The 56,330-nt window shown below is 69.6% G+C and carries 52 protein-coding genes and 1 tRNA gene (2 of these 53 cut by a window edge); 42 read left to right on the forward strand and 11 right to left on the reverse strand.

Features of this window, described 5'->3' with window-relative positions:
• From ACT53R_RS16135 to ACT53R_RS16155, 5 genes are all read left to right on the forward strand, one after another.
• A protein-coding gene (locus tag ACT53R_RS16135; protein WP_476172931.1) for a ribonucleoside-diphosphate reductase subunit alpha crosses the window boundary here: on the forward strand, window positions 1–1,728 show its 3' portion. It extends 723 nt beyond the left edge of the window; only the last 1,728 of its 2,451 coding nucleotides appear in the window; the start codon falls outside the window, past its left edge; its stop codon occupies window positions 1,726–1,728.
• A 161-nt stretch (window positions 1,729–1,889) separates the two neighbouring features.
• Window positions 1,890–2,900, forward strand: coding sequence for a ribonucleotide-diphosphate reductase subunit beta (locus tag ACT53R_RS16140; protein WP_476172932.1), 1,011 nt, complete (start codon window positions 1,890–1,892; stop codon window positions 2,898–2,900).
• A 325-nt stretch (window positions 2,901–3,225) separates the two neighbouring features.
• Window positions 3,226–3,642, forward strand: coding sequence for an endonuclease domain-containing protein (locus tag ACT53R_RS16145; protein WP_476172933.1), 417 nt, complete (start codon window positions 3,226–3,228; stop codon window positions 3,640–3,642).
• Window positions 3,639–5,291: an NAD+ synthase gene (locus ACT53R_RS16150; RefSeq protein WP_476172934.1), complete on the forward strand. Its 1,653-nt coding sequence runs from the start codon at window positions 3,639–3,641 to the stop codon at window positions 5,289–5,291. Before ACT53R_RS16145 ends, ACT53R_RS16150 begins: the two co-directional genes overlap by 4 nt.
• A gap of 45 nt (window positions 5,292–5,336) precedes the next feature.
• Window positions 5,337–5,798: a hypothetical protein gene (locus ACT53R_RS16155; protein WP_476172935.1), complete on the forward strand. Its 462-nt coding sequence runs from the start codon at window positions 5,337–5,339 to the stop codon at window positions 5,796–5,798.
• 82 nt (window positions 5,799–5,880) lie between these two features.
• Here ACT53R_RS16155 and ACT53R_RS16160 read toward each other — a convergent pair whose 3' ends face one another.
• A complete protein-coding gene (locus tag ACT53R_RS16160; protein ID WP_476172936.1) occupies window positions 5,881–6,765 on the reverse strand; it encodes an outer membrane protein assembly factor BamD in 885 nt (294 codons plus the stop codon).
• Between the two features lie 98 nt (window positions 6,766–6,863).
• Between ACT53R_RS16160 and rluD the strand changes: the two genes are divergently transcribed.
• From rluD to clpB, 5 genes are all read left to right on the forward strand, one after another.
• Window positions 6,864–7,853: a 23S rRNA pseudouridine(1911/1915/1917) synthase RluD gene (gene rluD / locus ACT53R_RS16165; RefSeq protein ID WP_476172937.1), complete on the forward strand. Its 990-nt coding sequence runs from the start codon at window positions 6,864–6,866 to the stop codon at window positions 7,851–7,853.
• Window positions 7,850–8,710, forward strand: coding sequence for a peptidoglycan editing factor PgeF (gene pgeF / locus ACT53R_RS16170; RefSeq protein ID WP_476172938.1), 861 nt, complete (start codon window positions 7,850–7,852; stop codon window positions 8,708–8,710). Before rluD ends, pgeF begins: the two co-directional genes overlap by 4 nt.
• Window positions 8,707–9,255, forward strand: a complete 549-nt coding sequence (locus ACT53R_RS16175; RefSeq protein ID WP_476172939.1) for a DUF4166 domain-containing protein — start codon at window positions 8,707–8,709, stop codon at window positions 9,253–9,255. The genes pgeF and ACT53R_RS16175 overlap by 4 nt, the downstream gene beginning before the upstream one ends.
• On the forward strand, window positions 9,252–9,704 hold the full coding sequence (locus ACT53R_RS16180; protein WP_476172940.1) for a thiol-disulfide oxidoreductase DCC family protein: 453 nt from the start codon (window positions 9,252–9,254) through the stop codon (window positions 9,702–9,704). Before ACT53R_RS16175 ends, ACT53R_RS16180 begins: the two co-directional genes overlap by 4 nt.
• A 103-nt stretch (window positions 9,705–9,807) precedes the next feature.
• Entirely contained in the window at window positions 9,808–12,393 is a 2,586-nt protein-coding gene (clpB, locus tag ACT53R_RS16185) for an ATP-dependent chaperone ClpB (protein ID WP_476172941.1), read from the forward strand.
• 13 nt (window positions 12,394–12,406) lie between these two features.
• Here the strand turns inward: clpB and ACT53R_RS16190 are convergent, their stop codons facing one another.
• Window positions 12,407–13,072 carry a YceH family protein gene (locus ACT53R_RS16190; RefSeq protein ID WP_476172942.1) on the reverse strand — a complete coding sequence of 222 codons (666 nt, stop codon included), beginning with the start codon at window positions 13,070–13,072 and terminating at the stop codon, window positions 12,407–12,409.
• A gap of 145 nt (window positions 13,073–13,217) precedes the next feature.
• Between ACT53R_RS16190 and ACT53R_RS16195 the strand changes: the two genes are divergently transcribed.
• The gene (locus tag ACT53R_RS16195) at window positions 13,218–13,661 is read left to right on the forward strand and encodes a hypothetical protein (protein WP_476172943.1); all 444 of its coding nucleotides are present in this window, start codon (window positions 13,218–13,220) and stop codon (window positions 13,659–13,661) included.
• A gap of 78 nt (window positions 13,662–13,739) precedes the next feature.
• Here ACT53R_RS16195 and ACT53R_RS16200 read toward each other — a convergent pair whose 3' ends face one another.
• A complete protein-coding gene (locus ACT53R_RS16200) occupies window positions 13,740–15,386 on the reverse strand; it encodes a cation:proton antiporter domain-containing protein (protein WP_476172944.1) in 1,647 nt (548 codons plus the stop codon).
• Between the two features lie 269 nt (window positions 15,387–15,655).
• Here ACT53R_RS16200 and ACT53R_RS16205 point away from each other — a divergent pair, with 269 nt between their 5' ends.
• Both ACT53R_RS16205 and ACT53R_RS16210 read left to right on the forward strand, forming a co-directional pair.
• Complete coding sequence (locus ACT53R_RS16205; RefSeq protein WP_476172945.1) at window positions 15,656–16,588, forward strand: esterase/lipase family protein; 933 nt, start codon at window positions 15,656–15,658, stop codon at window positions 16,586–16,588.
• Window positions 16,585–17,598: a lipase secretion chaperone gene (locus ACT53R_RS16210; RefSeq protein WP_476172946.1), complete on the forward strand. Its 1,014-nt coding sequence runs from the start codon at window positions 16,585–16,587 to the stop codon at window positions 17,596–17,598. The genes ACT53R_RS16205 and ACT53R_RS16210 overlap by 4 nt, the downstream gene beginning before the upstream one ends.
• Before the next feature lie 106 nt (window positions 17,599–17,704).
• Here ACT53R_RS16210 and ACT53R_RS16215 read toward each other — a convergent pair whose 3' ends face one another.
• Complete coding sequence (locus tag ACT53R_RS16215) at window positions 17,705–20,140, reverse strand: TonB-dependent receptor plug domain-containing protein (protein WP_476172947.1); 2,436 nt, start codon at window positions 20,138–20,140, stop codon at window positions 17,705–17,707.
• A 180-nt stretch (window positions 20,141–20,320) separates the two neighbouring features.
• Here ACT53R_RS16215 and ACT53R_RS16220 point away from each other — a divergent pair, with 180 nt between their 5' ends.
• Window positions 20,321–22,336: an ABC-F family ATP-binding cassette domain-containing protein gene (locus ACT53R_RS16220; RefSeq protein WP_476172948.1), complete on the forward strand. Its 2,016-nt coding sequence runs from the start codon at window positions 20,321–20,323 to the stop codon at window positions 22,334–22,336.
• Between the two features lie 19 nt (window positions 22,337–22,355).
• Here ACT53R_RS16220 and ACT53R_RS16225 read toward each other — a convergent pair whose 3' ends face one another.
• A complete protein-coding gene (locus ACT53R_RS16225) occupies window positions 22,356–22,898 on the reverse strand; it encodes a hemerythrin domain-containing protein (RefSeq protein ID WP_476172949.1) in 543 nt (180 codons plus the stop codon).
• A 553-nt stretch (window positions 22,899–23,451) separates the two neighbouring features.
• Window positions 23,452–25,770 (reverse strand): glycogen debranching protein, encoded by a 2,319-nt coding sequence (locus ACT53R_RS16230; RefSeq protein ID WP_476172950.1) that lies wholly within the window; start codon window positions 25,768–25,770, stop codon window positions 23,452–23,454.
• 238 nt (window positions 25,771–26,008) lie between these two features.
• On the opposite strand from ACT53R_RS16230, the gene ACT53R_RS16235 reads away from it, so the two are divergent.
• Window positions 26,009–26,317, forward strand: coding sequence for an FmdB family zinc ribbon protein (locus ACT53R_RS16235; RefSeq protein WP_476172951.1), 309 nt, complete (start codon window positions 26,009–26,011; stop codon window positions 26,315–26,317).
• Between the two features lie 71 nt (window positions 26,318–26,388).
• Here the strand turns inward: ACT53R_RS16235 and ACT53R_RS16240 are convergent, their stop codons facing one another.
• Window positions 26,389–27,054: a DUF3011 domain-containing protein gene (locus tag ACT53R_RS16240; protein ID WP_476172952.1), complete on the reverse strand. Its 666-nt coding sequence runs from the start codon at window positions 27,052–27,054 to the stop codon at window positions 26,389–26,391.
• A 43-nt stretch (window positions 27,055–27,097) separates the two neighbouring features.
• Window positions 27,098–28,264: a DUF3011 domain-containing protein gene (locus tag ACT53R_RS16245; RefSeq protein WP_476172953.1), complete on the reverse strand. Its 1,167-nt coding sequence runs from the start codon at window positions 28,262–28,264 to the stop codon at window positions 27,098–27,100.
• A 133-nt stretch (window positions 28,265–28,397) separates the two neighbouring features.
• Here ACT53R_RS16245 and aspS point away from each other — a divergent pair, with 133 nt between their 5' ends.
• From aspS to ACT53R_RS16345, 20 genes are all read left to right on the forward strand, one after another.
• A complete protein-coding gene (gene aspS / locus ACT53R_RS16250) occupies window positions 28,398–30,161 on the forward strand; it encodes an aspartate--tRNA ligase (protein WP_476172954.1) in 1,764 nt (587 codons plus the stop codon).
• Between the two features lie 127 nt (window positions 30,162–30,288).
• Window positions 30,289–30,804 (forward strand): N-acetyltransferase family protein, encoded by a 516-nt coding sequence (locus ACT53R_RS16255; protein ID WP_476172955.1) that lies wholly within the window; start codon window positions 30,289–30,291, stop codon window positions 30,802–30,804.
• Window positions 30,801–31,394, forward strand: a complete 594-nt coding sequence (locus tag ACT53R_RS16260) for an SGNH/GDSL hydrolase family protein (RefSeq protein ID WP_476172956.1) — start codon at window positions 30,801–30,803, stop codon at window positions 31,392–31,394. Before ACT53R_RS16255 ends, ACT53R_RS16260 begins: the two co-directional genes overlap by 4 nt.
• 99 nt (window positions 31,395–31,493) lie before the next feature.
• On the forward strand, window positions 31,494–32,147 hold the full coding sequence (locus ACT53R_RS16265) for an esterase/lipase family protein (RefSeq protein ID WP_476172957.1): 654 nt from the start codon (window positions 31,494–31,496) through the stop codon (window positions 32,145–32,147).
• Between the two features lie 75 nt (window positions 32,148–32,222).
• Window positions 32,223–32,954 carry a YebC/PmpR family DNA-binding transcriptional regulator gene (locus tag ACT53R_RS16270; RefSeq protein WP_476172958.1) on the forward strand — a complete coding sequence of 244 codons (732 nt, stop codon included), beginning with the start codon at window positions 32,223–32,225 and terminating at the stop codon, window positions 32,952–32,954.
• Between the two features lie 25 nt (window positions 32,955–32,979).
• On the forward strand, window positions 32,980–33,525 hold the full coding sequence (gene ruvC / locus ACT53R_RS16275; protein ID WP_476172959.1) for a crossover junction endodeoxyribonuclease RuvC: 546 nt from the start codon (window positions 32,980–32,982) through the stop codon (window positions 33,523–33,525).
• Between the two features lie 61 nt (window positions 33,526–33,586).
• Window positions 33,587–34,174: an LURP-one-related family protein gene (locus ACT53R_RS16280; RefSeq protein WP_476172960.1), complete on the forward strand. Its 588-nt coding sequence runs from the start codon at window positions 33,587–33,589 to the stop codon at window positions 34,172–34,174.
• Between the two features lie 28 nt (window positions 34,175–34,202).
• Window positions 34,203–34,790: a Holliday junction branch migration protein RuvA gene (gene ruvA / locus ACT53R_RS16285; protein WP_476172961.1), complete on the forward strand. Its 588-nt coding sequence runs from the start codon at window positions 34,203–34,205 to the stop codon at window positions 34,788–34,790.
• Window positions 34,791–34,827: 37 nt separating this feature from the next.
• Window positions 34,828–36,753, forward strand: coding sequence for a potassium transporter Kup (locus ACT53R_RS16290; protein WP_476172962.1), 1,926 nt, complete (start codon window positions 34,828–34,830; stop codon window positions 36,751–36,753).
• A gap of 88 nt (window positions 36,754–36,841) precedes the next feature.
• Window positions 36,842–37,882 carry a Holliday junction branch migration DNA helicase RuvB gene (ruvB, locus tag ACT53R_RS16295; RefSeq protein WP_476172963.1) on the forward strand — a complete coding sequence of 347 codons (1,041 nt, stop codon included), beginning with the start codon at window positions 36,842–36,844 and terminating at the stop codon, window positions 37,880–37,882.
• A 7-nt stretch (window positions 37,883–37,889) separates the two neighbouring features.
• The gene (ybgC, locus tag ACT53R_RS16300) at window positions 37,890–38,372 is read left to right on the forward strand and encodes a tol-pal system-associated acyl-CoA thioesterase (RefSeq protein ID WP_476172964.1); all 483 of its coding nucleotides are present in this window, start codon (window positions 37,890–37,892) and stop codon (window positions 38,370–38,372) included.
• 5 nt (window positions 38,373–38,377) lie between these two features.
• Window positions 38,378–39,157, forward strand: coding sequence for a protein TolQ (gene tolQ, locus ACT53R_RS16305; RefSeq protein WP_476172994.1), 780 nt, complete (start codon window positions 38,378–38,380; stop codon window positions 39,155–39,157).
• A 65-nt stretch (window positions 39,158–39,222) separates the two neighbouring features.
• Complete coding sequence (locus ACT53R_RS16310; RefSeq protein ID WP_476172965.1) at window positions 39,223–39,660, forward strand: ExbD/TolR family protein; 438 nt, start codon at window positions 39,223–39,225, stop codon at window positions 39,658–39,660.
• Between the two features lie 47 nt (window positions 39,661–39,707).
• Window positions 39,708–40,634: a TonB C-terminal domain-containing protein gene (locus ACT53R_RS16315; RefSeq protein WP_476172966.1), complete on the forward strand. Its 927-nt coding sequence runs from the start codon at window positions 39,708–39,710 to the stop codon at window positions 40,632–40,634.
• A gap of 148 nt (window positions 40,635–40,782) precedes the next feature.
• Window positions 40,783–42,117, forward strand: a complete 1,335-nt coding sequence (tolB, locus tag ACT53R_RS16320) for a Tol-Pal system beta propeller repeat protein TolB (protein ID WP_476172967.1) — start codon at window positions 40,783–40,785, stop codon at window positions 42,115–42,117.
• A 69-nt stretch (window positions 42,118–42,186) separates the two neighbouring features.
• Window positions 42,187–42,735 carry a peptidoglycan-associated lipoprotein Pal gene (pal, locus tag ACT53R_RS16325; protein WP_476172968.1) on the forward strand — a complete coding sequence of 183 codons (549 nt, stop codon included), beginning with the start codon at window positions 42,187–42,189 and terminating at the stop codon, window positions 42,733–42,735.
• Between the two features lie 170 nt (window positions 42,736–42,905).
• Complete coding sequence (gene ybgF / locus ACT53R_RS16330) at window positions 42,906–43,676, forward strand: tol-pal system protein YbgF (RefSeq protein ID WP_476172995.1); 771 nt, start codon at window positions 42,906–42,908, stop codon at window positions 43,674–43,676.
• A 35-nt stretch (window positions 43,677–43,711) separates the two neighbouring features.
• Window positions 43,712–44,392 carry a 7-carboxy-7-deazaguanine synthase QueE gene (gene queE / locus ACT53R_RS16335; RefSeq protein WP_476172969.1) on the forward strand — a complete coding sequence of 227 codons (681 nt, stop codon included), beginning with the start codon at window positions 43,712–43,714 and terminating at the stop codon, window positions 44,390–44,392.
• 13 nt (window positions 44,393–44,405) lie between these two features.
• Window positions 44,406–45,092, forward strand: a complete 687-nt coding sequence (queC, locus tag ACT53R_RS16340) for a 7-cyano-7-deazaguanine synthase QueC (RefSeq protein ID WP_476172970.1) — start codon at window positions 44,406–44,408, stop codon at window positions 45,090–45,092.
• A gap of 69 nt (window positions 45,093–45,161) precedes the next feature.
• A tRNA-Lys gene (locus tag ACT53R_RS16345) sits at window positions 45,162–45,237 on the forward strand.
• A 284-nt stretch (window positions 45,238–45,521) separates the two neighbouring features.
• Here ACT53R_RS16345 and ACT53R_RS16350 read toward each other — a convergent pair.
• Window positions 45,522–46,745: a lipase family protein gene (locus tag ACT53R_RS16350; protein WP_476172971.1), complete on the reverse strand. Its 1,224-nt coding sequence runs from the start codon at window positions 46,743–46,745 to the stop codon at window positions 45,522–45,524.
• Window positions 46,746–47,140: 395 nt separating this feature from the next.
• Here ACT53R_RS16350 and ACT53R_RS16355 point away from each other — a divergent pair, with 395 nt between their 5' ends.
• Entirely contained in the window at window positions 47,141–47,818 is a 678-nt protein-coding gene (locus ACT53R_RS16355; RefSeq protein ID WP_476172972.1) for a TetR/AcrR family transcriptional regulator, read from the forward strand.
• Window positions 47,819–47,914: 96 nt separating this feature from the next.
• On the opposite strand, the gene ACT53R_RS16360 is transcribed toward ACT53R_RS16355, so the two are convergent.
• Window positions 47,915–49,084, reverse strand: a complete 1,170-nt coding sequence (locus ACT53R_RS16360; protein ID WP_476172996.1) for a PQQ-dependent sugar dehydrogenase — start codon at window positions 49,082–49,084, stop codon at window positions 47,915–47,917.
• A gap of 303 nt (window positions 49,085–49,387) precedes the next feature.
• Here ACT53R_RS16360 and ACT53R_RS16365 point away from each other — a divergent pair, with 303 nt between their 5' ends.
• From ACT53R_RS16365 to ccmI, 5 genes are all read left to right on the forward strand, one after another.
• On the forward strand, window positions 49,388–50,050 hold the full coding sequence (locus tag ACT53R_RS16365) for a tellurite resistance TerB family protein (RefSeq protein ID WP_476172973.1): 663 nt from the start codon (window positions 49,388–49,390) through the stop codon (window positions 50,048–50,050).
• A gap of 353 nt (window positions 50,051–50,403) precedes the next feature.
• Window positions 50,404–52,407, forward strand: coding sequence for a heme lyase CcmF/NrfE family subunit (locus ACT53R_RS16370; protein WP_476172974.1), 2,004 nt, complete (start codon window positions 50,404–50,406; stop codon window positions 52,405–52,407).
• Window positions 52,404–52,952 carry a DsbE family thiol:disulfide interchange protein gene (locus ACT53R_RS16375; protein ID WP_476172975.1) on the forward strand — a complete coding sequence of 183 codons (549 nt, stop codon included), beginning with the start codon at window positions 52,404–52,406 and terminating at the stop codon, window positions 52,950–52,952. Before ACT53R_RS16370 ends, ACT53R_RS16375 begins: the two co-directional genes overlap by 4 nt.
• The gene (locus ACT53R_RS16380; RefSeq protein WP_476172976.1) at window positions 52,949–53,407 is read left to right on the forward strand and encodes a cytochrome c-type biogenesis protein; all 459 of its coding nucleotides are present in this window, start codon (window positions 52,949–52,951) and stop codon (window positions 53,405–53,407) included. Before ACT53R_RS16375 ends, ACT53R_RS16380 begins: the two co-directional genes overlap by 4 nt.
• Window positions 53,404–54,657 (forward strand): c-type cytochrome biogenesis protein CcmI, encoded by a 1,254-nt coding sequence (gene ccmI / locus ACT53R_RS16385; RefSeq protein WP_476172977.1) that lies wholly within the window; start codon window positions 53,404–53,406, stop codon window positions 54,655–54,657. The genes ACT53R_RS16380 and ccmI overlap by 4 nt, the downstream gene beginning before the upstream one ends.
• Window positions 54,658–54,681: 24 nt before the next feature.
• On the opposite strand, the gene ACT53R_RS16390 is transcribed toward ccmI, so the two are convergent.
• Window positions 54,682–55,977, reverse strand: a complete 1,296-nt coding sequence (locus tag ACT53R_RS16390; RefSeq protein WP_476172978.1) for an NAD(P)-binding domain-containing protein — start codon at window positions 55,975–55,977, stop codon at window positions 54,682–54,684.
• A gap of 181 nt (window positions 55,978–56,158) precedes the next feature.
• Between ACT53R_RS16390 and ACT53R_RS16395 the strand changes: the two genes are divergently transcribed.
• On the forward strand, window positions 56,159–56,330 hold the 5' portion of the coding sequence (locus tag ACT53R_RS16395) for a hypothetical protein (RefSeq protein ID WP_476172979.1). 728 nt of this gene lie beyond the right edge of the window; the window shows 172 of its 900 coding nt (coding positions 1–172); the start codon lies at window positions 56,159–56,161; the stop codon falls past the right edge of the window.

Genomic DNA, 56,330 nt, shown 5'->3' on the forward strand with positions numbered 1-56,330 from the left:
GAGCAACTGTCGTCGTGCTTCCTGCTGGATTCGCCGCAGGATTCGCTCGCCGACATCTACGCGCGCTACGCCGACGTCGCGCAGCTGTCGAAGTTCTCCGGCGGCATCGGCCAGGCGTATTCGCGCATCCGTTCGCGCGGCGCCCTGATCCGCAGCACCAACGGCCGCGGCAACGGCATCGTGCCGTGGCTGAAGACGCTGGACGCCTCTGTCGCGGCGGTGAACCAGGGCGGCAAGCGCAAGGGCGCCGCCTGCATCTATCTCGAGACCTGGCACGCGGACATCGAGGAATTCCTCGAACTGCGCGACAACACCGGCGACGAGATGCGCCGTGCGCACAACCTCAACCTCGCCAACTGGATCCCCGACCTGTTCATGCAGCGCGTGGAAAGCGACGGCGACTGGTCGCTGTTCGATCCGGACGCGGTGCCGGCGTTCGTCGACCTGTGGGGCGAGGCCTTCGAGCGCGCCTACGTGCAGGCCGAGCTGCAGGGGCTCGCGGTGCGCACGGTCAAGGCGCGCGCGCTGTACGCGCGGATGATGAAGACGTTGGGCGAGACCGGCAACGGCTGGATGACGTTCAAGGATGCGTCGAACCGCACCTGCAACCAGGTCGGCCCCGGCCGCACCGTGCACCTGTCGAACCTGTGCACCGAGATCCTCGAGGTTACGTCGTCGGACGAGACCGCGGTGTGCAACCTCGGCTCGATCAACCTCGCGCAGCATGTCGCCGAGGACGAACGCGGCGCGCCGGTCTTCGACTTCGACAAGCTCGCCGAGACCGTGCGCGTGGCCGTGCGCCAGCTCGACCGTGTGATCGACCTGAACTTCTACCCGATCGAGACCGCGCGGCGCTCCAACCTGCGCTGGCGCCCGGTCGGGCTGGGCGTGATGGGCCTGCAGGACGTGTTCTTCCGCCTGCGCCTGCCGTTCGATTCCGCCGAGGCGCTGGCGCTGTCCACGCGCATCTCAGAACGCATCTACCTGCATGCGCTGGAGGCGTCGTGCGACCTTGCCGAACGCCACGGCGCGCATCCGGCCTTCGCCGAGACGCGTGCCGCACAGCATGCATTGCAGTTCGACCTGTGGGGCGTCGAGCCGTCCGAACGCGACGTCTGGGCGACGCTCAAGGCGCGGATCGCCGCGCACGGCCTGCGCAACTCACTGCTGATCGCGATCGCGCCGACCGCGACCATCGCCTCCATCGCCGGCTGCTACGAGTGCATCGAGCCGCAGGTCAGCAATCTGTTCAAGCGCGAGACGCTGTCCGGCGATTTCCTGCAGATCAACCGTTATCTCGTGCGCGAGCTGAAGCGCCTCGGGCTGTGGACCGACGCGACCCGCGACGCGATCAAACTCGCCGAAGGTTCGGTGCAGGGCATCGACGGCCTGCCCGACGTGCTCAAGTCGATCTATCGCACCGCATGGGAGCTGCCGCAGAAGGCGCTCATCGACCTCGCGGCTGCGCGCGGACCGTACATCGACCAGTCGCAGTCGCTCAACCTGTTCATGGAAAGCCCGAACATCGGCCGGCTGTCGTCGATGTACATGTACGCCTGGAAGGCCGGCCTGAAGACGACCTACTACTTGCGCTCGCGGCCGGCGACGCGGATCGCGAAGGCCACGGTGTCCGCCGCGACGCCCGCCGAGGCGGCGCGCGAGTACTCGCCGCAGGAAGCGCTCGCGTGCTCGCTCGAGAACCCCGAGAGCTGCGAAGCCTGCCAGTAACGCCCGTTCTCCTTCCCCGCGCTTGTCTCTTTCCCGCATCGCGCTTGTCTCCTTCCCCCGCGTGCGGGGGAAGGCCGGGATGGGGCATCGCATGTGCTTCCGTCCCGTCGCCCCCACCCCAGCCCTCCCCCTCGATGCGGGGGAGGGGGAGAACTTGTCCCATGACCACGCCCCACCTGCTCGATCCCGGCTTCGCACTGACGCTGCGACCGATGCGCTATCCCGCGTTCTACGACATGTACCGCGACGCCATCCGCAACACGTGGACGGTGGAGGAGATCGATTTCGGCATCGATCTCAACGATCTGCAGCACAAACTCGCACCAGCCGACCGCCACCTCGTCGAACGCCTCGTCGCGTTCTTCGCGACCGGCGACAGCATCGTCGCGAACAATCTCGTGCTCAATCTCTACCGGCACATCAACGCGCCGGAAGCGCGGATGTACCTGTCGCGGCAGCTCTACGAAGAAGCGCTGCACGTGCAGTTCTACCTCACGTTGCTGGATGCCTACATCCCCGATCCCGAGCGACGCAATGCCGCGTTCTCGGCGATCGAGACCATTCCCTCGATCCGCGCCAAGGCAGCGTTCTGCTTCCGCTGGATGGATTCGATCGAGTCGCTGGACCGCCTCGACACCCGCGAGCAGCGTCGTCGCTTCCTGCTCAACCTGATCTGCTTCGCCTGCTGCATCGAAGGGCTGTTCTTCTTCGCGGCGTTCTCGTACGTGTGGTTCCTGCGCTCGCGCGGCCTGCTGCCGGGGCTCGCGGCCGGCACCAACTGGGTGTTCCGCGACGAATCCGGGCACATGGCGTTCGCGTTCGAGGTGATCCGCACCGTGCGCCATGAGGATCCGGGTCTGTTCGACGCCGCGCTGGAACGTGACGTGCGCCGGATGCTGCACGAGGCGATCGAGGTCGAGGCCGCGTTCGCCGACGACGTGCTGTCGGGCGGTGTGAACGGACTGTCGCCCGGCGAGATGCGCGAGTACCTGTGCTACGTCGCCGACCTGCGCCTCGCCGCGCTGGGGCTGGCGCCGGAGTTCGGCGCGAAGAATCCGTTCCCGTTCCTCGACCTGCAGGACGTGCAGGAACTGACGAACTTCTTCGAGCGCCGCGTCTCGGCGTACCAGGTCGGGATCGCCGGCGCGGTGGCGTTCGACGATGCGTTCTGATCGTCGGTGAACGGGTGTTACCCCCACCCCGGCCCTCCCCCGCGAGCGGGGGAGGGAGAAGGGCGCGCCGCGGCCGTCGCCTGTTGCACGGGCAGCAACATTGAGTCGGCGCAGAAGCAAGAAGTCTGCGCGGCAGGAAGAAGTCGACGCAGCAAGAAGAAGGTGGCGCCTGGGTAATGCCTCGCCACTTTCCACTCCCTCCCCCGCCAGCGGGGGAGGCCGCGGTGGGGGCGCACGCCTGATCCCGCCATGCGGGATTTCCCGACGGACAAGAGACGCGGAGAAGCGTCCACTTCTCTCCTCGCCAGTCGAACGGGAGTGCAGGATGAGAGCAGGACAGAAGCGCGATTTCGCGCGCGCACTGCGTCGGAACATGACCGATGCCGAGACGGCGCTGTGGCGACGCCTGCGCCGTCGGCAATTGCAGGGACATCGCTTCCGGCGGCAGTGTCCGATCGGACGCTACGTCGTCGATTTCGTCTGCATCGAACGGCGCCTCGTCGTGGAGGTCGACGGTGGCCAGCATGCCGGTTCGACGCGGGATCCCGAGCGGGATGCCTGGCTGCGTCGGCAGGGCTTCCTGGTCCTGCGTTTCTGGAATAATGAGGCTCTGGAACAGATCGAGGGCGTTTGCGACATGATCCTGGAATCGCTGTCGAAGCTCACCCCTTCCGGGCTTCTCCCGCTCACGCGCGATGGTGCAGAGTGGATGCCCCGCGGAACCGACGGGAGCGCGGGATGACCACCCTCCGCATCGCCCTTGCCCAGTTCGATTTCCCCGTCGGCGCGGTGGCGCGCAACGCCGAGCGCATCGCGTCGATGATCGCCGAGGCCCGCGACGAACACGGTGCCGACATCGTGCTGTTCCCCGAACTGGCGCTGTCCGGCTATCCGCCGGAAGACCTGCTGCTGCGCCCGGGCTTTCTGCGCGATTGCGCGCAGGCGCTGGAGACGATCGCGCAGGCCGCCACCGGCATCGTCGCCGTCGTCGGCTGGCCGCAGGCCGCCGGCAGCGTGGTCTACAACGCCGCCAGCGTGCTCCGCGACGGCCGCGTCGAACGCACGTACCGCAAGCGCGAACTGCCGAACTACGCGGTGTTCGACGAGCGCCGCTACTTCGACGTCGATCCCGATCGTGAGGACTGCGTGTTCGAGGTCAATGGCGTGTCGGTCGGGCTGATCATCTGCGAAGACCTGTGGTTCGCCGAGCCCATCGCCAGCACCGTGCGCCGGGGCGCGCAACTGGTGCTGGTGCCGAACGCCTCGCCGTTCGAGCGTGACAAGCACGCGCAGCGCGATGCGTTGCTGGCGCAGCGCGCGCAGGAGACCGGCGCCGCGATCGCCTATCTCAATGTCGTCGGCGGTCAGGACGCGCTGGTGTTTGACGGCGCCTCGGTCGTCGCCGACGGCGACGGCACCGTGCATCCGGCGGCGGCCGCGTTCACCGACCAGTGGCTGGTGGTCGATCACGACGCCGATACGCGCCGGTTCGCGCCGGTGCAGTGGATGGACGACGGCGACGAGAGCCGCGACGCGCTGGCCTGGCGCGCGATCGTGCGCGGCATCCAGGACTACTGCCGGAAGAACGGCTTCGCCGACGTGTGGCTGGGGCTGTCCGGCGGCATCGATTCGGCGCTGGTGCTGGCGCTGGCGGTCGATGCGCTGGGCGCCGAGCACGTCACCGCGGTGCGGCTGCCGTCGCGCTACACCGCCGGGCTGTCGAACGACCTCGCCGACGAGCAGTGCCGTGCGCTGGGCGTGAAGCTGCTGGCGGTGCCGATCGAGAAGCCGTTCCAGGGCTACCTCGACGCGCTGGCGGACACGTTCGCCGGCAAACCGGTGGACGTGACCGAGGAGAACCTCCAGTCGCGCTGCCGCGGAGCGATCCTGATGGCGCTGGCGAACAAGTTCGGCGGCCTGCTGCTGACCACCGGCAACAAGAGCGAGTACGCGGTCGGCTACGCCACGATCTACGGCGACATGTGCGGCGGTTACGCGCCGATCAAGGACCTGTACAAGACCGAGGTGTTCGCGCTGTCGCGCTGGCGGAATACCGTCGGCGGCGCGCCCGCCGGCTCTTCGGGGGGCGTGATCCCGCCGGCGGTGATCTCGCGGCCGCCCACCGCCGAGCTGCGCGAGAACCAGAAGGACGAGGATTCGCTGCCGCCGTACGACGTGCTGGATGCGATCCTGCTGCGCCACGTCGACCAGGAGCAGTCGCGCGACGAGATCGTCCGCGCCGGTTTCGACGCCGCGACCGTGGACCGCGTGCTGCGGTTGGTGCGGATCAGCGAGTGGAAGCGGCACCAGGCCGCGCCGGGGCCGAAGATCTCGCGCCGCGCCTTCGGCCGCGAGCGCCGTTACCCGATCACCAACGGCTACGGCGCATAGGGCGGGCCCCGGCCCGCCGTCCGTCCGTTTTCGACACGCCTCCGCATGCGCTGGTACACCGCCGACTTCGACCGGATGTCGTGGCATGACGTCCACGTGCACGGGTTCCGGATCGTCGAAGGCGAGCACGGCACGGCCGAACTGCAGCTCGACCTCGACTTCCTGCTGGAGTGGCCGGGGGCATCGTCGGGCGACTTCCGCGTTGCCCAGGCCATGCTGCAGTTCCACGAGGTCTTCGGCCTTCGCTTCGCGCTGGATTACGTCGCCTGCAGCGCCGGCATGACGCCATTCGCGATCGACCGCATCGCCCGCGAGCCATTGCCGGGACGTGCGGACGACGCGGACGCGCCGATCGACGCCGACCTGCATGGCCCATGGCGCTGGCGCATCGAGCTGGCATGGCCGGAGGGCGGTCTGGACTTCGAGGCGTCCGGCTTCACCCAGTGGCTGGTCGGCGAGGTGGTCGAGCAGCCAGGGCAATGGCTGGCGCCCGACCAGCGACTGTAGGCCGTTTCGCCCGGAACAAAGGATTCTGCCCACGAAAAAGCCGCCCGGAGGCGGCTTTTCGGGATGCGCTGTCGGCCAAGGCTCAGTGCGGATCGTTGTCCAGCGCCGAGCGCTCGCGCGCGAACGGGTTGAGCTTGCGGAAGTTCGACGGGTAATCCGGCCAGGCGTCGCCGTTGGCCAGCCACGGGTGGTTCGCGTCGCGCTGCTGCAGCGCCTGGCGGGCGCCGTCGGCCAGCGCGGTGTTGCCGAGGTGGGTGTAGGCCTTCGCCATCACCGCGATGCCGTCGGCGTCGTAGCGGCTGTCCGGGTAGGTCTCGCGCATGTACTTGGCGCGCTCGATCGCGGCGATCCACGCGGTGCGGCGCAGGTAGTACAGCGCGCTCTCGATCTCGTGGCGGGCGAACAGGTCGCGCAGGTCCTTCATGCGCTGGGCCGCGTCGGCGGCGTAGCGCGAGTTCGGGTAGCGCTCGGTGACGGTCTTGAAGTCGTTGTACGCCTGCTGCGGCGTCGCCAGGTCGCGGCGGCTGGCGTCCAGCTTCCACACGCGCTGCAGGAAGACCGTGTCGCGGCTGGAGTTGACCAGGCCACGCAGGTAATAGAGGTAGGGCGCGTTGCGGTGGGTCGGGTAGGTGCGCAGGAAGCGGTCGATCGTCGAGATCGCGTCGTCGTTGGTGCCCTGCTTGTACTGGGCGTAGGCGGTCTCGATCAGCGCCTGCTCGGTGTACGGGCCGTAGGGGTACTGCGCGACGAGGCGCTTGAAGGTCTGCACGGCGCTGTCGTAGTTGCCGTTGCGGATCGACTGCTGGCCCTTGGCGTACAGCTCGGCGACCGGGACGCCTTCGTTGGCCTTCTCGCCCTTCATCGCCCCCCGCATCCGGGCGCAGCCGGAGGTACCGAGCGCGAACAGGACCACCAGCAGCAGGACAGGACGCAGGAAGGCGGAGAACGACGGGCGGCGAAGGAGCATGCGGGCTGCTGCGGTGCGGGACGAGCGGGCGATAATAGCAGCCCGGGCCGCCCAGCCCCCTTAACCGCGCGAAACCGCGCCCGCCCAGGAGTCCCCGCATGCCAGCAGCCCCCATCGCGCCCGCCCCGGCGCCGCGCACCGCACAGGTGCCCGATGCGGCCGCCGGGCGGCGTTTCGACGCCGTGCTGGCCGAACTGTTCCCCGAATACTCGCGGTCGCGGCTGGCGGAGTGGATCAAGTCCGGCGACGCCCGCTTGGACGGCCGCGAGGTGCGGCCGCGCGATCCCGTCCGCGGCGGCGAGACGGTCAGCCTGACCGCGGTGCTGGAGATCCAGACGCATTCCGAGCCCGAGGACATCGCGCTCGACATCCTCCACGAGGACGAGCACGTCTTCGTGCTGGACAAGCCGGCCGGCCTCGTCGTCCACCCGGGCGCCGGCAATCCGGCCGGCACGCTGGTCAACGCGTTGCTGCACCGCGACCCCGCACTGGCGGCGCTGCCGCGGGCGGGCATCGTCCATCGCCTCGACAAGGACACCTCGGGCGTGATGGTGGTGGCGCGGACGCTGCCGGCGCACACGGCGCTGGTCGAACAGCTGTCGGCGCGCGAGGTCCATCGCCAGTATCTGGCGGTGGTGGTCGGCGCGCTGGTGTCCGGCGGCACGGTGAATGCGCCGATCGACCGCCACCCGCGCGATCGCCTGCGCCAGGCCGTGCGCGAGGACGGGCGCGAGGCGGTCACCCACTACCGCCTGCGCGAACGCTTCCGCGCCCACACCTTGCTGGAGTGCCGGCTGGAAACCGGCCGCACCCACCAGATCCGCGTGCATATGGCCCACATCAAGCATCCGATCATCGGTGATCCGCTGTACGGCGGGCCGCTGAAGCTGCCGAAGCAGGCGACCGAGGATCTGGTCGCCGCGCTGCGCGGCTTCCGCCGGCAGGCGCTGCACGCCGAGGTGCTGGAGTTCGTCCACCCCGTCAGCGGCGAGCCGATCCGCTGCGCTGCGCCAATGCCCGCCGACATGCAGGCGCTGGTCGCCACCCTGCGCGAGGACACCCGCGAGGCCGAGGAACGCGCCCGGTGAGCGGTACGCCGGCCACCGGCCCCTTCCTGTCCGCCGACTGGCCGGCGCCGCCGGGTGTGCACGCCTTCACGACCCTGCGCCACGGCGCGGGCGTCTCGTCAGCGCCGTTCGACACCTTCAACCTCGGCAACCGCACCGCCGCGGACGGCGACGACCCGGCCACGGTCGAGGCCAACCGCGCCGAGCTGGTCCGTCTGGCCGGCCTGCCCGCCGTGCCGCACTGGCTGAAGCAGGTGCACGGCACCGACGTCGTCCGGGTCGAAGGCGACCCCCGCCCCAACCCTCCCCCGCAGGCGGGGGAGGGAGACCCGCAGGGAGACGTTGTTCTTCCCCCTCCCGCGCGCGCGGGGGAGGGCTGGGGAGGGGGCGCCGAGCCGGTCGCCGACGCGTCGGTGACGTCCGTCCCCGGCACCGTGCTGGCGATCCTGACCGCCGACTGCCTGCCGGTGGTCTTCGCGTCCGACGCCGGCGACGAGATCGCCGCTGCCCACGCCGGCTGGCCCGGACTGTCGGCCGGCATGCTGGAGGCGACCGTCGCCGCCATGCGCACGCCGGCCGCGCGGCTGGTGGCGTGGATCGGCCCCTGCGCGGGCCCGGCGCGCTACGAGATCGGCGCCGAGGTGCGCGACCGCTTCCTCGCCCACGATGCGGAGGCCGCCCGCGCCTTCGTGCCGACCCGGCCCAGCCACTGGCTGGTCGATCTGCCGGCGATCGCGCGGATGCGGCTGGCGCAGGTCGGCGTGACCCGCGTCCACGGCGGCGACCTGTGCACGTTGTCCGATCCGGCGCGCTTCTTCTCGCATCGCCGCGACGCCCGCACCGGGCGGATGGCGACGCTGGTCTGGATCGACCGGTGACCGACCCGGCGGCGCCCCTGTTCCCGCGGGTGCTGGGACCGGACTTCGACAGCCTGCCACCCACCGTGAGGCGGCTTCATCTCGCGCCCGGCGCGGCACGCTGGCAGGGCGAAGTCGTGGTCGAACGCGGCCGGCATCCGCTGGCCCGGCTGTTCGCGTGGGTCACCCACCTGCCGCCGGCGGGCGCGGGGCCGGTGGTCGTGGAGATCGACACCGTGGACGGCCATGAACGCTGGGTCCGCCGGATCGGCGGCCGCGCCATGCCGTCGCGGCTGTGGGCCGGGCAGGGCGCGATGGCCGGCCTGCTGTGCGAACGCCTCGGCGCGGTGCTGTTCGGGTTCGTGATGCATGTCGAGAGCGATGCGATCGTCTGGCGGGTCGCGCGGGTGCGCGTGTTCGGCTGGCTGCCGCTGCCTGCGCGCGGGTTCGCCGGCGTGGTCGCGCGCGAGTCCGAGCGCGACGGCCGCTACCGGTTCGACGTGCGCGCCGAACTGCCGGTCGCCGGCCTGCTGGTGCACTACCGCGGCTGGCTGGACGTGCCGTGACGCCGCCGCTTCCGATCGATGCCGGCGACAGCGCATCCCCGACCGGCGCGATCATCGTCTTCGACGGCGTCTGCGTGCTGTGCAGCGGCTGGATCGATTTCCTGCTGAAGCGCGACCATCGCGAACGCTATCGCTTCGCCGCGATGCAGGGCGACACCGGCCGCGCGCTGCTGGCGGCGCACGGCCTCGATCCCGACGATCCGGTGTCGTTCCTGCTGATCGAACACGACCGCGGCCCGGTGCCGCGGGTGTCGACCGATACCGTCGCGATCCGCCGCGTGCTGGCCGGACTGGGCGGCGCGTGGCGGCTCGCCGCGCTGTCGGCACTGGTCCCGCCGTTCCTGCGCGATCCGCTGTACCGCTTCATCGCGCGGCATCGCTACCGCTGGTTCGGCCGCCACGACGCCTGCCGCCTGCCGGACCCGGCGCAGGCCCACCGCTTCCTGTAATCGTTCCCCGACGGCGGCGCGCGGTGCACCTTGGAAACGAGGGCGCGGCCCCAATCTCCGGAAGATCGCGGCACGGCCGCCCCCTTCTTCCGGAGTCCCCGCCATGCGCATGGACAAACTCACCTCGCGGTTCCAGCAGGCCCTCGCCGACGCGCAGTCGCTCGCCGTCGGTCGCGACCACAACGTCATCGAGCCCGCGCACCTGCTGGTCGCGCTGCTCGACCAGCAGGGCGGCGGCACGCGGCCGCTGCTGGCGCAGGCCGGCGTCAACGTGCCGGTGCTGCGCGAACGCCTCGGCGAAGCGCTGGAGAAGCTGCCGAAGGTCTCCGGCCAGGCCGGCAGCGTCAACGTCGGCAACGACCTCGCGCGCCTGCTCAACGTCACCGACAAGCTGGCGCAGCAGCGCGGCGATGCCTTCATCGCCAGCGAACTGTTCGTGCTGGCGGCGCTGGAGGACGGCGGCGACGCCGGCCGCGCACTGAAGGCGGCGGGCGCGAACAAGGCGAAGCTCGAAGCCGCGATCGACGCCATGCGCGGCGGCGAGAAGGTGCAGAGCGAGAACGCCGAGGACCAGCGCCAGGCGCTGGAGAAATACTGCATCGACCTCACCGCACGCGCCGAGTCGGGCAAGCTCGATCCGGTGATCGGTCGCGACGAGGAAATCCGCCGCACCGTGCAGGTGCTGCAGCGGCGCACGAAGAACAACCCGGTGCTGATCGGCGAACCCGGCGTGGGCAAGACCGCGATCGTCGAAGGCCTGGCCCAGCGCATCGTCAACGGCGAAGTGCCCGAAGGCCTGCGCGGCAAGCGCGTGCTGTCGCTCGACATGGGTGCGCTGATCGCCGGCGCCAAGTTCCGCGGCGAGTTCGAGGAGCGGCTGAAGGCCGTGCTCAACGACCTCTCGAAGAACGAGGGCCAGATCATCCTGTTCATCGACGAACTGCACACGATGGTCGGCGCGGGCAAGGCGGAAGGCTCGATGGACGCCGGCAACATGCTCAAGCCCGCGCTCGCCCGCGGCGAGCTGCACTGCATCGGCGCGACCACGCTGGACGAATACCGCAAGTACGTCGAGAAGGACGCCGCGCTCGAACGCCGCTTCCAGAAGGTGTTCGTCGGCGAGCCGAGCGTGGAGGACACGATCGCCATCCTGCGCGGCCTGAAGGAAAAATACGCCGTGCACCACGGCGTCGAGATCACCGACCCGGCGATCGTCGCCGCGGCCACGCTCTCGCACCGCTACATCGCGGACAGGCAACTGCCCGACAAGGCCATCGACCTGATGGACGAGGCCGCGTCGCGCATCCGCATGGAGATCGACAGCAAGCCCGAGGAACTCGACCGCAAGGAGCGCCGGCTCATCCAGCTCAAGATCCAGCGCGAGGCGCTGAAGAAGGAGAAGGACGACGCGTCGAAGCAGCGCCTCGCCGACCTCGAAGGCGAGATCGCGAAGCTCGAACGCGAGTTCAACGACCTCGAGGAGATCTGGAAGGCCGAGAAGGCCGCGGTGCACGGCACCACGAAGGTGAAGGAGCAGATCGAGGCCGCGAAGCTCGAACTCGAGGCCGCGCAGCGCCGCCAGGACTACGCCAAGATGAGCGAGATCCAGTACGGCCGCATCCCGGAGCTGGAGAAGCAGCTGCAGGCGGCGCAGGCGGCCGAGACGCAGGGCTTCCAGTTGCTGCAGGACAAGGTGACCGACGAGGAGATCGCCGAGGTGGTCTCGCGCTGGACCGGCATCCCGGTGTCGAAGATGCTGGAAGGCGAGCGCGAGAAGCTGCTGAAGATGGAAGACGCGCTGCACGGCCGCGTGGTCGGGCAGGAAGAGGCGATCAAGGTCGTCTCCGATGCCGTGCGACGTTCACGCGCGGGCCTGAGCGATCCGAACCGCCCGAGCGGCTCGTTCCTGTTCCTCGGCCCGACCGGCGTGGGCAAGACCGAGCTGTGCAAGGCGCTGGCCGAGTTCCTGTTCGACAGCACCGATGCGATGGTGCGCATCGACATGAGCGAGTTCATGGAGAAACATGCCGTGTCGCGGCTGGTCGGCGCGCCTCCGGGCTATGTCGGCTACGAGGAAGGCGGCTACCTCACCGAGGCGGTGCGCCGTCGTCCGTACAGCGTGATCCTGCTCGACGAAGTCGAGAAGGCGCATCCGGACGTGTTCAACATCCTGCTGCAGGTGCTGGACGACGGTCGCCTCACCGACGGCCAGGGCCGCACGGTGGACTTCCGCAACACCGTGATCGTGATGACCTCGAACCTCGGGTCGCAGATGATCCAGGAGCTGAGCGCCGACGACACGCCCGAGGGCTACACGAAGATGAAGGCGACGGTGATGGGTGTGGTGCAGGCGCACTTCCGCCCGGAATTCATCAACCGGCTCGACGACATCGTCGTGTTCCATCCGCTGGACAAGGCGCAGATCCGCGAGATCGCGAAGATCCAGCTGCGCGGGCTGGAGAAGCGGCTGGCCGAGCGCGGCATCCGCCTGGAACTGGCGGAGAAGGCGCTGGATTTCCTCGGCAACGTCGGGTTCGATCCGGTGTATGGCGCGCGGCCGCTGAAGCGCGCGATCCAGCAGCAGATCGAGAACCCGCTGGCGCAGAAGATCCTCGGCGGCGACTACGGCAACGGTGACGTGGTGCGCGTCGATGCCGATGCCGGCCGGCTGGTGTTCGGCAAGGCCTGACCAAGGCCTGTATTCAGGTCGCGTCGGGGGCGTCCCCGGCGCGGCCTTCCAGCGCGGCCACGCGCGCTTCCAGCGCTTCGATCCGTGCCAGCAGCGTGTCGACCATGTCGTCGTCGCGGGCGCGCGACGGCGCGGCCTCGGCGAGGCGTTCGGGCATCGCTGGTTCGCCGCACAGCAGGTGCGCGTAGCGGTCCTCGCGCTGGCCCGCGGCGCGCGGCATCAGCCGCACCAGCGGCGCGTCACGCTCGGCCAGACGCTCCAGCGCGTGGCGCACGTCGTCGACGCCCGCGAAGCGATGCAGCCGCTCGCTGCGGGCCAGCAGTTCGTGCAGCGTCTGCGGGCCGCGCAGCAGCAGCAGCGCGACCAGCGCGGTCTGCGCCGAAGTCAGGTCGTAGACGCGATCGAGCTTGTGCTGGTAGCGCTCGGCGCGGGCGCCGTATTCCGACTTCACCAGGCCCCGCGGCTCCATCTGGCGCAGCGCGTGGCCGATCTCGCCGGTGTCGTAGCTCGTCACCGGGTCGCGCGCGGTCTTCTGGTTGCAGGCCAGCTGGATGTTGTTGACCGTCAGCGGATAGACGTCCGGCGTGGTGGCCGCCTTCTCGGCGAGGCTGCCGAGGATGCGCGCCTCGACCGGTGTCAGCTGCGGCGGCAGGGCGGGGGTGTCGGACGGAGCTTGCATGATCGCGGCCTGGGGGTTCGGGCGAAGTCCACGATTCTAGCGGGATCGCCGCATCGGCCGCCTTCGCTGTGTCTGCGTTCATCCGTGCGGACGCAGCCTGTCGCCACCCGATCACCCGCTGCCGACGCAGCCGAAGGAGTCCCCCATGCGCAGCATCCGCCTCGGCGCCCTGGCCCTGTGCCTGGCGCTCGCGTCCACCGCCGCGATGCCGGCCATGGCCGCCGGCACCACCACCTGCAAGATGAGCTACAGCCTCTCGGGCTGGTCCGCGTTCTACAAGACCGCGAGCGGCACCGGCACCGTGACCTGCAGCAACGGCCAGAGCATGAGCGTGGCGATCGTCGCCAAGGGCGGCGGCCTCACCGTCGGCAAGTACCGCATCGACCACGGCTTCGGCGAATTCGCCAACGTCTCCGACATCCGCGATGTGCTGGGCAGCTACGCCACCGCCGAAGCGCATGCCGGCGCCGAGAAGAACGCTTCGGCGCAGGCCATGACCAACGGCGATGTCTCGCTCGCGTTGTCGGGCAAGGGCAAAGGCTGGTCGCTGGGCGTCGCCTTCAGCAAGTTCACGATCAAGCGGCGCTGATCCTCCCTCCATCGACGCCGCTGCGCCCCGGCCCCGGCCGGGGCTTTTTTTCGCCCGCGCGCCGCCGTTCGTTCGCGATCAGTTTGCCGCCGGCAGCTGGCCGCGCCGGTAGGCGGGCATCGCCGCGATCATCTCGCCCAGCGAATGCGCCAGCGCGTGCTCGGCCAGCAGCGCGGCGTCGGCGCCACGCTGCAGCAGGTGCTTCACCGCGGCCTCGCTGTGCGCGCGGGCCAGCACCGGGATCGGGTGCGGTCCGGTCTTCAGCCGCTGCGCGACCTTGCCGGCCTCCAGCGCGTCGGGGATGGTCAGCACCGCCAGCGAGGCGTCCAGCGGCATGGCTTCGGCCAGCACGTCGTCGTCGGCGGCATTGCCGCGGATCGCGGCGTGGCCGGCGGCGCGGGCGTTGATCACGCGGTCGCCGTCGGTGTCGATCACCAGGAACGGGATCTCCGCGCGCTGCAGCACGTCGGCCAGCTTGGTGCCGACCTGGCCGTAGCCGACCAGCAGCACGTGGCCCTGCGGCGGACGCGTCGCGGTGGCGACGGGCGCCTCCGGCTCGGTCGTCCGTCGCGCCATCGCGGCGACGAGCAGTGGATTGAGCATGATCGAGAGGATCGCGCCGGCAAGGATCAGGTCGCGGGCGTGTCCGGACAGCACACCCAGCGCCACGCCGAGGCCGGCGAGAATGAAGGAAAACTCGCCGATCTGCGCCAGGCTGGCGGCGATGGTCAGCGCCACGCGGTTGGGCCGGCCCAGCAGGCGGACCACGGCCCACGCCGCGATCGACTTGCCGACGACGATGATCGCCAGCGTCTCCAGCACCTGCAGCGGATGTTCCAGCAGGATGTGCGGGTCGAACAGCATGCCGACCGAGACGAAGAACAGCACCGCGAACGCGTCGCGCAGCGGCAGCGAGTCCTCGGCGGCCTTGTGCCCGAACGGCGATTCGTTGAGCAGCATCCCGGCGAAGAATGCGCCGAGTGCGAACGACACGCCGAACAGCGACGCCGCGCCGAACGCCACGCCGGTGGCGCTGGCCAGCACGAACAGCGTGAACAGTTCGCGCGAGCCGGTGCCGGCCACGCGTTCCAGCAGCCACGGCAGTACGCGGCGGCCGACGATCAGCATCAACGCCACGAACGCGCCGACCTTGGCGAACGTCACCAGCAGCGGGCCGAGCACGCTGCCCTCGCGTGCGCCGTCGCCCCCGGCGAGCGCGGGCACCATCACCAGCGCCAGCACCATCGCGAGGTCCTCGACCACCAGCCAGCCCACCGCGATGCGGCCGCGGTCGGTGTCGAGCAGGCGCACGGATTCCAGCGCGCGCAGCAGCACCACCGTGCTCGCGACCGACAGCGACAGGCCGAACAGCACGCTCTCGGCGTTCGTCCAGCCCAGCCGCGTGCCGAGGAACCAGCCCATCGCGGTGGCGACGGCCATCTGCACCAGCGCGCCGGGCAGCGCGATCCGGCGCACTGACATCAGGTCGCGGAAGGAGAAGTGCAGGCCGACGCCGAACATCAGCAGGATCACGCCGATCTCGGCCAGCTGCGGCGCCAGCGTCTGGTCGCCCACGAAACCGGGCGTGTACGGGCCGGCGATCACGCCGGCGAACAGGTAGCCGACGATCGGCGAGAGCCGCAGGCGATGCGCGAGGAGGCCGAAGAAGCACGCGAGCACGAAGCCCGCGCACAGCATGGCGATGAGCGAGGTGTGATGGGGCATGCCTGCACTATACGGAACGGTCGCGGCGCTCCCTGTCTGCACGTTCAGGCGCGGCCGTGGCCTTGCAGGGCGGCCGGTCGCCGGTCAGGTCCGGATTTGCTGCTGTGCAAAATGACAGCCCCCCGGTGCCCGCCTACAGTCCGATCGCCATTCGGTACCGTATTGAAACAGGCTGGAACGGGTCGAAACCGGTTCCGTCGGCCCGGAGCGGTCCGAAGCGGCATTCCCTTTCATTTTCATTGATCGAAAACGACTCCCAGGAGGGGCGGATGAATCGTCGGACGTGGGCTCGCCTGTTGGCGACCCTGATGCTGTGCCTGAGCGCGATGGTCGCCAACGCGCAATCGACCTACACGCAGACCAAGTACCCGATCGTGCTGGTGCACGGCCTGCTCGGGTTCGACTCGATCCTCGGCGTCTACGACTACTGGTACGGCATCGGCGACGAGCTGAAGGCCGGCGGCGCCAAGGTCTACACCGCCAGCGTGTCGGCCAGCAATTACACGGAAGTGCGCGGCGAGCAGCTGATCGGCGACCTCGACCGGCTGCGCGCGGTCACCGGCGTGCAGAAGTTCAACCTGATCGGCCACAGCCACGGCGGACCGACGGTGCGCTACGTCGCCTCGGTGCGCCCGGACCTGATCGCCTCGGTCACGGTGCTGGGCGCGCCGAACACCGGCGCGCCGATGGCCGACCTGCTCAACACGTCGTTGCCGCCGGGATCGCCGCAGCGCGACACGGTCGCGGCCTTCGTCAACGCGCTGAGCAGCTTCCTCGCCGCGCTGTCGGGCAACAGCGATCCGCAGAACGCGCTCGGTGCGCTGGCGTCGCTCAGCACTTCCGGCGCGACCCAGTTCAACCAGCGCCATCCGCAGGGCAAGCCGACCACCAGCTGCGGCAGCGGCCCGGAAACGGTCAACGGCATCCGCTACTACTCGATGAGCGGTACGTCGGTGCTCACCAACCTCCTCGACGTCGGTGACGGCCTGCTGGGCGTCGGCAGCCTGGTGTTCGGGTCCGAGTCGAACGACGGCCTGGTCGGCCGCTGTTCGTCGCACTGGGGCACGGTGCTGCGCGACAACTACCCGTGGAACCACCTCGACGAGGTCAACCAGGTGTTCGGCCTGCGTGGGCTGTTCTCCTCCAGCCCCGCGAGCGTGCTGCGCGCGCATGCGAACCGCCTGAAAACGCTCGGCCTGTGAGCGGACGGCGGCGACCGATCGTCATTGCCATCGCCGCGGTGCTGGGCATCGCGGCGATGGCCGGCGGCTGGCAGGCGATGCATCCGGCCACGGATGCGTCGCCGACCGGCGAGGCGCGCGATGCGCCGATGTCGCCGGCGACGGACGCGGGCGTTTCGCCCGCGCCGTCGTCTTCCGGCGACGCCCCCGGTTTCTCGATGGCGCAGAGTTCGCTGCGCGGCAGCGAGGTCGACGGCGGGCTGTCACTCGACGCGACCGGCCGCGTGGTGCCCGACCTCGCGATGCGGCGGCTGTTCGACTACCACCTCAGCCTGATCGGCGAGCGCGACCCGGCGCAGATCCGGCAACTGCTCCAGACCTATCTCCAGCAGCGCTTCGGCGCGGCGCAGGCCGCGGAGGCGCTGGCGTATTTCGATCGCTATGCCGCCTATCTCAAGCGACTGGCGGACGCGCGCATCGACGCGCTGGCCCGCCCGCAGGATCGCTTCGACAAGACCGTGGCCCTGCGCCGCGAGCTGCTGGGTGAGGCGCTGGCGACCGCGTTCTTCGCCGAGGAGGAAGCGCTGGGCCGGCTGACGCTGGCGCGGATGCGCATCGCCGGCGACACCGCGCTGTCGGCCGACGAGAAGGCGCGCCGGCTCGCGGCGCTGGATGCCGACGCCGGCTATGCGCAGCGGCAGGAGGCCGACACCGCCAGCCTCGTCGCGGCGCAGGACGGCGAGCTTGCGCGCACGCATGCCGACCCGCGCCAGCGCGCGGAGGCGCGCGAGGCGCTGTGGGGCAAGGATGCGGCCGAACGCCTGGCGAAGCTGGACGCCGAACGCGCGCGCTGGAATGCCCGCATCGCCGACTACCTGCAGGCCCGGGCGCGCATCGACGCCGATCCGCGCCTGTCCGAGGCCGCCCGCGTGCAGGCCCGCGCGGCGCTGCGCGCGCAGCGTTTCGACGCCGCCGAGCAGCGGCGCATCGTGTCGCTGGAAGCGATCGGGCAGCTCAAGCCCGGCGGCTGAGCGGCGCAGGTCGTCGACTTCGCCGTCGCGATTTTCTCTTCTCCCTCGAAAACGAAACGGCCCCCGCGAGCGGGGGCCGTCGTCGTCGTGCATCAGGCGAAGCGGCTTACCACTTGAAGCCGACGCGGCCGTAGACGTACGCGCCGTTGAAGCCGTTCGGCGAGGTGCTGCTGTAGGGCAGCTGGCCGTTGGTCGCGTTCGCGAACAGCACTTCGTCCGGGTACGAATCCAGCACGTTGTCGGCGCCGAGGGTGAAGTCCCAGTTGCGCAGGCGCCAGGTGCCGGCCAGGTCCAGCGTCCACTGCGGGTCGAAGGTCTGGTCGCGCGAGGTGTCGGCCGGGTTGTTGCCGAACAGCACGCTGAACTTGCCGTAGCGGGTGGCGTTCGCGGAGAACTTCCAGTTACCCAGGGTGTAGACGCCGCCGAGCTGGAACTTGTCGCTGGGCGCGCCGACGGTGAGCCGGCCCACTTCCACGCGGCCGATGCGCACCGCGGTCGGGTCGATCGCGGTGAGGGCGGCCGGGTTCGGCGCGATGCGCTCCACCGTGGTCTTGTTGTGGTTGTAGCCGGCGGTGAGGTCGAGGCTGCCGTCGCCGATCAGCCAGCGGTAGGTCGCGATGGCGTCCACGCCGCGGGTGCGGGTGTCGATGGCGTTGGTGAAGTAGCGGCCGCCGCCCAGCGCCGGGTCGACGTTGGCGTTGAGGTAGGCGCGCACCGCGGCGGAGGTCAGGTTCTCCGACAGCATGATGCGGTCGTCGATCGAGATCTGGTACGCGTCGACGGTGATGTAGAGGTTCGACACCGGCTTCAGCACCAGGCCCAGGCTGAGGTTGCGCGACTTCTCCGGCTTCAGCGGCTCGGCACCGAGGGCGATGGCGGCGGGATCGTTGACGCGGAAGGTGCGGATGTCGAACGGCACGCCGCCGATGAAGTTGGTGGCGGTCGAACGGAAGTACTGCTGCTGCAGCGACGGTGCGCGGAAGCCGGTCGACACCGTACCGCGCACGGCGACGGCGTCGCTGAAGTCGAAGCGGCCCGACAGCTTGCCGGAGGCGGTGCTGCCGAAGTCGCTGTAGCTTTCGTTGCGCGCGGCGAAGCCGAGGTTGAAGCGGTCGGTGATGTTGGATTCGAGGTCGAGGTAGGCCGAGTAGCTCTCGCGGCTGAAGTCGCCGGCGTCGGCCGGGCGGAAGCCCGGGAACACCTGCGAGCCCGACGGTGCCGGGGTGCCGCCCGGCAGCAGCACGCCGCCGTTGAGGTAGGACGAGGGTTCGCCCGCGGACTGGCGGAAGCCTTCGCCGCGCCATTCCAGGCCCCACGCCACGTTCAGCGGCGTCGCCAGCCACTTCACGTCGAATGCGCGGGTGACGTCGAGGTTCAGCACGTGCTGGGTGATCTGCAGGTCGCCGGCGTCGAACTTGGTCGGCGAGGCGGTGCCCATGCTGCGGTTGAGGCTGTGCTCGACGCCGAAGCTCAGGTCGTTGCGGCCGTAGTTCACGCTCAGGTCGACGTCCCAGTCGAGCACGGTCAGGCCGCGCAGGCCGACCACGGCGGCGCGGTCCTCGGCGATGTTGCGGATCTGCGGCAGGAAGCCGTCCGGATAGATCGCCGGGACGTTGCGGGTGTCGGCGGCGGTGCGGAAGAAGCCGTTGGACAGCGCGTCGCGGCGCGCGGCGTTGGCGAAGCCGTAGAAGGTCAGGGCGTCGTTGACCGGCAGCTCGGCGTTGGCCGAGAACGAATACTGTTCGATCTCCGGATCGCCGAAGCGCTGCACGACCTTGCCTGGCGGCGGTGCGGTGGCCGGCCAGGTGGTGACGCCGGGGGCGAGGCGGTATGGCCGGGCGCGATCGGTCTGGTCCTGGTTGCGGCCTTCGGCGGCGAGGTGCACGAAGCCCTCGGCGCCCAGCTTCAGGCCGATGTCGCCCGACAGCTGCACGTTGCGGCCGTCGCCGGCGCTGTACTGGCCGGCGACCAGCTGCGCGCTGCCGCCCTCGTCGCCATTCTTCAGCACGATGTTGATCACGCCGGCGATGGCGTCGGAGCCGTACTGCGCCGAGGCGCCGTCGCGCAGCACTTCGACGCGCTGGATGGCGGAGATCGGGATGGCGTTGAGGTCGACCGGCGACGAGCCGCGGCCCTGGCTGCCGTTGAGGTTGATCAGCGCGGTGGTGTGGCGGCGCTTGCCGTTGACCAGCACCAGCACCTGGTCGGGCGCGAGGCCGCGCAGCTGCGCCGGGCGCACGGCGTCGGTGCCGTCGGTGATGGCCGGGCGCGGGAAGTTCAGCGAGGGCAGGGCGCGCGACAGCGCGTTGGCCAGTTCGGTGGTGCCGGTGGCTTCCAGCGCCGCCGGGGTGATGACGTCGATCGGCGACGGCGAGGTGGCGACGGTGCGGGTCGCGGTGCGGGTACCGGTGACGACGACCGTTTCGAGGCTGCTGTCGTCGGTGGTCTTGTCCTGGGTTTCGGCCTGCGACTGGGCCTGGGCCAGGGCCGGGGCGGTGTTCAGCGCGAGCAGGAGGCCCAGCGCGAGCGGGTGGCGGATCATGACGGGTTCCTTGCGTGGGGATGACAGGACTGTCCGATCTGGTGTAGCACACGGGTTTCCGGAGGGTCAACGCATGCATCGGCATGGAAAGATGCATGCCCCCGCCCCGGCGGCCCGGCGTACAATCGCCGACCGCCCGCTGCCGCGGGTCCCGCGCCACGCACCCGTCCCCGCATCCCCATGATTTCCTTCCGCAATTTCGCCCTCCGCCGGGGCGAGCGCCTGCTGTTGTCCGATGTCGACCTGACCATGCATGCCGGTTGGCGCGTGGGCGTGGTCGGCCGCAACGGCACCGGCAAGTCCTCGCTGTTCGCGGCGCTGATGGGCGAGGTCGAGCCCGACAAGGGTGACCTGGACCTGCCGGGCAAGGCGCGGATCGCCAGCGTGGCGCAGGAAACGCCGTCGCTGCCGGACCCGGCGCTGGACTTCGTGCTGAGCGGCGACGCCGCGGTGCACGCGGCGGTGCAGGCCGAGGCGAATGCGTTCGCCGCCGAGGACTGGGAAGCCGTCGCCGAGGCCCACCACCGGCTGGAGGAACTCAACGGCTACGACGCCAGCGCCCGCGCCGGCAAGCTGCTGCACGGCCTGGGCTTCCCGGCCGAGACCCACCCGAAGCCCGTGTCCGACTTCTCCGGCGGCTGGCGCGTGCGCCTGAACGTGGCGCGGGCGCTGATGACGCCCAGCGACCTGCTGCTGCTGGACGAACCGACCAACCACCTCGACCTCGACGCCGTGGTCTGGCTGGAAGACTGGCTGCGCCGCTATCCCGGCACGCTGCTGGTGATCTCGCACGACCGCGAGTTCCTCGACAACGTCGTCACCCACATCCTGCACCTGCACGACGGCAAGGCGAAGCTGTACGTCGGCAACTACACCCAGTTCGAGCGCCAGCGCGCCGAACACCTGCGGCAACAGCAGATCGCGTTCGAGAAGGAACAGGTCGAGCGCGCGCACCTGCAGAAGTTCATCGACCGCTTCAAGGCCAAGGCCAGCAAGGCCAAGCAGGCGCAGTCGCGCATGAAGCGGCTGGAGAAGCTGGCGGGCACCGAGGCGGTGCGCGCCGAGCGCGAGTTCCGGATCGAGTTCCCGGCGCCGTCGAAGATGCCGTTCGCGCTGATGCGGCTGAACGACGCTGACTGCGGTTACGCATCAAAGCCCCTCTCCCCCCGGGAGAGGGGTTGGGGAGAGGGCCCCGGGCAGGCGTCGACGTCGGCGGCCGCCGCACCCTCATCCGGCGCTTCGCGCCACCCCGGATCGAGTCCGGGGCAGGCGCTTCTCCCGGAGGGAGAAGGAGAAAGCAAGATCATCCTCCACGATGTCGGCTTCGGCCTGGAGGCCGGCGACCGCATCGGCCTGCTCGGCCCCAACGGCGCCGGCAAGTCGACGCTGGTGAAGACGCTGGTCGGCGAACTGCCGCTGCTGGCGGGCGAGCGCTATGCCCACCCGGACCTGCGCATCGGCTACTTCGCGCAGCACACGGTGGAATCGCTGGTGGCCGGCACCTCGCCGATCGACCACCTGCGCGAGCTGTCGCCGGACACCGTCACGCAAGCGTTCCGCGACTTCCTCGGCAAGTGGTATTTCCCCGGCGACCGCGCGTTCGAGAGCATCGACGGCTTCTCCGGCGGCGAGAAGGCGCGCCTCGCGCTGGCGCTGATCGCGTGGCGGCAGCCGAACGTGCTGCTGCTGGACGAACCGACCAACCACCTCGACCTGGACATGCGCGAGGCGCTGGCCGAGGCGCTGAGCGACTTCGAGGGCGCGATCGTGATGGTGTCGCACGACCGGCACCTGATCGGTCTGGTCTGCGACACGTTCGTGCGCGTGGCCGACGGCGTGGTCGAGCCCTTCGACGGCGACCTCGACGAATACGCCGCGTGGCTGCGGACCCGTGCCGCCGCCGATCCGAAGAAAGCCGACGCAAAGAAGATCGAAGCGAAACCGGCTGCGGCCGTACCCGCCCCGGCGCCTGCGCCCGCGGCACCGGCGAAGAAGATCAACCCGCACAAGCTGGCGAAGCTGGAGGCGCGCGTCGCCGAGCTGGAAACGCGGCTGGCGGCGATCGAGGTGGAACTGGGTGAACCCGCGGCCTACGCCGACGGCGGCAAGCGCGCCGCCGACCTCGGCCGCGAGCAGCAGACCCTGCGCGCGGAACTCGACGCGGCCGAATCCGAGCTGCTGGCGCTGTACGGCTGAACGTCGCGGCCGGCGCGCTTCAGCCGACGGCGCGCAGGTGCGGTGCGCCGGTGGCTGCGGTGTTCGTCCGCTCGTAGAGGGTGTACAGCGACATCTCCTCCAGTTCGATGCGGTCGCTCAGCAGCGATTCGACCACGTCGAGATCGCGCATGAACGCTTCGCGGGTCGAGGTGGTCACGTAGATGCCGTCGTAGTGCTTCACGAACAGCAGCGCGAGGCGCGCGATCCCGGCCATGCGCGCATGCGCGCGCTCCAGGCGCTGGCGCGCGGGCGCATCGTTCTCCAGCGCATTCAGCACGGGGCCGTAGAAGTGCGCGTCCTCTTCCTCGATGTGCCGCACCAGCTCGTCGCGCAGCCGCAGCAGCAGGCCCGGGATGCGCTGGTAATGCCGATGGATCGCGAGGTCCTCGAGCCGTCCCAGCAGGTCCCTCAGGAGGGCGTGGTCGGCGATGAGGTGGGGAATGAGGGCGGGATCGTGCTCGGACGACGACGCGTCCGTCCGAGGCAGGTTGCCGCCGATTTCGGTGGGTGTTTCAGCGGAATTGCGATTGAACCTGAACATCGAATCGACCTCTTGGGCACTGCGCCCGGTGACTTGCATGCTTGCGATCCGCGTCCTCGAAACGTCATGCGTTTCTTCGTCTGCGACCCCCCGGGCGATGTCGATGTTCCGACGCCGTGTTCCCGCAATCGGAGAAAGAGCAAGCGCGGTGCCAGATCGCGCCGCATTTTCGTGCAATCGGTTGCAGTTCCTGCATTGCAGTCTGCACGTTGGCCGCTTTTTCGCATGCGGATCGCTGCTTCACGCGTCGTGCGCGACGCATCCGGATGAATGCGAATCATGGTCCGTTGCGTTTCTCGAACGCGCTGTACGCACGAAAGACAACACCCGATGTGCCTGAATTCCACGGCACGTCGAGGTGTGTGACGCAACGCGGCAGATCGGTCGGAATGCATGCTGTCCCGCGTCGATGCGGGACAGAGTTGGCCGGTTTGCGTCGCTTCGATACGTGCGACGGATCGTCTTCATGCGGAAGATCGATGGTGCCTCGCCGTTGCAGCGGGCGGAATGGCATCGCGGGCGTGGCAACCGCCACGCCCGCGATGGGGGGGACTCACTTCGCGATCAGTACCAGCAGCGAACGACCCTGCAATCCATAGACGGTGTATTCACCGCCGATCAGCGTTTCCGAACCCGGCACGACGACGGTGTTCGGACCTTCGTTCCAGGTCGCGGTGTCGGTGACGCGATACCACTGCTTGCCGGTGCCCGGCCACGGCAGGGTGAAGTTCACGTTGCCCGACCAGCCGTTGTAGGCGACGTAGATCGCGCTCGCGCTGTCGCCGAACTCGCTGCCGTCGATGCGCCAGGCGATGGCGTGGTTGCTCGTGCTGCCGAAGTAGGCCGAATCGGCGACGCCGCCGTCCGGCTTGAACCAGCGCAGCTGCTCCATCACGTTGCCGTTGGTGTCGGAGGCCGAGTAGAAGTTGGCCGGGCGCAGCGACGGATGCGCCTTGCGGAACGCGATCAGGCGCGTGGTGAAGGTCTGGAAGTCGGCCTCGACGCCGCTGCGCGTCCAGTACAGCCAGTTCGCCGGCGAGTCGAGGTTGTAGGCGTTGTTGTTGCCGAACTGCGTGCGCAGCGCTTCGTCGCCGCCGGTGAACATCGGCACGCCGGCGCCCAGCAGCATGAACGCCATGCCGGTGCGCGCCGCGCGACGCTGGTCGAGTACCACGCCGCCCTGGTCCCAGCTGTTGTTGTTGTCCTCGCCGCCGTCGGACGGGCCGTACGGCCATGCCTGGCTGTTCTGCTTGCTGTTGTAGGCGTAGAGGTCGTTCAGGGTGAAGCCGTCGTGCGCCACCATGAAGTTGACCGAATGCCACGGCTTGCGGCCGTCGTCGCCGTAGAGATCGGACGAGCCTGCGAAGCGCGAGGCGAGCGTGCCGGTGGTGACGACCTCGACGCCCATCTTGTTCTGCTTCTTGCGCATGGCGTCGCGGAAGGCGCCGTTCCACTCGGCCCAGCCCGACGGGAAGCCGCCGACCTGGTACGAGTTGCCGCCGATCGCCCACGGTTCGGCGATCAGGTCCAGGCCGCTGCCGCCGCCGGCCGGACGCGGCGGCAGTTCGTTGACGATGCGGTTCAGCGCGTTGCCGCTGTCCATCTTGTCGAAGTTGTAGCAGCCATGTTCGCAGGTGTTGCCGAGCACCGAGGCCAGGTCGAAGCGGAAGCCGTCGACGCCGAGCGTGTCGCGCCAGTAGGCCAGCGAGTCGACGATCATGTTCTGCGCGATCGGGTTGCGGGTGTTGTAGTTGCCGCCCACGCCGGTGTTGTCCCACGAGTACTGCAGGTTGCTGGTCAGCGAGTAGTAGGTCGGGTTGTCCAGGCCGCGCCACGACAGCAGGTTGTAGACGGTCAGGCCGTCGGTGCCGCCCCACGCGCCGCCTTCGCCGGTGTGGTTGTAGACCACGTCGATGTAGACCTTGATGCCGGCGTCATGGAACGCCTTCACCATCGCCTTGAACTCGCGGGTCGGGCCGCCGGCGGTCTTGTCGGACGAATAGCGACGGTCGGGCGCGAAGTAGTTGAGGGTCATGTACCCCCAGTAGTTGTCGCCGTCGTCCGAGTTGGGGTTGATGTCGTTCTGGTCGTTCTGGGTTTCCTGCACCGGCAGGAATTCCACCGCGGTCACGCCCAGCCCGGCGAGGTACGAGGCCTTCAACGCGGCGCCGGCGTAGGTGCCGCGCTTCGCGAGCGGCACCGAGGTGTCGTTCATGGTCAGGCCGCGGGCGTGCACTTCGTAGACGATGTCGTCCTTGAAGGCGCGCGTGGGCTTGGTGCCGAACGAGGTGGCGTCGGTCGCCAGCACGATGCCCTTGGGCGCGCAGGCGCCGCTGTCGAGGTTGCGGTAGCTGGCCCCGGAGGCGTAGATCGTGCCGCTGGTGCAGGTGGCCGTGTTCGGGTCCTGGCTCATCTCGCGGGCATAGGGATCCAGCAGCAGCTTGTTGGGATTGAAGCGGTTGCCGTTGGCGTCGATGTCGGTGACGAAGCCGGTCGCGCTGCCCTTGGTCCAGGTGCTGCTGTACGTCCAGTTCGGGCCCCAGGCGCGGTAGCCGTAGTAGACCGGGCCGGTGATGCCGTACGTGGTCTGCAGGGTCGCCACGGACACGGTCTTCGACCAGACGTTGGTCGCCGTGTCCTTGGTCATCACGTAGTTGACCTTCTCCTGCGCGCCCGAGGCGGTCTTGTAGATCCACACCTCGATGCGGGTGGCGCGCGAGGAATACACGCGGAAGGTGATGTTGCTGTTGGTGGCGTCGTATTTCGCGCCGAGGTTCTGCGCGTTGATCGCCGCCTGCGCCGCCTGCGTGGGCAATAGCGCCAGCCATGCGGTCAGCAGCAGCGCGCCGACGGTCCTGATCCAGTGCTGCATCGTCGTGTTCTCCGGGAAGTGGGGGCGCGCGGGTCCTGCGCGCGCCGGCACTATCGCCGGATGTGCGAACGCACATCGCGATGTCGCACGCACCTTCGCGCGCATGCAAACGTATTCACCTTCGCGGCCCGGCAATGGCCCCGGCGCGCCGTCCGTGCGCCCCCGTGCGAGGCCCACGCTTGAAATCGGTAACATGGACGCCAGATTCCCCACCCGTTCCGAGCCTTTCTCCGCGCCCATGCCCATCTATGCCTTCGCGTGCGACGCCTGCGGCCATGCCTTCGACCGCCTGCAGAAACTCTCCGATCCCGATCCCGAGACCTGTCCGGCCTGCGGCGAGCCACGCGTCCGCAGGCAACTGACCGCCCCCGCCTTCCGTCTGTCCGGCAGTGGTTGGTACGAGACCGACTTCAAGAAGGACGGCGACCGCAAGCGCAACCTCGTCGAGAAGGGCGACGCGCCCAAGGCGGAGTCGGCGCCGGCCGCGAAGCCCGAGTCGGCACCCGCGCCCGCTCCGGCGCCTGCCGCCAAGCCCGCCGGCACCTGACCTGCCATTCGGCGCAATGAAAAAGCCCCGCATCGGCGGGGCTTTTTCGTGGGCGTCGCGGGCAGGAGGCGTCAGTGCACGCCGAACCGGCCGCGGCAGCCTTCGTCGACCCACAGCCCGCCGCGGGCGTCGTAGCCCCAGCTGCGGCCCTGCGTGCAGGGCGACTTCGACAGCGTCTCCAGCAGTACCGGCTTGCCTCGGCGGGCGTCCCAGCTGCAGGTCTGGCGACGGCCGTTCTCGCTGCCGCAGGTGGTGCTGTAGCGGCCATTGCTCTGGCCCACGCGGAACACGCCGCGGCAACCCTTGTCGACCCAGATCGAGCCGTTGCCCTGGCCCCAGGTGCTGCCTTCGCGGCAGGGCGCGTCCGACAGCTGGCGGATCAGGTCGGCCTGGCCGTAGAGGTCGCGGCCGCAGGTCTCGTGGTGGCCGTCCGCGCTTTCGCAGCGGATTTCCTTGCCGGAGAACTGCGGCCCGAACTCGGCGCGGCAGCCGCCCGCCACCCAGACCTTGCCCGGGGCCGAGCCCCAGGTGCGGCCGGCGACGCAGCCGGTGTCGGACAGCTGGCGCAGCAGGCGGGTCTGGCCCGGCCACGACACCTTGCAGGTCTCGCGGCGGGTGTCCTTGCTCTCGCAGCGCACGGTGTCCTTGTCGAACAGTTCGGCGCGGGCCTCGGGTGCGACCGGGGCGGTCGCGGCGAAGGCGAGGAACAGGACGGAAAGCAGGCGGAGGTGCGTCATGGGCGGGCCTTGTGGAAGAGCGGGGAAAGAGGCACGGAGCGGTTCAGCGCGGGGCGAACACGGCGCGGCAGCCGTACTTCACCCAGATGCCCGAGCGGCGGTCGTAGCCCCAGGAGTAACCCTGCCGGCATTCGCGGTCGGACAGCTTCTGGACCAGCTTCGGCCCGCCGCGGCTGTGGTCCCAGGGACACTTGTAGTAGCGGCCGTCGACGCTTTCGCAGGTGACCTTGTAGCCGTCGCGCGAACCGTCGGCGACCTCGAAGATGGCGCGGCAGCCCAGGCTGACCCACAGCTTGCCGCCACGCAGGCCGTAGGTGCGGTCGAGCGTGCAACTGGCATTGGACAGCTCGCGCACGACCCGCGGGGTGCCGTGCAGCTGGCTGCCGCATTCGTGGTAGCGGCGATCCATGCTTTCGCAGCGGATCTGCGAGCCGACGGTCTCGCCGTCCACCGAGGCGAACAGCGCGCGACAGCCGCCGGTCACGCGGACTTCGCCCGGAGCGGTCCACCAGTTCTGGTTGGCCACGCAGCGCGTGCCGGAGAGCTGGCGGATGATCTTGGCCTTGCCCGACCACGGCATCGGGCAGGTCTGCGGCTGGCCGTTCGTGCTTTCGCAGCGGATGCCGCCCGCGGTGGTGTCCAGTTCCTCGGTGAACTCGCCGCGGCAGCCGCCGCTGACCGAGATCTGGCCGGCCGACGACCACCAGTTCTCGCCTTCCACGCAGGCGGTGTTCGACAACTGGCGCACCAGCTTCGAGCGCCCGGCCCACGGCGGCGTGCAGCTGCGCTGGCGGCCATCGCTGCTCTCGCAGCGCAGGGTGTTGGCGGCGGCGGCGTCGCTCACGCCGTGGCCGGCCAGCGATTCGGCGATGTCCGCGCGCACCTGGCTGAAGGTCCAGCGCGAGAAGCGCACCTGGCCGAGGTAGAAGCGCATCTGGTCGTCGGGGATGGTGCGGCCGTCGGACTGGTCGCTGTATTCCTGGGTGATGGCCCGGCGCTGCGCGCCTTCGTCCAGCTCCCACAGCCGTTCGGGCGCATAGGCCTTGGCCATGCCCGGCGTCCCGACGTCGCCCGGCGCTCCCGGTTCCTGGGCGGCGGAGAGCGGCACCAGCGCGGGCGCGGCCAGCGCGGCGAGCAGCGCGAAGGCGGGCAGGGCGTGCCGGGCGTACCGGAATGGGCGGCGGAACGTGCGGCGGGGCAGTGCGGACATGCGGTGTCTCCGTGACGGCGGGAATGGCGCGCCGGGCCCGCGGGCCGATCCCTCCGGCCACGTGCGGGCGCCGCAACCGCTAGAATGCCCGGCCCGGCTGACGCCGGACGATCCTACACCCGGAGTTCCCCCCATGCGTACCCATTTCTGCGGCCTCGTCGACGAGGCGCTGATCGGCCAGACCGTGACCGTGTGCGGCTGGGTCAACAAGGCCCGTGCACAGAGCCACCAGGCCTTCGTCGACCTGCGCGACCACGAAGGCATCGTGCAGGTGCTGGTCGAAAGCGACCAGCCCGAGCTGTTCGCGATCGCCGGTGCGCTGGGCGCCGAGGATGCGGTGCGCGTCACCGGCACCGTGCGCGCGCGCTATGCCGTCAACGACAAGATCCGCACCGGCAAGGTCGAGATCGTGCCCATCACGATCGAAGTGCTGAACAAGGCGGAGGCGCTGCCGTTCCACGCGCACGAGAACCCGGGCGAGGACGTGCGCCTGAAGTACCGCTACCTCGACCTGCGCCGCCCCGAGATGCAGCAGGCGATGCGCACCCGCATCCGCCTGGTGCAGGCGCTGCGCCGCTGGCTGGACGAACGCGGCTTCCAGGACATCGAGACGCCGATCCTCACCAAGGCCACGCCGGAAGGCGCGCGCGACTTCCTCGTCCCGGCGCGCATGCATCCGGGCGAGTTCTACGCGCTGCCGCAGTCGCCGCAGCTGTTCAAGCAGATCCTGATGATGGCGGGCTTCGATCGCTATTACCAGATCGCGCGCTGCTTCCGCGACGAAGCGCTGCGCGCCGACCGCCAGCTCGAATTCACCCAGCTCGACATGGAGTTCGCGTGGGTGTCCGAGCGCGACGTGCAGGACACCACCGAAGGCATGATCCGCACCGTCTTCAAGGAGGTGATGGACGTCGAGCTGGCCGACCCGTTCCCGCGCATGACCTACGCCGAAGCCATGCGCCGCTACGGTTCGGATAAGCCGGACCTGCGCATCGCGCTGGAGTTCGTCGACGTCGCCGAGCTGGTGAAGGCCTGCGAATTCAAGGTGTTCACCGACTGGGCGAACCATGCCGACGGTCGCGTGATCGCGCTGCGCGCGCCGGGCGGCGCGACGCTCAGCCGCAAGCAGATCGACGACTGCGGCGCGCACGCCGCGAAGTACGGCGCCAAGGGCCTGGCGTGGATGAAGATCGAGGACGCGGCGAAGGGCCGCGAGGGCATCGCCTCGCCGATCGCCAAGTTCCTCGACGACGCCACGCTGGCCGCGATCGTGCAGGCCACCGGCGCCCAGACCGGCGACGCGATCTTCTTCGGCGCCGCCGATTACAAGACCGCCAGCGACTTCATGGGCGCGCTGCGCCTGAAGCTCGGCAAGGACCTGAACCTCGTCGAGGCCGGCTGGAAACCGCTGTGGGTCACCGACTTCCCGATGTTCGAGTGGGACGCGGAAGCGCAGCGCTACGTCGCCCTGCATCATCCGTTCACCGCGCCGGCGGTCGACGACATCGCCGACCTGCGCGCGAACGCGAAGACCGCGGTCTCGCGCGGCTACGACATGGTGCTCAACGGCAACGAGATCGGCGGTGGCTCGATCCGTATCCACAATTCGCAGATGCAGTCGGCGGTGTTCGAGTTGCTCGGCATCGGTGCGGAGGAAGCGGAGCTGAAGTTCGGCTTCCTGCTCGACGCGCTGAAGTACGGCGCGCCGCCGCACGGCGGCATCGCCTTCGGCATCGACCGCATTGCTGCGCTGATGGCCGGCACCGAATCGATCCGCGACGTCATCGCTTTCCCGAAGACCACCACCGCGCAGTGCCTGATGACCGGTGCGCCGTCGCCGATCCCCGACGCGCAGCTGGCCGAGGTGCATGTGCAGGTGCGTCCGACCGAGGCCTGATGCATCCCGTGGTAGAGCGGCCTGACCAGTCTCCGGCTGTTGAACACCAGGCCGCTGTTTTTCGCTTGATCTCGAAAGAGCAGCGGCCTGGAGGCCGCTCTACCGATCCGGAAACGAGAGGTTCGCGATGACCTACGCCATCCGCCGCGCAACGCCTGCCGACGCCGAGCGCGTCGCCGACATCGCGCGCCGCAACTTCACCGAGACCTTCGGCCACCTGTATCCGCCGGAAGACCTCGCGTACTTTCTCGACACCAGCTACATCCCGGCGACGCAGCGCGAACTGCTCGAAGATCCGCGTTATGCGGTGTGGCTGCTGGAGGACGGCGACGAGGCGATCGGCCATATCCTCGTCGGTCCGTGCGGCCTGCCGCATCCCGAGGCGCGCGAGGCGGACGGCGAGATCAAGCGGCTGTACATCCTCGCCCGCGCCCACAACGGCGGCTGGGGCGCGAAGCTGATGCAGACCGCGATGGACTGGCTGCTGCGCGACGGCCCGCGCACGCTGTGGGTGGGCGTGTGGAGCGAGAACTTCGGCGCGCAGCGGTTCTATGCGCGCTATGGCTTCGGCCGGGTCGGCGAATACCTGTTCCCGGTCGGCCAGACCAACGACCACGAGTTCATCTTCCGGCGCGAAGCGTGAGTGTGGACGCCCGCCCGTTGCGGGTCGCGCTGGTCGGCGATTCGATCCGCATGGGCACCGAGCCGTACGTGCGCGCCGCGCTGCCGCTGGCATGGCAGGTGTGGTCGCCGGCGGAGAACGGCGAGTCCTCGCACAAGCTGCGCGCGCAGCTCGATGCCTGGTTGCCGGCCGGCGCGTTCGACCTGATCCATCTCAACTGCGGGCTGCATGACCTGCGCCACGATCCCGGCCGCGACCGTCCGGTCGCCACGCCCGACGAATACGCCGACAACCTGCGCGCGATCTTCGCCGCGCTGGCCGATCGCGGCGCGACCGTGATCTGGGCGACGACCACGCCGATCGACGAGGTCGCGCACAACGCCACCAAGGTGTCGCGCCGGTACGCCGCCGACGTGCTGGCGTACAACCGCATCGCGATTGAGTTGGCCCGGGCGGCGGGCTTCCGGATCAACGACCTGCATGCCGCGCTGTCGCAGGTGCCGCTCGGCGATCTGCTGCTGCCCGACGGCGTGCATTTCACTGCGGCCGGTTACGCGCGGATCGGGGAACGGGTCGTCGACGCGCTGCGGGCTGCTGCGCCGCCGTCCTGACCGCGACGACCTGTCCTTTCCGGCACGGTTGCGTCGTCGCCGGGACGTGCCCATGTCCGGACGAGTTCCCCGTCAACGCCGAGCCGCGACCCGATGCCGATGTCCGCTTCCCGCCCCGATCCCGACTCCGCCCCCGCCGAAGCGCCTTCGGTCCTGCTGGTGCACGGCATCTGGAACGCCCGCGCCTGGCTGGCGCCGTTCGCCCTGCGCCTGCGCGCCGAAGGCCTGGCGCCGACCGTCTTCGGCTATGCCAGCGTCTGGCGCGACCCCGAGACCGCCGGCGACCGGCTGATCGCGCACCTGCGCCGCCATCCGGTCCGGCATCTGGTCGGCCACAGCCTGGGCGGGCTGGTGATCCTCGAAGCCCTGCGCCGGGCGCCGGACCTGCCGGTGCAGCGGGTGGTCTGCCTGGGCTCGCCGCTGCGCGGCAGCGCCGCCGCCGCCGGGCTGGCGGCCCGGCCGCCGCTGGGGCTGGCGCTGGGCCGCAGCCGGGCGCTGCTGGAGCGCGGTTGCCCGCCGTGGACCGGCGCAGCCGAAGTTGGCGTGATCGCCGGCGACCGCGCCAAGGGCCTGGGCGGCCTGTTCGCCACGCTCGATGGCGCCTCCGACGGCACCGTGGCCGTGGCCGAGACCCGGCTGGAGGGCCTGACCGACCATTGCGTGCTCCCCGCCAGCCACAGCGGGCTGGTGCTGTCGGCCGAGGTCGCCGCCCGGACCGCCCGGTTCCTGCGCGAGGGCCGCTTCGCCGGATGACTGGCGGACGGTGGCCGGCACCGGGACTGGGGTAAAATGCCCGGCTCGGCATTCCGACTCAGGTGCGGTTCACCCATGGGCAGAGGTCCTTCCATCGAAGCGCGCAAGAACGCGGTCGACGCGCAGCGCGGCAAGATCTTCACCAAGATCATTCGCGAGATCGGCGTTGCCGCGCGCGCCGGCGGCGGTGATCCCGCCGGCAATCCGCGCCTGCGCAGCGCCGTCGACAAGGCGCTCGCGGTCAACATGTCGAAGGACGTGATCGAGCGCGCGATCAAGAAGGCCACCGGCGAACTCGAAGGCGTCGAGTACGAGGAAGTGCGCTACGAGGGCTACGCGCCCGGCGGCGTCGCGGTCATCGTCGACTGCCTGACCGACAACAAGGTGCGGACCGTCGCCGACGTGCGCCACGCCTTCAGCAAGTTCGGCGGCAACCTCGGCACCGAAGGCTCGGTGTCCTTCATGTTCAAGAAGACCGGCGTGCTGTCGTTCGCGGGCGGTGCCGACGAAGACAAGGTCACCGAAGCCGCGATCGACGCCGGTGCCGACGACGTGGTGGTGTATCCCGAGGACGGCGCGATCGACGTGCTGACCTCGCCCGACGCCTTCGCCGCGGTCAAGGCCGCGATGGAAGCCGCGGGCCTCGCCGCCGACATCGCCGAAGTGACGTACCGCGCCGACAACGACAGCCCGGTTTCCGGCGAGACCGCGCAGCAGGTGGTCAAGCTGCTGCGCTGGCTGGAAGACCTCGACGACGTCCAGAACGTCTATTCCAACGCCGAACTCGGCGCCGACGCGTACACCTGAGCCTGCAATCGCCGAGCGCATCGACGTGACTCGCATCCTCGGCATCGATCCCGGTTCGCAGCGCACCGGCGTGGGCATCATCGACGTCGATGCGGCCGGCAAGGCGACGCACGTGTTCCACGCACCGATCAAGCTGCTGGTGGCGGACGAGGGCGACGACGATGGCCATGGCGGTTTCCCGGCCAGATTGAAGCGATTGCTCGAAGGCCTCGGCGCTATCCTCGACGCCCATCGTCCCGACGAAGTGGCGATTGAAAAGGTATTCATGGCCCGCAACCCGGATTCGGCGCTCAAACTCGGCCACGCCCGCGGCGCGGCGCTGTGCGCCGTGGTCCAGCGCGACCTGCCGGTGCACGAATACGCCGCGAAGGAAGTGAAGCTCGCCGTCGTCGGCACCGGTGGCGCGGACAAGGCACAGATCCAGCACATGGTCGGACTCATGCTCAACCTCAAGGGCAAGCTCCAGGCCGACGCCGCCGACGCGCTTGCCGTCGCCATCACCCACGCCCACGTGCGCGCGACCGCGCGCCGGCTCGGCGTGGGCACGCGCGAGGCCTGGGGCAAGCGCTGAACGCGCCCGTCCCGACAACATCCCGCATTCCCTTTCCCATCCGCTTCCCTCCGGAGCCCGCATGCATTCCACCCTGCGCCAGAACCTGTTCCTGATCAAGGAACACGCCGGCATCTTCAAGGCCGCCAACAACTACGACGTGTTCGATCCGGCCGGCGGCGCCAAGCTGCTGGAATGCCGCGAGCCCAACCTCGGCTTCTTCACCAAGCTGTTCCGCTTCACCGACTACAAGCGCATGACCCCGTTCGAGGTCGTGCTGACCGGCACCGACGGGCGCAAGGCGCTGACCGTGCGCCGCGGCATCTCGCTGTTCCTGTCGAAGGTCGAGGTGCTGGACGAGAACGGCCGCGTCATCGGCGGCTTCAAGCAGAAGTTCTTCTCGATCGGCGGCGCGTTCCGCGTGCTCGATGCCCGCGACAACGAGGTCTGCGTGCTCAAGGGCAAGTGGACCAGCTGGGAATTCCAGTTCCTCAAGGGGGACAAGGAACTCGCGCGGGTCAGCAAGAAGTGGGCCGGCCTGGGCAAGGAGCTGTTCACCAGCGCCGACAACTACGTGCTGTCGGTTTCCGACGCCGTGGCCCCGGACGACGACGTCCGCATCCTGATCATGGCCGCGGTGATGTGCATCGACATGGTGCTGAAGGAGTGAGTCGCGCCGCCGCGCGACGGAGACGGGCATGATCGGTCGACTCAGGGGTATGCTCGTCCACAAGCAGCCGCCGTGGCTGGTGATCGACGTCCACGGCGTCGGTTACGAGCTGGAGGCGCCGATGAGCACGTTCTACGACCTGCCCGACGTCGGGCGCGAGGTCGTGCTGTTCACGCACTACGCGCAGAAGGAGGACAGCGTGTCGCTGTATGGCTTCCTGCGCGAGGCCGAGCGCAGGCTGTTCCGCGACGTGCAGAAAGTCAGCGGCATCGGCGCGAAGATCGCGCTGGCGGTGTTGTCGGGCGTGAGCGTCGACGAATTCGCGCGACTGGTGCAGGCCGGCGACGTGACCGCGCTGACCCGCATCCCGGGCATCGGCAAGAAGACCGCCGAGCGCATGGTCGTGGAACTGCGCGATCGCGCGGCCGATTTCGCCGGTGCCGGCAACACGCTCAATGTCGGCGCCATCGGCGACGCGCAATCCGAAGCGACGATCGCACTGCAGCAGCTCGGCTACAAGCCCGCGGAGGCCGCGCGCATGGCGCGCGACGCCGCGGCTCCCGGCGACGACGCCGCCACCATCATCCGCAAGGCGTTGCAGTCGGCCTTGCGCTGACCCGCGCCACCCACGAGGGCCTTCGGGCATTCCCGCGATGAGCGATACCCCTTCCCACGACGCTTCCTCCGCCCACCATCCGCAGTCGCACGGCACGGGCGGGCTCGCCGCGCTGGTCGTCGCGGCGGTCGGCGTGGTGTTCGGCGACATCGGCACCAGCCCGCTCTACACGATCCAGGAGATGTTCAGTCCGCACTACGGGCTGGCGCCGGATCCGGCGACGGTGAAGGGCCTGCTGTCGCTCGGCTTCTGGGCGCTGCTGCTGGTGGTCACGCTGAAGTACGTGATCGTGATCATGCGTGCAGACAACGAAGGCGAGGGCGGCATCATGGCGCTCACCGCGCTGGCGCAGCGCAGCCTCAAGAGCGGTTCGCGGCTGAACTACGCGGTCGGCATCCTCGGCATCTTCGGCGCGGCGCTGTTCTTCGGCGACGGCATGATCACGCCGCCGATCACCGTGCTCGGCGCGATCGCCGGCCTCGAAGTGATCTCGCCGGTGTTCAAGACCTGGGTGGTGCCGATCAGCCTGGTCATCCTCACCGGCCTGTTCGCGATGCAGCGCTTCGGCACCGCGAAGGTCGGCAAGGCCTTCGGTCCGGTGATGATCGCGTGGTTCGTGGTGATCGCGGCCTTCGGCGTCCACAACATCGCGCAGCACCCGTCGGTGCTGTCCGCGCTCAACCCGATGTGGGCGCTGCGCTTCTTCATGACCCACAACTGGCATGCGGTGTTCGTGCTCGGCGCGGTGGTGCTGACCGTGACCGGCGGCGAGGCGCTGTACGCCGACCTCGGCCACTTCGGCAAGACGCCGATCCGCTGGGGCTGGTTCGGCTTCGTGCTGCCGGCGCTGGTGCTGAACTACTACGGCCAGGGTGCGCTGCTGCTGGTGCATCCGGAAGCGATCGCCAATCCCTTCTTCATGTCGATCCCGGACTGGGCGCAGATCCCGATGCTGGTGCTGGCGACGATCGCGGCCACGGTGGCGTCGCAGGCGGTGATCACCGGTGCGTTCTCGGTGACCCGCCAGGCGATCCAGCTGGGCTACCTGCCGCGACTGGCGATCAAGTACACCTCGAAGGACACGATCGGCCAGATCTACGTGCCGTCGATCAACTGGACGCTGTTCGCCGCGGTCGTCGCGCTGACCCTGTCCTTCCGCAGCGCGACCGCGCTGGCGACCGCCTACGGCCTGTCGGTCACCGGCACCATGCTGATCGACACGCTGCTGCTGGCGATCGTGGCCTACACGCGCTGGCCGGACACGCGGCGCTGGGTGCTGCCGCTGTGCGCGCTGTTCCTGACGATCGACTGCGCGTTCCTGTTCGCCAACGGCGCCAAGCTGCTGACGGGCATCGGCGCCTGGGTGCCGCTGTTCATCGGCCTCACCGCGTTCACGATGATGCGCACCTGGCGCCGTGGCCGCGAGCTGCTGCGTGCCGAGATCCGCAAGGAAGGCATCCAGGTCGACAGCTTCCTGCCCGGCCTGATGCTGGCGCCGCCGGTGCGCGTGCCGGGCACCGCGGTGTTCCTGACCGCCGACAAGTCGGTGGTGCCGCACGCGCTGCTGCACAACCTCAAGCACAACAAGGTGCTGCACGAGCGCAACGTGTTCCTGACGGTGGAAACGCTCAACGTGCCGTACGCGCCCAAGGACAAGTGCCTGAAGATCGAGGCCATCGGCAACGACTTCCACCGCATCGTGATCCGCTTCGGCTTCATGGAGACGCCGGACGTGCCGCTGGCGCTGATGCGCAGCTGCGACAAGGGCGGCATCCACTTCGACCCGATGGACACCACGTACTTCTCCAGCCGCGAGACCATCATCGCCAGCGCCCATCGCGGCATGCCGGTCTGGCGCGACAAGCTGTTCGCGCTGATGCATCGCAACGCCGCCTCGGCGACCGGGTTCTTCCGCATCCCGGGCAACCGCCTGGTGGAGCTGGGCGCGCAGGTGCAGATCTGACGCAACCCCCGTGCGCCCGGGCCCGCGAGGCCCCGGCGCCGCATTCCCCGACGGCCGCGGCGTCGCCGGGCGCATGCATAATGACGGCATGACCACCGATCGCATCATCGCCTCCGGCGCCACGCGCGAGGACGACCTCGCCGACGCCGGCCTGCGCCCGAAACGGCTGGACGAATACCTCGGCCAGCAGCCGGTGCGCGAGCAGATGGCGATCTACATCGAGGCCACCAAGCGCCGCGGCGAGGCGCTGGATCACGTGCTGATCTTCGGCCCGCCGGGGCTGGGCAAGACCACGCTCAGCCACGTCATCGCCAACGAACTCGGCGTCAACCTGCGCGTCACGTCCGGGCCGGTGATCGAGAAGGCCGGCGACCTCGCCGCGCTGCTCACCAACCTGCAGCCGCACGACGTGCTGTTCATCGACGAGATCCACCGCCTCTCGCCCGTGGTCGAGGAAGTGCTGTACCCGGCGATGGAGGACTTCCAGATCGACATCATGATCGGCGAGGGCCCCGCGGCGCGCTCGATCAAGCTCGACCTGCCGCCGTTCACGCTGATCGGCGCCACCACCCGCGCCGGCCTGCTGACCGCGCCGCTGCGCGACCGCTTCGGCATCGTCCAGCGCCTGGAGTTCTACAGCGCCGAGGAACTCACCCGCATCGTGCGCCGTTCGGCGCAGATCCTCGGCATCGCCTGCGAGCCCGACGGCGCCGGCGAGATCGCGCGCCGCTCGCGCGGCACGCCGCGCATCGCCAACCGCCTGCTGCGCCGCGTACGGGACTATGCGCAGGTGAAGGCTGCCGGCCACATCGACCGCGACGTCGCCGATGCCGCGATGAAGATGCTGAAGGTCGATCCCGAAGGCTTCGACGAACTCGACCGGCGCATGCTGCAGCTGATCCTCGAGAACTTCGACGGCGGCCCGGTCGGCGTGGAATCGCTGGCCGCGGCGCTGAGCGAGGAGCGCGGCACGCTGGAGGACGTGATCGAACCGTACCTGATCCAGCAGGGCTTCCTCGTGCGCACCGCGCGCGGGCGCATGGCCACGCAGAAGGCGTATCGCCATTTCGGCCTGAAACCGCGGGCCCCGGCGCGCGACCTGTTCGCGGAGGGTGGCGACGGTGCGTGATGCGGCGATGGACACGCCCAGGTTCGATGCGGTCGAGTTCAGCTGGCCGACACGGGTCTATTGGGAGGATACCGACGCCGGTGGCGTGGTCTACCACGCGCAGTACCTGGCCTTCCTCGAACGCGCGCGCACCGAGTGGCTGCGCGCGCAGGGATGGGGCCAGGAACGCCTGCGCCGCGAGCACGGTCTGGTGTTCGCGGTGCGTGCGATGACGATCGACTTCCGCCAGCCGGCGCGGCTGGATGACGCCCTCCGGGTCGGCGTGCGGCTCGCCGAATGCCGCCGCGCCAGCCTCGTGATCGCGCAGGCGATCGATCGCGACGGCCGGCGGCTGATCGATGCGGAAGTGCGGGTCGCGGCGCTGGAGGCGTCGACCTTCCGCCCGATGGCGATCCCGGACGATCTGCTGTCGATGCTGCGGTCCCAGGAATCCCCTGCGCCGGGCGAGGCCCGTCGCGACGAACCGAACGTGGAGCGAATCCCGCGATGAACCTGCTGTCCGATGTCCTGCTCACTGCCGTCCAGGCCACCGACCTCCAGCCGCTGCCGGCGCAGGCGCTGTCCGCCGCGGTCCCGGCCGCCGGCGCCGCGCCCGAGGCGGGTCTGAACTACCTGAAGCTGATCGTCGAGGCCAGCCTGCCGGTGCAGGCGGTGATGGCGCTGCTGCTGCTGGCGTCGGTGGCGTCGTGGGTCATCATCTTCCGCAAGAAGCGGGTGCTGGATCGCGCGCAGAAGGAAGCCGACGGCTTCGAGGAACGCTTCTGGGCCGGTGGCGACCTCGGTCGGCTCTACGCCGAGGCCGCGGGCCGCAAGCAGCACATCAGCGGGCTGGAAGCGATCTTCGAAGGCGGCCTGCGCGAATTCAACCGCGTGCGCCAGCGCCGCGGCGTCGATGCCCGCAGTCAGCTCGAAGGCGCGCAGCGCGCGATGCGCGCGACCGCCTCGCGCGAGCTCGACGGGCTCGAACACAACCTCGAATTCCTCGCCAACGTCGGCTCGATCAGTCCCTACGTCGGCCTGTTCGGCACGGTGCTGGGCATCCTGATGTCGTTCCACGGCCTCGCCAGCATGAAGGAGGCGACCATCGCCACCGTCGCGCCGGGCATCTCCGAGGCGCTGCTGGCCACGGCGATGGGGCTGTTCGCGGCGATCCCCGCGGTGTGGGCCTACAACCGCTTCGCCACCCGCGTCGAACGGCTGGCGGTGCGCTACGACGCCTTCGCCGAGGAGTTCGCTTCGATCCTCCAGCGCCAGGCGCACATGGACGAGCACTGACCCCGCGGCCCGCCGCGGACCGTTGACCGCATCGTCCCCGTCTCCCGCCTCACCGGACATCGACCATGGCCCTCCAAGCCGCCGGCCGTCGCCGCAAGCGCAAGCTGAAAGCCGAGATCAACGTCGTGCCGTACATCGACGTGATGCTCGTGCTGCTGATCATCTTCATGGTGACCGCGCCGCTGCTGAACCTCGGCACCGACATCCACCTGCCGCAGTCGCGCGCGAAGTCGCTGCAGACGCCGAAGGACCCGGTGGTGGTCAGCATCTACGCCGACGGCGGCTACGCGCTGATGCTCGAGCGCGGCCGCAACCGCAGCGTCGGCGCGAAGGACCTCGTCGCCGAATTGCGCGCGGTGCGCAAACGCAACGACGACATCACCGTGCTGGTCAACGGCGCCAGCGATGCCAGTTACCAGACGGTGATGCGCGGCATCGACCTGATCAAGGACGCCGGCATCGCCAAGGTCAGCCTGGTCAGCCTGCCGGAGGACACCAAGTGATCCTTCGCGCCGGGCAGCCTTTGGCCGCGGGGCAGGGCGGGGCGTAGATGCGCGAACGTCGCGACGACACCGCGCTTGCGGTCGGCTTCTCGCTGCTGCTGCACCTGGTGCCGGTGGCGGTGCTGCTGCTGGCGTCGCTGCTGCCCGGATCGCCGCCATCGTCGGCCGGCGAGCCGGTGAGCGCGGACGTGATCGACCCGAACGCGCTGCCGGCCGACGTCCTCGCCGCACTGCGGACCCGGCCCGCGCCCGATGCTTCGGCCGAGTCGCCGCCGGAGACGACCCCCGAGCCACCGCCGGAGCCGCTGCCCGATGCGCTGGAAGAAACCCCGCCCGAGGCGCAGCCGCTGCCGCAGGAGCAGTTGCCCGACCCGGACCAGGTCGACCAGCAGGAAGTGAAACCCGACGCGACCGCGGCCGACACCGCGCAGCGCGAGCAGGAGGCGAAGCAGCGCCAGGGCCAGGTCGACCTGACCGCCGAGCGCGAGCGCCAGCAGGCCGAGCAGCGCAAGACCGAGATGCAGCGCCAGCGCGAGCAACAGCTCGCCGACATCCAGCGCCAGAAGGAGCAGAACCAGCGCGAGATCGCGCTCGCCCAGCAGCGGTTGGAACAACTGGCCCAGCGCCGCGCCCAGCAGGCTTCGGCCGCGGCCGCCGCCAGCGCGCCGCCCGGCCAGCGCGGCGCCGATCCCAACACCGGCGAGCTGTATCGGCAGGCGCTGATGGAGAAGATCCGTGACAACTGGACCCGCCCGGACAACGTCCCGCCGGGGCAGGCCTGCAAGATCGTGATCCGCCAGATCCCCGGCGGCACCGTGATCGATGCCCAGGTCGACCCGTCCTGCCCGTACGACGAGGCCGGCCGGCGCTCGGTCGAGGCCGCCGTGCTCAAGGCCCAGCCACTGCCGTACCAAGGCTTCGAGAGCGTCTTCAACCGCACGCTGATCCTGAATTTCCGTGCCGAAGACCGCTGATCGCCGCCCGTTCGACGCATCGTGCGGGTCTCCGTGCGGTCTGCCCGAGTCCGTGTCCGTTCATCTTTCTGACCGTTTTCGCGGCCAAGCTGTCCCCTCGGTCGCCTCCCTTCCACGCGTCCGCCTCCCCGAAATGCCGATGACCCGCATGCCGACGTCCCTGCCGAACCGCGCCCTCGTCCTCTGCCTGCTGCTGCTCGCCGCCGTGCTGCCGTGGGCCGCCTTCGCCCAGCAGCGAGGCCTGGAGATCGACATCGTCGGCGGCAACGCGGCCGCCACGCCGATCGCGGTGGTGCCGATGCCATACCAGGGCGCGGGCACGCCGCCGCCGGCCGACATCGCCGAGGTCGTCCGCGCCGATCTCGCCCGCTCCGGCCAGTTCCGGCCGCTGCCGCCGGCGGACCTTGGCTCGCAGCGACCCAGCCGCGGCGCCGACATCGACTTCGCCTACTTCCGCCAGCTCAAGCAGAACGACATCGTCGTCGGCCGCGTGCTGGATGCCGCCGACGGCGGCTACCGCGTCGAGTACGAGCTGTACGACATGGGCGGCAACCGCCTGCTGGCGTTCGCGCTGACCGCGCGCGCCAACGCGATGCGCGACGTCGCCCACCAGATCGCCGATGCCATCTACGAAAAGCTCACCGGCGTACGCGGCGCGTTCTGGACGCGCATCGCGTACATCGTGCAGACCGGCGTGGGCAAGGGCGCGCAGTACGCGCTGATGATCGCCGACGCCGACGGCTACAACCCGCAGACCATCGTGCGCTCGGACAAGCCGCTGCTGTCGCCGGCGTGGAGCCCCGACGGTCGCAAGCTCGCGTACGTCAGTTTCGAGCGCGGCAATTCCTCGATCGTGGTGCAGGACATCGCCACCGGCGCGCGCGAAGTCGTCGCCGGTTTCAAGGGCATCAACAGCGCGCCCAGCTTTTCGCCCGACGGCCGCCGCCTGGCGATGGTGCTGTCCAAGAGCGGCAATCCGGAGATCTACGTGATGGACCTCGGCAGCCGCGCGCTGACCCAGGTCACCAGCCAGTTCGGCATCGACACCGAGCCGGTGTGGAGCGCCGACGGCAGCTCGCTGTATTTCACCTCCGACCGCAGCGGCAAGCCGCAGATCTACCAGGCCCCGGCGGGCGGCGGTTCGGCCAGCCGGGTCACGTTCCAGGGCAGTTACAACGCCCGCGCCACCGTGTCCGCCGACGGCAAGCGTCTGGCCGTGGCACAGGGCAGTGGCAACGTGTACCGTATCGCGATGCTCGACCGCAGCCTGGGGTCGCCGCGCTGGACCATGCTGTCGCCGGGTTCGCTCGACGAATCCCCGAGCTTCGCGCCGAACGCGGCGATGGTGCTGTACGCCGCGCGGGAAGGCGGCCGGGGCGTGCTCTACGCCGTCTCCGCCGATGCCCGCGTCCGCCAGCGCCTCGTCCTCGCCAACGGCGACGTGCGCGAACCGGCCTGGGGCCCGTACCGCCTGCCGCGCTGACGCCGCAACCGATCGCGCCGTCCGCACCTCTTCACCTCCGACCCCTCCCGTGACCACCCGAGACCCTGCATGAACACGACCTCCCGAGTGCTGCTCACCGCGATCCTGTGCGTGACCGCCGCCGCCTGTACGAAGAAGGTGAAGGAAGACCCGAACACCAACGCCACCGTCGGCACCGGCACCAGTCAGTCCTCCGGGACCACGTCCTCCGGGATCGGCAACACCCCCATGGGCCCGCGCAGCGGCGTGTACGGTCCCGAAGACCTCGACACCGACGCCTGCCTGCGTGAACGCGTCGTCTACTTCGATTTCGACCAGGACGCGCTGAAGCCGGAATTCCAGGCGATCGTCGCCTGCCACGCCAAGTACCTCCGCGACCGTCCCAGCGCGCGCATGACGCTCGAAGGCAACGCCGACGAGCGCGGCAGCCGCGAGTACAACATCGGCCTCGGCGAACGCCGCGGCAACGCCGTGTCGTCGTCGGTCCAGGCCAACGGCGGCTCCGGCACGCAGGTCACCGTCGTCAGCTACGGCGAAGAGCGTCCGACCTGCACCGAGTCGACCGAAGAGTGCTGGGGCCGCAACCGTCGCGTCGAGATCGTCTACACCGCGAAGTAAGCCATCGTTCCCTCCGCGGGGCGCCGTCGTGCGCCCCGCGTCGTGTCTGCCGTCCGTCCCGCCGCCGATCAGGTGCTGCCGTCGTGAATGTCCGTCGTTTTCCGCGTTCCCTTGCCTTCGTCGTCCTCGTGCTCGCCCTCGGCGTGTGCCTGCCGGCCTCGGCGCAGCGGATGAGCACGTCGGACCGGCTCACCGCGCTGGAGCAGCAGCTGTCGGCGATGCGTTCGGGCAACCTCGACCTGCTCAACCAGATCGGCGACCTCAAGAGCGAAGTGCAGTCGCTGCGCGGCCAGGTCGAGGAACTGCAGCAGCAGCTCGAACAGCAGAAGCAGGCGTCGAAGACCCAGTACCTCGATCTCGACAGCCGCCTCGCGCGGCTGGAAGGCGGCGATGCCCCGGTGAACGCCGCGCCTACGCCGGCCACGCCGGCAGCGCCCGTGCCCGCGACGCCCGCCAGCGTGCCGCCGGCGACCGCATCGGCCGTGCCCGCGACCTCGCAGGAACCCGCGCCGCGCGTCTACGGTGACTCGGCGGCCTTCACCGGTCGCGCCGAGGACGAACGCGGCGCCTACAACCAGGCGTTCGACGCGCTGAAGGCCGGCCGCTACGCCGATGCCTCGCGCGCGTTCCAGAGCTTCCTCGACGCCTACCCGAACGGCGTGTTCACGCCCAACGCCTTCTACTGGCTGGGCGAGAGCTACTACGTCACCCAGAACTACGCGCTGGCGCTGGAGCAGTTCCAGACGCTGCTCAACCGCTATCCCACCCACGACAAGGCCGCCGGCGCGCTGCTGAAGGTCGGCCTGTGTCAGTACGGCCTGCGCCAGCTCGACGCCGCCCAGGTCACGCTGTCGAAGGTGGTGTCGCGCTATCCCGGCACCGAGGCCGCGCGCAGCGCCGACGACCGCCTCCGCGCGATCCAGCTATCGCGGGTGAAGTGAGGCGGGAGCGCCCACCTGCCCGGTAGAATGGCGGCGTGAACGTCGACACCGCCCCCGCGCCGACCGCTGCCGCGGCGGACCGCCTCAAGATCACCGAGATCTTCCTCTCGCTGCAGGGCGAGGCCCGTGATGCGGGCTGGCCCACCGTGTTTGTCCGCCTGACCGGCTGCCCGCTGCGCTGCGGCTACTGCGACACGGCCTACGCGTTCTTCGGCGGCGAATGGCGCGACATCGACGCCATCGTTGACGAGGTCGCCGGCCACGGCGTCCGCCACGTCTGCGTCACCGGCGGCGAGCCGCTGGCCCAGAAGCGCTGCCTCGACCTGCTGCGCCGGCTTTGCGACGCCGGCCACGTCGTCTCGCTGGAAACCTCCGGCGCGCTCGACATCGCCGACGTCGATCCGCGGGTCTCACGCGTGCTCGACATCAAGACGCCGGGCTCCGGCGAGGTCGCGCGCAACCGCTGGGAGAACCTGCCGCTGCTCACCGCGCACGACCAGATCAAGTTCGTGATCTGCGACCGCGCCGACTACGACTGGGCGCGCGCCGTGCTCGCCGAACATCGCCTAGACGCGCGCTGCGACGTGCTGTTCTCGCCGAGCAAGGACCAGGTCGCCGCGCACGACCTCGCCGACTGGATCGTCGCCGACCGCCTGCCGGTCAAGTTCCAGCTGCAACTGCACAAACTCCTGTGGGGCGATGCCCCCGGCCGTTGAGGAATCGCTTTCGATGAAACCCGCCGTCGTCCTCGTTTCCGGAGGCATGGACTCCGCCGTCGTCCTCGCGATCGCCCGCGAGCAGGGCTTCGCCCCGCATGCGCTGAGCGTGCGCTACGGCCAGCGCCACACCTCCGAACTCGACGCCGCCGCGCGCGTCGCGCAGGCGCTGGGCGCCACCGCGCACAAGACCGTGCACGTCGACCTGCGCAGCCTCGGCGGTTCCGCGCTGACCGACGATGGCATCGACGTGCCCACCGACGCCGACGGCCACGTCATCGGCGCCGGCATCCCGTCGACCTACGTGCCGGCGCGCAACACCATCATGCTGTCGGTCGCGCTGGGCTGGGCCGAAGTGCTGGGCGCCACCGACCTGTTCTGCGGCGTCAATGCCGTCGATTACTCGGGCTACCCCGACTGCCGTCCCGAATTCATCGCCGGCTTCGAGGCGCTGGCCAACCTGGCGACGAAGGCGGGTGTCGAGGGCGCGGCCTTCCGCGTCCACTCCCCGCTGATGCGCATGACCAAGGCCGACATCGTCCGCGAAGGCCTGCGCCTGGGCGTCGACTTCGCCCAGACCGTCTCCTGCTACCAGGCCGACGCCGAAGGCCGCGCCTGCGGCCACTGCGACGCCTGCCGCCTCCGTGCCGACGGCTTCGCCGCCGCCGGCGTCGCCGACCCCACTCGCTACGTCGGCTGACCCACCCCGCGGATTGGGCTAGAATGCGGCCCTCGGCGCAACGCCGAGGCCGGCCTCGCCGGTACCCGTGGGCCGTTAGCTCAGTCGGTAGAGCAGAAGACTTTTAATCTTTTGGTCGAAGGTTCGAATCCTTCACGGCCCACCATCTCCACGCCCGTCACTGCCCTGTCACGCCTGGAAGCGTCCGAGAGATCGGGCATCGAGTGGCGTCGTCCGCAGGGGCAACTTGCGCCCTCCGCCCTCCGCCCTCCGCAGGACTCAGGGGCGGCTCATCGGCGTCGGGGTGCCCTGCGGACACATTCCTGCAGCCGCTCAAGTGGTGACGCCTGTCCATCGACAGGAGATTTCGAACCGCTTCCGGAACGACGTGGCGGACCGAAGTCCGCCACGTCGTTTCGCCGATCTAGGAAAATCAGAAACGGTCGATGCTTACAGCCACAGATTCATCGCGTGGTTGGCGACGGGGTTGAGGATCGACACATAGGCGCCCCAGTAGGTGCAGCCGTTGTTGCTGCCGACGTGCTCCAGTCCGATCGGCACCGTCCACACGGGGTCCAGGTTGCGGCAGAACACTTCGACTTTCGCGCTGCCCAGTGCGGACACCAGCTGTGTGCGCAGGCTCGCGTTGCCGACGCGGGCCGGGTTGTAGGCTTCCAGGTTCGGTGCCTTGCCGCGGATGGTGAACGCATAGGCTTCGGCCATGGCGCCGCCCAGGCTGTGGCCCGTCACGCGGTAGACGTTGTTGCAGGCGACGGCGTCGACCGCGGCCTTGTAGTTGTTGAGCCTGTCGGCGTAGCCGACACCGATCCTCGCGGCATTGCTCGGTTCGCCGGGAACGGCCACCGCCGAGCCGAACTGGTTTTCGATGTTGGTCAGCCAGTCGCCCGCGGTCGAGCTGCCGCGCCACGCGACGACGCAGTCGGTCGTGCCGTTGCTGGTGCTCTTCCAGACCTTCACGACGTCGCGGTTCAACGCCACCGAGTAGAAGCGGGTGCCTTCCTGCCGGCTGCTCGCGGTGGCCTGGTAGGCGTTGTTGGCGAACCATGCGTAGTTGCTGCCCGGGGCGATGGTCTTGGCCATGAACGTATTCGCGAGCAGCGCCTTGCCGGCCGAGGTCTGCGCATAGTCGATGCCCACTTCGACCGCGGCTGCGTCGGGCGCGAGGTCGGTCGCGACGGCACGGCCGTTGTCCCACGAGATGCGCACCGCGACGTTCTGCAGGTTCCGCGTTTTCGCTTCCGGGGCGTACGCGTTGATGAAGGTGTGCAGGCGCGGCACGTTCCACGAGCCGCTTTCCGCCATCACGACCCAGTTCAGGTCGCGGGCGAGATCGAGCACGGCCTTCATCTTCTTCCGGTTCCACTCGACGCTGTCGACGTCGATGTAGACGATGGCGTCGGTGGCGTCCTTCGGCAGCGACGCAAGCGTGTAGCGCTTCGTCTGGCCGTCGAAGATCTCGAAGCCGACGTCGCCCATCGTCCGCGTCAGCGCGATGACCGGCATGCGCTTGCTCTGGATGGCCTGCGTGCCCTGATTCGGTTTGGCAGCGGCGTTGCGTGCCGCGATGACGCCATTGCCGGCCGAAGCGAAGGTGCTTGCCGCGATGCCCGCCGCCAGGAGGCCGAGCTTGATCGAACTGCGTGCTTTCTTCATGACTGTCCTTGATGTCGTGTTGTTGGTCGTGTCCAGTGGCTTCCGGATTGCGGAAGTGCCGAATCAAAGCAGACGGCCAGCGTGGTCGCGAGTCCTGTCATGCCGTCCTCTGATGCACGGCATCGCAAGTTTCATCAGCTTTCTGGTGCGCGACAAGTCGCGTTATGCTCATGTTTCGATGCGCAAATGGACTGCGTCCAAATGCTTGATATCGCTGCGAAAGATTCGGAATTGCGTCGTGCTTTCCGTGGTTCCGCTCAGTTTCTCGTCAGGTCCCGGGCGTCGCCCCCGTCGCCAGCGGCCCCATTCCTGTCGCATCGTGGCCATCGATCGGTTCGCGAGCATGACGGCCGTTGCCGCGATCGCGGGATGTCGGGTGCTCGCGTGGATGTGGCATGAGCGCCTCGAAAGTGGTCCGGCGTCGCCCCAGGCAGGCGAGGTCCCAGGGCACGGTCGATGCCATCTATGCGACGACCGTGCAGATCATCGAGCGCGAGGGCGGCGACAAGCTCACCATGAAGCGCGTCTCCGACGTGTCCGGCTACAGCATCGGCACGCTCTACCAGTATTTTCAGGATCGCGATTCCCTGCTGATGGCCATGGCGATCGCGCATCGTGACAGGCTGATCGAGCGATTGAAGGCGGTGCTGGCCGCATCGCGCGACCAGTCCTGTCGCGTGGCGATGGCGAGCCTCGTCGCGGTGATCGCCGCCGATGCCCGCAGCAGGCGAAAGACGTTTCGGGCCGTGGCCCGCGCCGTGACCCGGAAGGGCATGGCGGCCAGGATGCTCAACGCGGTGCGCGTCGTGGATGAGTGCATCGCACGCGCCCTGACGGAATGGGCGGCAAGCCACGGCATGGCATTGTCTCCGGCGTGCCAGTTCGTGCTGTCGCGGTCGTTGACGTCCGTGTTGTGGTCTGCGGTGATGGAGGATTCCGATCTGCTCGACGCCCCGGACCTGGAAGCGCAGCTTTGCAACATGCTGATGGCGGGGATGCCGCCGGGGCGGGGATTCGGGATCGGTCATGCCGAGCCGGGGACGTGTCCGGCGACTGTCCCGGAGCATGCGTAGCACGCGTTCCCTCGATGTCCGGGCCGTCAGGCTTCTGCCGCCGTCGCGCATCGGGCACCGGGCACCGCGGCGCGATGCTTCCCGGCCGGCGATGCGTTACAGCGGCACCGGCATCAACTTCAGCAGTCGCCCGCCGACGCCGTCCTCCAGCAGCCACAGCGCGCCGTCCGGGCCCTGTTCGACTTCGCGGATGCGCTGGCCCATGGCGTAGCGCTCGGCTTCGCGGGCGGTGGTGCCTTCGAACTGGATGCGGACCAGCGACTGCGAGGCGAGGCCGCCGATGAAGCCGTGGCCGCGGAACCACGGGAACAGGTTGCCGCTGTAGATGACGAAGCCGGCGGGCGCGATGACCGGGTTCCACGAGGCTTCCGGCGCGTTGAGGTCGGGGCGGGTGCTGTGGCGCGGGATCGGGGTGCCGTCGTAGTTGTCGCCGTTGGAGACCAGCGGCCAGCCGTAGTTGCTGCCGCGTTCGATCAGGTTGAGTTCGTCGCCGCCCATCGGGCCCATCTCGTGCGTCCACAGCCGGCCGGCGCTGTCGAAGGCGATGCCGAGCAGGTTGCGGTGGCCGTACGACCAGATCTGCGTGCTCACGCCGCCGCGCGAGGCGAACGGGTTGTCGGTCGGCACGCGGCCGTCGTCGAACAGGCGGATCACCTTGCCGAGATTGGTGTTCAGATCCTGCGCCGGCGAGCCCTGCTGGCGTTCGCCGGAGGTGATCCAGAGCATGCCGTCGGGGCCGAACGCGATGCGGTGGCTGTAGTGGCCGCTGCCGCTGACCTTGGGCGTCTGTCGCCACAGCACTTCCGGCGTGGACAGGCTGCCGCCGGTGCCGCTCAGCGTGAGCGTGGCGCGCGCCACCGCCGCGCCGCGGGTATCGCCGCTGCCGGCTTCGGCATAGCTGAAATACACCAAGTGGTTGGTCGCGTAGTTCGGATGCAGCACCACGTCGCCGAAGCCGCCCTGGCCGCCGTAGGCGACGGTCGGCACGCCGGTGATGGTGCCGGTGGTCTTCGTCGCGGGATCGAACAGCCGCAGTTGCCCGGCCTTTTCAGTGACCAGCAGGCGGCCGTCGGGCAGGAAGGTCATCGCCCACGGTTCGTTGAAGCTGGCGAAAGCCGTCACCGTGAAAGGCGGATTCGGCAGTTGCACCGGAGGGCGGTTGCCGCCGGTACGGTGCGGCTTGAGCGCGGGCGCGGCGGCGGCCGTGCCGGGCGCCGGCGGCGTTTCGCGCTCGCGCGGGGCGAGGTCGCGTTCGCGCGCGGGCATGTGCTTGTCGGCGGCGGTGCGGTCCTGCGACTGCGTGCAGCCGGCGGGCAGGAGCGCGAGACAGAGCAGGGCGAGGGGCAGGGTGCGCATGGCGATGGCCTCGGAACGTGGCGTGAGGGTACGGCCCGCGATCGCGGCCCGCACCCGATGTCCCCCTGCGGCCATGGTGCCGCGCCCGTCCTCGTCCTGCATGAATGCGATGACGCGCCGTCCCGTGCGCACGCCCGGCGGCATGACCTCCGGCCGATGGCGCGTCACGGCGCAGGCGCACAATGCGGCTTTCCCCCGAACCGGAACACGACCATGGACACCCGCGGCTTCCTCGACCAGTTGCTCAAGACCGCGCAGAAGAGCGCGGGCGATCTCGCCGGCAGCGCGGGCATCGGCAGCGGCGCCGACTTCGGCAAGGGCGCACTGGCCGGCGGCGCGCTCGCGCTGCTGCTGGGCAATCGCCGGGCACGGAAGATGGCGACGCTCGGCGGCCTCGCCGCGGTCGGCGCGCTGGCCTACCGTGCCTACGGCGACTGGAAGCGGCAGCAGGACGGCGCGTCGGCCGGTGCCGCGGTCGTCCAGCCGCCGCCGATCGTACCGGCGCTGTCCGCGCCCGAGGCCGAGACCCACAGCCAGGCGCTGCTGAAGGCGCTGATCGCCGCGGCCAAGGCTGACGGCCACGTCGACGAACGCGAGCGCGCGACGATCGAGGGCGAGTTCGTCCGTCTCGATGCCGACGCCGAGACCCGGCAGTGGCTCCTGGCCGAACTGCAGAAGCCGCTGGACCCGGCCGAGGTCGCGGCGGCCGCCTCGTCGCCCGCACTGGCCGCCGAGATGTACGCCGCCAGCGTGATGGTGGTCGACGAACAGAACTTCATGGAGCGCGCCTACCTCGACGAACTCGCGCGCCAGCTCAAGCTCGACGACGGGCTGAAGGCGACGCTGGAGCAGCACGCGCGCAACGCGGCGGGCTGATCGCCCGGGCACCGTTCCGGGCCGCGCGACGGATCGAAGCGCGGCCCCGCAGGCGACCCTCGTCGCAGGCCGTTTCGTCCGGACGAGGGTGATGGCGATCGTCTTCGCGGGGATTTGTCGTGCAACCTGAACGATGTGCGCGACGTTTCGTGGTGCGCGTCACGGTTTAAGGTTGGGTCCGTCGGCATCTTGGCGCGTCGCCGTCCGCTGCGGGCGATGACGATGGCCTGCCGCCCTTCGGCGGCGCCATTGCGGACACTGGCGTACAGGGGCGCCGGACGCGAGGGACCGCGCGCGACGCGGGTGATGCGCATCGTCCACGAGTTCCCGACCCCCACCCCCGGAGTGCCTGCATGATCCCCGAGCTCGGCCAAATCGTCCTCATCCTGGCCTTGCTGGTCGCCATCGTGCAGGGCGTGGTGCCGCTCATCGGGGCCCATCGCGGCGACGCGCTGCTGATGGGCGTGGCGAAGCCGGCGGCGTTCGCGCAGGCCTTCTTCGTGGCCCTGGCCTTCGCGCTTCTCGCCTGGCTGATGCTCGACCACGACTTCTCGGTCACCTACGTCGCGCAGAACTCGAACCTGCGCCTGCCCTGGTATTACCGGCTCTCGGGCGTGTGGGGCGCGCACGAGGGCTCGCTGATGCTGTGGGTGCTGATCCTCAACCTGTGGACGGTCGCGGTCGCGGTGCTGGGCAACCACCTGCCGCCCGTGTTCCGCGCGCGGGTGCTGGCGATCCTCGGCCTGATCGGTGTCGGCTTCCTCGCCTTCACCGCGTTCACGTCGAACCCGTTCGCGCGCCTGCTGCCGGCGGTGCCGGACGGCAACGATCTCAACCCGCTGCTGCAGGACTTCGGCCTGATCGTGCATCCGCCGATGCTCTACACCGGCTATGTCGGCTTCTCGGTGGCGTTCGCGTTCGCGATCGCAGCGCTGCTCGGCGGCGAAGTCGATCGCCAGTGGGTGCGCTGGTCGCGGCCGTGGACCAACGTCGCCTGGGCCGCGCTGACGCTGGGCATCGCGATGGGCAGCTGGTGGGCGTATTACGAACTCGGCTGGGGCGGCTGGTGGTTCTGGGACCCGGTCGAGAACGCAAGCTTCATGCCGTGGCTGGCCGGCACCGCGCTGATCCATTCGCAGGCGGTGACCGAGAAACGCGGCGGCTTCCGCGCGTGGACGCAGCTGCTCGCGATCTTCGCCTTTTCCTTCAGCCTGCTCGGCACGTTCCTCGTGCGTTCGGGCGTGCTGACGTCCGTGCACGCGTTCGCCAGCGATCCCGAGCGCGGCATGTTCATCCTCGTGTTCCTCGGCATCGTCGTCGGCGGTTCGCTGCTGCTGTATTCGATTCGCGCGCCGAAGGTGGCTGGCGGCCAGCCGTTCGGGCCGGTGTCGCGCGAAGCACTGCTGCTGGCGAACAACCTCGTGTTCGTCTGCACCGCCGGCATGGTGCTGCTGGGCACGCTCTATCCGCTGATCGGCGACGTGCTGGGACTGGGCAAGCTGTCGGTGGGCCCGCCGTACTTCGGCACGATGTTCCTGTGGATGATGGTGCCGATCGCGCTGATGCTGCCGTTCGGCCCGCTGCTGCGCTGGAGTGCCGACGACGCGCGCGCCGCGCTGCGCCGCCTGCTGCCGGCGTTCGCCGCCGGCATCGTCGCGGTCGCGCTGGCGTGGGCGCTGTTGCCGTCGCCGTCGTGGAAGCCGCTGCTCGGCGCCGCGGCCGGCGGCTGGGTGGCGGTGGGCGTCGCGCGCTTCGTGCTGCTGCGCCTGCGCGAGCGTCCCGCCGGTCGCCGCTTCACGCCGGAAATGGTCGGCATGCTGCTCGCGCACGCGGGCGTGGCGATCTTCTTCGCCGGCGTGCTGGTCACCGAAGGCACCAGCGTCGAGAAGGATCTCAGCCTCGCGCCGGGACAGACGGTCGAGGTCGGCGGCTACGGCTTCCGTTTCGAATCACTGGGCCGCGTCGAAGGCCCGAACTACATCGCCGAGGAAGCGGTGATCCGCGTCCTGCGCGACGGTCGCCAGGTGGCCGAACTGCGGCCGCAGAAGCGGCAGTATTCGGAAGGATCGAACGTGCAGACCGAGGCCGGCATCGCGCCGGGCACGTTCCGCGACGTGTACGTCGCGCTGGGCGAGCCGCTGGGCGGCACCGATGACGCCTGGTCGGTGCGCGTCTATCTCAAGACCTTCATCCGCTGGGTGTGGGCCGGCGCGATCCTGATGATGCTCGGCGGCCTGCTCGTTGCCGCCGATCCGCGCTTCCGTCGCCTCAGCGCCACCGCGCCGGCACCAGTGCCCGGCCGCAAGCCCGAGCCGCTGCCGGCAACGCCCGCGCTCGCGGTCGAGGGCGCGGCATGAATGCACGCATGCTGCCCTTCGTCGGCTTCGTGGCGCTGTTCGCGCTGCTCGGCGCGGGCCTGCTCTACATCCGCACGCACGATCCCGGCGAAGTGCCGTCGCCACTCGTCGGCAAGCCCGCGCCGCAGTTCGCGCTGCCGCGGCTGGACGCGCCGAACCTCGTCGTCGACAGCCGCACGTTCCGCGGCAAACCCTACGCGCTGCACGTGTTCGCCAGCTGGTGCTACGTCTGCCGCGACGAGAGCGCGGTGCTGATGCGCGAAGCGCCGAACCTCGGCATCCCGCTGATCGGCTACGACTACAAGGACGATCCGGTCGACGCGAAGCGCTGGCTGTCCGAATACGGCAATCCGTACGCGATGGTGCTGGCCGACCTCGAAGGGCAGGTCGCGATCGACCTCGGCGTGTACGGCGCGCCGGAACTGTTCCTGATCGATGCCGACGGTCGCGTGCGCTACAAGCACATCGGCGCGGTCACGCCCGAGGCATTGGTGACCACGCTCAAGCCGCAGATCGACGCGATGCGCAAGGGAGGTTCGCGATGACCCGCTGCCGGCTGCCGGCCTTCGCGCTGGCCATGCTGCTGATGCTCGCCGCGTTCGCCGCGCAGGCGATCGACCCGATCCGCTTCCGCGACGACGCCGAGGAAGCGCGCTTCCAGGCGCTGGCGAAGGAACTGCGCTGCCTCGTCTGCCAGAACGAAAGCCTCGCCGATTCGTCCGCCGGCCTCGCCCAGGACCTGCGCCGCGACCTGATCGGACAGATCCGCAGCGGCGCCAGCGACGACGAGATCAAGCGCTACCTCACCGATCGCTACGGCGACTTCATCCTCTACCGTCCGCCGATGAAGCCGACGACGTGGCTGCTGTGGTTCGGTCCGCTGGCGATGCTGCTCATCGCCGGTGTCGTGTTGTTCCGCATCCTGCGCCGGTCGACGCCGGCCGCGGGGGCGGCCCCGGATCCCGCTGCGGATCCCGTGTCGGGAGATTGGGAAGCATGATCGGTTTCGTGATCGCGGGCCTCGTGCTCGCGCTGGTGGCGGTGCTTGCGCTGCTGTGGCCGCTGCTGCGCGCGCGTCGCGGCGGTGCAGACGCTGGTTTGCAGGCGCGGCGCAAGGCGCTGCAGGGCGCGTTCGACGCCGGCGTGCTGTCGCGCGAGGAGTTCGAGGCCAAGCGCGCCGCACTGGAGGCCGAAGCGCCGGCGCAATCGGCCGACGTCGCGCATCCCGGCACGAAGCGCGTGCTGGTCGCGATCGCGGTCGTGGTGCCGCTGGCGGCGGTCGGTCTGTACGCGATGCTCGGTCGTCCCGATGCGGTGTCGATCAGCGGCGCGCCCGCGACCGCCGCGATGCCCGCGAGCGGTGGCATGCCGCCGGCCGATGCCGCGCAGAAACCCGGCATGGACATGAGCGCCGCGATCGACAGCCTGCGCGCGAAGCTCGACAAGAACCCGAACGACGCCGACGGTTGGTTGCTGCTGGGCCGCGCCTACGAATCCATGGGTCGCAACGCCGATGGTCGCCAGGCGCTGGAGAAGGCTTACGCACTGGCGAAGGATCGTCCCGAGATCGAGATCGCGTACGCCGAGGCGCTCGCGCTGGATTCGCCGGAGCGCCGCATCGACGGCAAGCCGCTTGAGATGATCCGCCACGCGCTGCAGGTCGAACCGGACAACCAGGACGGCCTGTGGCTGCTGGGCATGAGCGACTACCAGCAGGGCCGCTACGCCGAGGCGATCGCCTCGTGGGAGAAGATCCGCGTGCAGCTCGGTCCGGATTCCGACGTGCTGCAGTCGGTCACCGGCATGATCGCCGACGCCCGTGCGCACCTGCCGGGCGGCGATGCGGCCGCCGCAGCGACGCCGGCCGCGGGTGGCGCGTCGATGCCCGCGGCCGCGACCTCGGGTGGCGCGCTGCGCCTGCGGGTCACGCTGTCGGACGCGCTGCGCGCGAAGGCCGCGCCGGGTGATGCGGTGTTCGTGTTCGCGAAGGCCGTCGGTGGTCCGCCGATGCCGGTGGCGATCAAGCGCCTGCAGGTGTCCGCGCTGCCGGCCGACATCGAACTCGGCGACGCCGACGCGATGGTGCCGACGATGCGGCTGTCCAACTTCCCGAAGGTGAGCGTGGCCGCGCGCGTGTCGAAGAGCGGTGACGCCAGCCCGCACACCGGCGATCTGCAAGCCGCGCCGGTCGAGACCGCCACCGGCAACGCCAACGTCATCGCCGTCTCGATCGACAGCGTCGTGCCGTGATCGCGCCGACGGCGCCGGTCGCCGTCACGCTTCGCCGTACTTCGTCTCGAAGCGGATGCCGATGCTCTTGAGCAGGTCGGTCGGCAGCACGCCGCCGATCGAGATGATCACCGCGTCGTTGGGCAGGCTGGTCGTTTCACCGTGCATGGTGATGTCGACCGTCTTCGCGTGGATCGCGGTCACCTGCGATCCGAGCATCACCTTGATGCGCCCGGCGGCGCGCAGTTGTTCCAGTTTGTCGCGGTTCTTCACCTTCACGCGGCTGAAGGCCTCGCCGCGGTAGCTCAGGTGCACGCTCTGCGCGTGCTCGGCGCTGGCGATCGCGGCCTCGACCGCGCTGTCGCCGCCGCCCACCACCAGCACGCGTTCGCCCTGCACGCGCGCCGGATCGGCGAGGCGATAGCTGACCTTCGACAGCTCCTCGCCGGGCACGTCGAGCGTGCGCGGGCTGCCGCGGCGACCGATCGCCAGCAGCACCGCGCGCGTGCGGTAGTGTCCCTTGGGCGTGTGCACCACGAAGGCATCGCCGTCGCGCACGACCGATTCCATGCGCTCGCCGTAGTGGATCTTCAGCCGCGTGCGCAGCACCACGTTCTCCCAGAATTCCAGCAACTTTTCCTTGCCGACTTCGGTGAACCGCATCTTGCCGACCACCGCCAGGTTCACCGGTGCGGTCATCGCGACCTTGTTGCGCGGGTAGTGGAAGATCGAGCCGCCGAGCGAATGTTCCTGCTCCAGCAGCACGTAGCGCAGGCCTTTCTCGATCGCGCCCAGTCCCGCGGAAATGCCGGCCGGGCCGGAGCCGACGATCACCACGTCGTGGTCGGCGTGCCCGCCGCGCATGCGCGCGATCGAATCCATCGCCTGGCGTCCCTGTTCCGCCGCCTTGCGGATCAGGCCCATGCCGCCGAGTTCGCCGGCGATGAAGACGCCGGGCACGTTCGATTCGAAGTTCGGACGCACGTCTGGGATGTCGACGCCGCGGCGCTCGGTGCCGAACACCAGCGTGATGCCGTCGACCGGGCACGCCGCGTGGCAGGCACCGTGGCCGATGCACGCACTGGGATTGGTCAGCACGGCCTTGCCGGCGATCAGACCCAGTGCGCCTTCCGGGCACGCGCGCACGCACGAACCGGAACCAATGCACAGTTCGGTGTCGATCACCGGATGCAGCGATGGCGGATCGGTGAGGCCGGCCTGGATGGAGGATTCGAGCGTTTCGACATGCTCGCGTTCGCTGCGCAGGCGATGGCGGACATAAAGCACCAGCGCGATGGCGACGGGGACGATGTAGAAGGCGTATGCAGGATTGATAGTCATTCGCAAGAAATCGTATTCGGTGCAGTGGAGATCCTCCGGAGGTCGGAGTTGACGACGATCATCGATGCGATTGCAAGCCATTCCTTAAGGCAAGCCTCATCGCGATCGATTAACGTTGCTTAAGGCACGCAGGGGGCGTGCGGTCCCCTTCACACGAACGCGCACGACGTCGAGCGTCTGCATGTCCAGCCCAGACTCCGCATTCCGAACCCCTGCTGCCCGGCCTGCCCGCGACGATGCACGCGACGACGCGTCGTCGGCCGATGCCCGGGCCGCGCGCCTGCGCACGCTCGCGGGCGTGCTGCTCACTGCGCTGTGGGCCGGTTCGATCTGGTGGCTGTCGCGCTCGGGCC

The organism is Lysobacter sp. DMC104, from assembly GCF_056313665.1.

Bases quoted from the DNA above. Each gene is read 5' to 3' on its own strand.
- ACT53R_RS16140 (WP_476172932.1), top strand. From the start codon at position 1,890: ATGACCACGCCCCACCTGCTCGATCCCGGCTTCGCACTGACGCTGCGA.
- ACT53R_RS16145 (WP_476172933.1), top strand. From the start codon at position 3,226: ATGAGAGCAGGACAGAAGCGCGATTTCGCGCGCGCACTGCGTCGGAAC.
- ACT53R_RS16150 (WP_476172934.1), top strand. From the start codon at position 3,639: ATGACCACCCTCCGCATCGCCCTTGCCCAGTTCGATTTCCCCGTCGGC.
- ACT53R_RS16155 (WP_476172935.1), top strand. From the start codon at position 5,337: ATGCGCTGGTACACCGCCGACTTCGACCGGATGTCGTGGCATGACGTC.
- ACT53R_RS16160 (WP_476172936.1), bottom strand. From the start codon at position 6,765: ATGCTCCTTCGCCGCCCGTCGTTCTCCGCCTTCCTGCGTCCTGTCCTG.
- rluD (WP_476172937.1), top strand. From the start codon at position 6,864: ATGCCAGCAGCCCCCATCGCGCCCGCCCCGGCGCCGCGCACCGCACAG.
- clpB (WP_476172941.1), top strand. From the start codon at position 9,808: ATGCGCATGGACAAACTCACCTCGCGGTTCCAGCAGGCCCTCGCCGAC.
- ACT53R_RS16190 (WP_476172942.1), bottom strand. From the start codon at position 13,072: ATGCAAGCTCCGTCCGACACCCCCGCCCTGCCGCCGCAGCTGACACCG.
- ACT53R_RS16195 (WP_476172943.1), top strand. From the start codon at position 13,218: ATGCGCAGCATCCGCCTCGGCGCCCTGGCCCTGTGCCTGGCGCTCGCG.
- ACT53R_RS16200 (WP_476172944.1), bottom strand. From the start codon at position 15,386: ATGCCCCATCACACCTCGCTCATCGCCATGCTGTGCGCGGGCTTCGTG.
- ACT53R_RS16205 (WP_476172945.1), top strand. From the start codon at position 15,656: ATGAATCGTCGGACGTGGGCTCGCCTGTTGGCGACCCTGATGCTGTGC.
- ACT53R_RS16215 (WP_476172947.1), bottom strand. From the start codon at position 20,140: ATGATCCGCCACCCGCTCGCGCTGGGCCTCCTGCTCGCGCTGAACACC.
- ACT53R_RS16220 (WP_476172948.1), top strand. From the start codon at position 20,321: ATGATTTCCTTCCGCAATTTCGCCCTCCGCCGGGGCGAGCGCCTGCTG.
- ACT53R_RS16225 (WP_476172949.1), bottom strand. From the start codon at position 22,898: ATGTTCAGGTTCAATCGCAATTCCGCTGAAACACCCACCGAAATCGGC.
- ACT53R_RS16230 (WP_476172950.1), bottom strand. From the start codon at position 25,770: ATGCAGCACTGGATCAGGACCGTCGGCGCGCTGCTGCTGACCGCATGG.
- ACT53R_RS16235 (WP_476172951.1), top strand. From the start codon at position 26,009: ATGCCCATCTATGCCTTCGCGTGCGACGCCTGCGGCCATGCCTTCGAC.
- ACT53R_RS16240 (WP_476172952.1), bottom strand. From the start codon at position 27,054: ATGACGCACCTCCGCCTGCTTTCCGTCCTGTTCCTCGCCTTCGCCGCG.
- ACT53R_RS16245 (WP_476172953.1), bottom strand. From the start codon at position 28,264: ATGTCCGCACTGCCCCGCCGCACGTTCCGCCGCCCATTCCGGTACGCC.
- aspS (WP_476172954.1), top strand. From the start codon at position 28,398: ATGCGTACCCATTTCTGCGGCCTCGTCGACGAGGCGCTGATCGGCCAG.
- ACT53R_RS16255 (WP_476172955.1), top strand. From the start codon at position 30,289: ATGACCTACGCCATCCGCCGCGCAACGCCTGCCGACGCCGAGCGCGTC.
- ACT53R_RS16265 (WP_476172957.1), top strand. From the start codon at position 31,494: ATGTCCGCTTCCCGCCCCGATCCCGACTCCGCCCCCGCCGAAGCGCCT.
- ACT53R_RS16270 (WP_476172958.1), top strand. From the start codon at position 32,223: ATGGGCAGAGGTCCTTCCATCGAAGCGCGCAAGAACGCGGTCGACGCG.
- ACT53R_RS16280 (WP_476172960.1), top strand. From the start codon at position 33,587: ATGCATTCCACCCTGCGCCAGAACCTGTTCCTGATCAAGGAACACGCC.
- ruvA (WP_476172961.1), top strand. From the start codon at position 34,203: ATGATCGGTCGACTCAGGGGTATGCTCGTCCACAAGCAGCCGCCGTGG.
- ACT53R_RS16290 (WP_476172962.1), top strand. From the start codon at position 34,828: ATGAGCGATACCCCTTCCCACGACGCTTCCTCCGCCCACCATCCGCAG.
- ruvB (WP_476172963.1), top strand. From the start codon at position 36,842: ATGACCACCGATCGCATCATCGCCTCCGGCGCCACGCGCGAGGACGAC.
- ybgC (WP_476172964.1), top strand. From the start codon at position 37,890: ATGGACACGCCCAGGTTCGATGCGGTCGAGTTCAGCTGGCCGACACGG.
- ACT53R_RS16310 (WP_476172965.1), top strand. From the start codon at position 39,223: ATGGCCCTCCAAGCCGCCGGCCGTCGCCGCAAGCGCAAGCTGAAAGCC.
- ACT53R_RS16315 (WP_476172966.1), top strand. From the start codon at position 39,708: ATGCGCGAACGTCGCGACGACACCGCGCTTGCGGTCGGCTTCTCGCTG.
- tolB (WP_476172967.1), top strand. From the start codon at position 40,783: ATGCCGACGTCCCTGCCGAACCGCGCCCTCGTCCTCTGCCTGCTGCTG.
- pal (WP_476172968.1), top strand. From the start codon at position 42,187: ATGAACACGACCTCCCGAGTGCTGCTCACCGCGATCCTGTGCGTGACC.
- ybgF (WP_476172995.1), top strand. From the start codon at position 42,906: ATGAGCACGTCGGACCGGCTCACCGCGCTGGAGCAGCAGCTGTCGGCG.
- queC (WP_476172970.1), top strand. From the start codon at position 44,406: ATGAAACCCGCCGTCGTCCTCGTTTCCGGAGGCATGGACTCCGCCGTC.
- ACT53R_RS16350 (WP_476172971.1), bottom strand. From the start codon at position 46,745: ATGAAGAAAGCACGCAGTTCGATCAAGCTCGGCCTCCTGGCGGCGGGC.
- ACT53R_RS16355 (WP_476172972.1), top strand. From the start codon at position 47,141: ATGAGCGCCTCGAAAGTGGTCCGGCGTCGCCCCAGGCAGGCGAGGTCC.
- ACT53R_RS16360 (WP_476172996.1), bottom strand. From the start codon at position 49,084: ATGCCCGCGCGCGAACGCGACCTCGCCCCGCGCGAGCGCGAAACGCCG.
- ACT53R_RS16365 (WP_476172973.1), top strand. From the start codon at position 49,388: ATGGACACCCGCGGCTTCCTCGACCAGTTGCTCAAGACCGCGCAGAAG.
- ACT53R_RS16370 (WP_476172974.1), top strand. From the start codon at position 50,404: ATGATCCCCGAGCTCGGCCAAATCGTCCTCATCCTGGCCTTGCTGGTC.
- ACT53R_RS16375 (WP_476172975.1), top strand. From the start codon at position 52,404: ATGAATGCACGCATGCTGCCCTTCGTCGGCTTCGTGGCGCTGTTCGCG.
- ACT53R_RS16380 (WP_476172976.1), top strand. From the start codon at position 52,949: ATGACCCGCTGCCGGCTGCCGGCCTTCGCGCTGGCCATGCTGCTGATG.
- ccmI (WP_476172977.1), top strand. From the start codon at position 53,404: ATGATCGGTTTCGTGATCGCGGGCCTCGTGCTCGCGCTGGTGGCGGTG.
- ACT53R_RS16390 (WP_476172978.1), bottom strand. From the start codon at position 55,977: ATGACTATCAATCCTGCATACGCCTTCTACATCGTCCCCGTCGCCATC.